Genomic DNA, 56807 nt, shown 5'->3' on the forward strand with positions numbered 1-56807 from the left:
CGATCGCACCAACTATTTCGAAAACGTGCCGACCACCGCGCTGGACATGGCGCTGTGGATGGAATCGGACCGCATGGGCCATCTGGTCGGTGCGATCGACCAGGCCGCGCTGGACGAGCAGCGTGGCGTGGTGCAGAACGAGAAGCGCCAGGGCGAGAACCAGCCCTACGGCCAGGCCTGGGACCAGCTCAACAAGGCGCTGTACCCGGTGGGCCACCCGTACCACCACGGCGTGATCGGGTCGATGAACGATCTGAACGCGGCGTCGCTGGATGACGTGAAGACCTGGTTCCGTACCTGGTACGGCCCGAACAACGCGGTGCTGGTGCTGGCTGGCGACATCGACCTGGCCACCGCCAAGGAAAAGGTCGCCAGGTACTTCGGCAGCATCCCGGCCGGCCCGACCATGGCGCAGCCGGCGGTGAACGTGGCCAAGCGTAGTGCCGACACGCGCGAGACGATGACCGACAAGGTGCCGCAGGCGCGCATCTACCGCGCCTGGAACGTGCCGCAGGTCGGCACCATCGAGGTCGATCAGCTGCAGTTGTTCGCGCAGGTGCTGGGCGGTGCGAAGTCTTCGCGCCTGAGCCAGCGCCTGCAGCACCAGGACAAGCTGGTGGACAGCATCGCGTCGGGCCTGTCGACCTCGCAGTTGGGCTCGAACTTCGTGATCATGGCGACGGTCAAGCAGGGCCAGGACCCGGCCAAGGTCGAGAAGATCATCGACGAGGAACTGGACCGGCTGATCAAGCAGGGCCCGACCGCGGCCGAACTGGAGCGTGCCAAGACCGGTGCCCGCGCCGGCTTCATCCGCGGCATCGAGCGCATCGGTGGCTTCGGCGGCAAGGCCGACGCCCTTGCAGAATGTGCGGTGTTCACCGGCGACCCGGGCTGCTTCCGTACCTCGCTGGCCAACATCGAGAAGGCCAGTGCTGCTGATCTGAGCCGGCTCGGCGCGCAGTGGCTGGACAAGGGCAGCCACACCCTGGTGATCGCACCGGGTGAGCGCGTGGCGCTGAAGGAAGACCCGAGCCAGGCGCCGAAGCCGTTCACCGTGCCGGCGGTGGACCCGAAGTACAGCACCCTGCCCGAGCAGGTCGACCGCAAGGCCGGCGTGCCGCAGACCCGCGAGTTCCCGCAGCTGAAGTTCCCGGCGCTGCAGCGCGCGACGCTGAAGAACGGTACCCAGGTGATCCTGGCCGAGCGCCACGAGATTCCGGTGGTGCAGTTCAGCTACCAGTTCCCGGGCGGCTTCAGTGCCGACCAGGGCCGCAAGCCGGGCACCGCCAACTTCACCATGAGCCTGATGACCGAAGGCGCCGGCAAGCTGGGCTCGCTGGCCTTCGCCGACGCCGCGGATGCGCTGGGCGCCAGCCTGGATGCCTCGGCCGGCCTGGACTCGATGAGCGTGGACCTGTCGGCGCTGAAGGAAAACCTGGTGCCGTCGCTGGCGCTGTACCGCGACCTGCTGCGCGAGCCGCGCTTCGAGCAGGGCGAGATCGACCGGGTCAAGGCGAGCTGGATCGCGGGCATCCAGCAGGAGAAGGTCAACCCGGGTGCGGTGGCGATGCGCGTGCTGCCCCCGCTGCTGTACGGCAAGGGCCACCCGTATGCCATTCCGTTCACCGGTAGCGGTGACGAGGCGGCGATCAACGGCCTGACCCGCGAGGACCTGGTCGACTTCCACCACGACTGGCTGCGCCCGCAGAACGGCACCCTGATCGTGGTCGGCGACACCACCCTGGCCGAGATCGTGCCGCTGCTGGACAAGCAGCTGGGCGACTGGAAGGCCAGTGGCGAGGCCCCGCAGGTGAAGGCGGCCACCGACGTTGCGCTGCCGAAGGGCCCGCGCGTGTTCCTGATCGACCAGCCGGGCGCGGTACAGGCCAACCTGTTTGCCGGCCAGGTGGTGGCACCTTCCAGCGCCACCAGCTCGACCCGCTTCGACATCGCCAACGGCGTGATCGGCGGCGACTTCACCTCGCGCCTGAACATGAACCTGCGCGAGGACAAGCACTGGTCGTACGGTGCGCGCAGCAGCGCGGTCAATTCGGTGGGCCAGCGCCCGTGGATGGCCAGCGCGCCGGTGCAGATCGACAAGACCGGCCCGGCACTGGCGGAAATGCGCAAGGAAATCGCCGCGTTCGCCGATGGCAGCAAGCCGGCCACCGCTGCCGAGGTCAACCGCATCCGCAACATCCAGACCCTGAGCCTGCCCGGTGCCTACGAGACCGCCAGTGCGGTGGCGTCGACCATCGGTTCGATCGTGCAGTTCAAGCGCCCGGACGACTATGTGCTGCGGCGCAAGGCCGAGATCGAGGCGATGACCCCGGCGCAGGTGCAGCAGGCCGCCGCCGAGATCAAGCCGCAGGCCCTGACCTGGGTGGTGGTGGGTGACCTCAAGCAGACCGAAGCGGCCGTGCGCGCGCTGAACCTGGGCGAGGTGACGGTGATCGACGCCGAAGGCAACCCGGTCAAGAAATAAGGGATGTGCCTGCCCGCCCTGGCGGGCAGGCCTCCCCAGGTAGTGCCGGCCGCTGGCCGGCAACCCCGTCATGCATCCGGGGTCAGAGCCCCGGCTACCCCCGATTCAGGCTGTTCAGGCAGAATCCCCCCATACCCTTCCAGGATCTGCCCATGCGCGTTCTGCTGCTTTCCTCCCTGCTGCTCACCGTCACCGCCTGTACCTGGGTGCCGATCGAACCGGCCGGCAAGGCAACCCGCGTGCTGCCGGCAGGGCCGGTTCCGGCCGGCTGCATCGCCAAGGGCGAGGTGGTGGTCACCGTGAAGAGCAAGGTCGGCTTCTACAACCGCAACCCGCTGCGGGTGCAGGAAGAGCTGGAAACCCTGGCCCGCAACGAGGCCCCGAGCGCCGGTGCCAATGCCGTCCAGGCCGCTGCGGCCCCCGCCGATGGCAGCCAGCGCTTCGCCGCGTTCCAGTGCCCGCCGCGCTGAACGCTTCACCATACGGCCGAGGCTGAATTCGTAAAGATGCGGTGAAAGCCCGGGGGTTATAGAATAGCGCCCCCTTTTGCCTGAGCCTTGGCGCTAACCTCGATGCTCTTCAAGAATGTCTCGATCGCCGGCCTGGCACACGTCGACGCACCGCATACGCTGACGACCAAGGAAATCAACGAACGCCTGCAGCCGACGTTGGATCGCCTGGGTATCCGCACCGATGTGCTCGGCGACATCGCCGGCATCCACGCCCGCCGCCTGTGGGACAACGGCGTGCTGGCGTCGGACGCCGCCACCATGGCCGGCCGCAAGGCACTGGAAGACGCGGGCATCACCGCGACCCAGGTCGGCCTGCTGGTCAACACCTCGGTCAGCCGCGACTACCTGGAGCCGTCCACGGCCTCGATCGTGTCGGGCAACCTCGGTGTCAGCGACGAATGCATGACCTTCGACGTCGCCAATGCCTGCCTGGCCTTCATCAACGGCATGGACATCGCGGCGCGCATGATCGAGCGCGGTGATATCGACTACGCGCTGGTGGTGGACGGCGAGACCGCCAACCTGGTGTACGAGAAGACCCTGGAGCGCATGACCGCCCCGGACGTCACCGCCGACGACTTCCGCAACGAGCTGGCCGCGCTGACCACCGGGTCGGGCGCCGCCGCGATGGTGATGGCGCGCGCGGAGCTGGTGCCGGACGCGCCGCGCTACAAGGGCGGCGTGACCCGCTCGGCCACCGAGTGGAACCAGCTGTGCCTGGGCAACCTGGACCGCATGGTCACCGACACCCGCCTGTTGCTGATCGAAGGCATCAAGCTGGCGCAGAAGACCTTCAGCGCCGCCAAGATCGCACTCGGCTGGGCCGTGGAGGAGCTGGACCAGTTCGTGATCCACCAGGTCAGCCAGCCGCACACCGCCGCGTTCATCAAGAACTTCGGCATCGACCCGAAGAAGGTCATGACCATCTTCGGCGAGCACGGCAACATCGGCCCGGCCTCGGTGCCGATCGTGCTGAGCAAGCTCAAGCAGCTGGGCAAGCTGAAGAAGGGCGATCGCATCGCGCTTCTGGGTATTGGCTCGGGCCTGAACTGCTCGATGGCTGAAGTGGTCTGGTAAGCAGCCCGTTGCCCGACCTCCTGTAGAGCCGAGCCATGCTCGGCTCACGCGCGCAGCGCGGCTCTTCCGCAGCGGACCGGAGAGCAGCCGAGCAACGGCTCGGCTCTACATTGCGCCGCGACTCTCCTTAGGTGCTCCGCATGCGCGATCTTCCCGGTTACCCCGCCCACCCGCAGCGCTTCGAGGTCCGCCCCGGCCTGTCGATGAACTATCTCGACGAGGGCCCGCGCGATGGCGAGGTGGTGGTGATGGTGCACGGCAACCCGTCGTGGAGCTATTACTGGCGCACGCTGGTGGCCGGCCTGTCGGACACCTACCGCTGCATCGTGCCGGACCACATCGGCATGGGCCTGTCGGACAAGCCGGACGACAGCCGCTATGAGTACACGCTGCAGTCGCGCGTGGACGATCTTGATGCGCTGCTGAAGCACCTGGGCATCACCGGCCCGGTGACCCTGGCCGTGCACGACTGGGGCGGCATGATCGGGTTCGGCTGGGCGCTGTCGCACCACGACCAGGTGAAGCGCCTGGTCGTGCTCAACACCGCTGCCTTCCCGATGCCGGCGGCGAAGAAGATGCCGTGGCAGATCGCGCTGGGCCGCCACTGGAAGATCGGCGAGTGGATCATCCGCAGCTTCAACGCGTTCTCGTCCGGTGCCTCGTGGCTGGGCGTGGAGCGGAAGATGCCGGCCGATGTGCGCCGCGCCTACGTGTCGCCGTATAACAGCTGGGCCAACCGCATCAGCACCATCCGCTTCATGCAGGACATCCCGCTGTCGCCGGCCGACAAGGCCTGGTCGCTGCTGGAGCGTGCCGGCAAGGCACTGCCCTCGTTCGCCGACCGCCCGGCCTTCCTCGGCTGGGGCCTGCGTGACTTCGTGTTCGACCATCATTTCCTGAAGGGTTTCCAGGCCGCACTGCCGCAGGCCCAGGTGCATGCCTTCGAGGACGCCGGCCACTATGTGCTGGAAGACAAGCACGAAGTGCTGGTACCGGAGATCCGCGCGTTCCTGGACGCCAACCCGATCTGATCGGTGTGCCGACCGTTGGTCGGCACACCGGATTACGCGGCGACCGGTGCCTGCGGCGGTGAGGACGGGCTGTTGCCGTTGTCGTCCGGGTGATCGTCGTCATTGTCGGCGTCATCGCGCCAGCGCCAGTCGGCCGGCGTCAGCGGATCCAGGCCATAGGCAATGCGCGCCTTGTCGCACTGCGGGCTGGCCTTGCCGTATTCCCACGATGCATCCACCTCACGGCACACGCTGGGCCGATTGGGGTGGATGGTGCAGCGTGAATACACGCCGATCTGCGCATCCAGCGCGACGCAGCGCACCGGCTTGGAATGGGTGCCGCGCATGCACAGGCGGTGCGGATCCAGCACCTCGGTGAGCTGATGCGGCACGCCGCCGGGGGTGACCTCGTCCGATTCCATCCAGTGGAAGGCCACGCGGTACTGGGTGCAGCAGGCGCCGCAGGTCATGCAGGGATGTTGCATGGGCAAGCCGCCTCGGGCGGCAGTCGGAATCAGGAACGAGGGAGCGGATTTTCCACGAAGTGGGCCGCCGCGCAAGAAATTCCGTAAGCGGCGACAATGAACGGATGAACCGACCCTGCAATATCGCGGCACGGCTGCCTGAACTGGCGCGTGAACGCCCCGACCAGATCGCCATCCGCTGCCCCGGCCGCCGCGGCGCCGGCAACGGCATGGCCGCCTACGATGTCACCCTCGATTACCGTCAGCTGGACGCCCGCAGTGATGCCATGGCCGCCGGCCTGGCCGGCTACGGGATCGGCCGTGGCGTGCGCACGGTGGTGATGGTGCGGCCTTCTCCGGAGTTCTTCCTGCTGATGTTCGCGCTGTTCAAGCTGGGCGCAGTGCCGGTGCTGGTCGATCCGGGCATCGACCGGCGCGCGCTGAAGCAGTGCCTGGACGAGGCGCAGCCGCAGGCCTTCATCGGCATTCCGCTGGCGCATGTGGCGCGGCTGGTGCTGCGCTGGGCGCCGTCGGCCACCCGGCTGGTGACGGTCGGCCGCCGCCTCGGCTGGGGCGGCACCACGCTGGCCGCGCTGGAGCGCGCTGGCGCCAGCGCTGGGCCGATGCTGGCCGACACCGATGGCGAGGACATGGCGGCGATCCTGTTCACCAGCGGCTCCACCGGCGTGCCCAAGGGCGTCGTCTACCGCCACCGCCACTTCGTCGGCCAGATCCAGTTGCTGGGCAGTGCCTTCGGCATGGAAGCGGGTGGGGTGGACCTGCCGACCTTCCCACCGTTCGCGCTGTTCGACCCGGCGCTGGGGCTGACCTCGGTGATCCCGGACATGGACCCGACGCGGCCGGCGCAGGCCGACCCGGGACGCCTGCACGATGCCATCCAGCGCTTCGGCGTGACCCAGCTGTTCGGCTCGCCAGCGCTGATGCGGGTGCTGGCCCGGCACGGGCGGCCACTGCCGACGGTGACCCGGGTGACCTCGGCCGGGGCACCGGTGCCGCCGGACGTGGTCGCCACCATCCGCAGCCTGCTGCCGGCCGATGCGCAGTTCTGGACTCCCTATGGCGCCACCGAGTGCCTGCCGGTGGCGGTGGTCGAAGGCCGCGAACTGGAGCGCACCCGCGCGGCGACCGAGGCCGGTGCCGGCACCTGCGTGGGCAACGTGGTGGCCCCCAACGAGGTGCGCATCATCGCCATCGACGACGCACCGCTGCCGGACTGGTCGCAGGCGCGCGTGCTGGCGGTGGGGGAAGTGGGGGAAATCACCGTGGCCGGGCCGACCGCCACCGACAGCTACTTCAACCGCCCGCAGGCCACCGCGGCGGCGAAGATCCGCGAGACGCTGGTCGATGGCAGCACCCGCGTGGTGCATCGCATGGGCGACGTCGGTTATTTCGATGTGCAGGGCCGCCTGTGGTTCTGCGGGCGCAAGACCCAGCGCGTGGAAACCGCGCGCGGGCCGCTGTACACCGAGCAGGTCGAGCCGGTGTTCAACACCGTGGCCGGCGTGGCGCGCACGGCACTGGTCGGCGTCGGCGCCGCCGGCGCGCAGGTGCCGGTGCTGTGCGTGGAACTGCAGCGCGGCCGGTCCGACAGCCCGGCGCTGCAGGAAGCGCTGCGTGCGCACGCGGCCGCCCGCCTGCCAGAGGCCGGCCTGCAGCACTTCCTGGTGCATCCGGCGTTCCCCGTCGATATCCGTCACAACGCCAAGATCGGCCGCGAAAAGCTCGCCGTCTGGGCCAGCGCCGAACTGGAGAAGCGCGCATGAAGATCCTGGTCACCGGTGGCGGTGGTTTCCTTGGGCGGGCGCTGTGCCGCGGGCTGGTCGAGCGTGGCCACCAGGTGCTGGCGTTCAACCGCAGTCATTACTCGGAACTGCAGGCGATGGGCGTGGGCCAGATCCGCGGTGATCTGGCCGATGCGCAGGCGGTGCTGCATGCGGTGGCCGGCGTCGATGCGGTGTTCCACAACGGCGCCAAGGCCGGCGCATGGGGCAGCTATGACAGCTACCACCAGGCCAACGTGGTCGGCACCGACAACGTCCTCGCGGCCTGCCGCGTGCATGGCATCAACCGGCTGGTCTACACCTCCACGCCCAGCGTGACCCATCGTGCCACGCACCCGGTGGAAGGCCTCGGGGCTGACGAGGTGCCGTACGGCGAAGATTTCCAGGCGCCGTATGCGGCCACCAAGGCAATCGCCGAACAGCGCGTGCTGGCCGCCAACGATGCGTCGCTGGCGACGGTGGCACTGCGCCCGCGGCTGATCTGGGGCCCCGGTGACCAGCAGCTGGTGCCCAGGCTCGCCGAGCGTGCGCGGCAGGGACGCCTGCGCCTGGTCGGCGATGGCAACAACAAGGTCGATACCACCTACATCGACAACGCCGCGCTGGCGCACTTCCTCGCCTTTGACGCCCTGGCACCGGGCGCTGCGTGTGCGGGCAAGGCCTACTTCATCTCCAACGGCGAGCCGTTGCCGATGCGCGAGCTGGTGAACAAGCTGTTGGCTGCGGTGGGTGCGCCATCCGTGGACAAGGCGATCAGCTTCAAGACCGCCTACCGCATCGGCGCCGTCTGCGAGCGGCTGTGGCCGCTGCTGCGCCTGCGCGGCGAGCCGCCGCTGACCCGCTTCCTGGCCGAGCAGCTGTGCACGCCGCACTGGTACAGCATGGAACCGGCGCGCCGTGACTTCGGCTACGTGCCGCAGGTCAGCATCGAAGAAGGGCTGCGCAGGCTGAAGGCTTCATCTGCTGCATAGATCGCCATCACTGGTTGCACACCGCAGGATCGGGAGGATGGACCCACGCCATCCAAGGCTCGACCACCCGCGAGGAGCGCCATGCTGCACTACGCCATCATCTTCTTTGTCATCGCCATCATCGCCGCCGTTCTGGGTTTCTCCGGAATTGCCGGCGCCGCAACGAACATCGCCTGGATCCTGTTCGTGGTGTTCCTGATCCTTGCGGTGATCTCGATGTTCCGCAAGCGAGGCTAGCTGGTAGTGCCGGCCGCTGGCCGGTATCGCTTTCCGCAGAGTCGAGCCATGCTCGACTCTGCGGGCGATAACAACGCTATACAGCGCTCTGCAGTTCGCGATCGGCTTCATGGCGCTCCAGCGCCAGCTCGATCAGGCGGGTGATCAGCGTGGTGTAGTCCACGCCGCTGGCACCCCACAGCTTCGGGTACATGCTGATGCGGGTGAAGCCGGGCAGCGTGTTGACCTCGTTGATGATGATGTCGCCGCCCGCGGTGAGGAACACATCCACGCGCGCCATGCCGGCACACTCCAGCGCCTGGTAGGCCCGCAGAGCGGTCTGCTGGATCCGCGCCTGGGTTGCAGCATCGATATCCGCGGGTACCACCACCTCGGCACCATCGGCGTTGATGTACTTGGTGTCGTAAGCATAGAACTCGTCGTGCACCACCACCTCGCCGCACAGGCTGGCCTGCGGATGTTCGTTGCCCAGCACCGCGCACTCGATCTCGCGGCCGATCACCGCCGATTCCACCAGCACTTTGTGGTCGTAGCGCAGCGCCAATGCCAGCGCTCCGGCAAAGCCCGCCGCATCCTTGACCTTGCTCACGCCTACCGATGAGCCTTGGTTGGCCGGCTTCACGAACAGCGGCAGGCCAAGCCGGGCGATCACCGCATCGACATCCACTTCCGCCACCTGGTGGCGGCGGATGCACAGCCACGGCGCCACCTGCAGCCCGGCGTCGCGCAGCAGGCGCTTGGTCACGTCCTTGTCCATCGCCGCTGCCGAGCCCAGTACCGGCGAACCGACGAAGGGCAGGTTGGCCATGCGCAGCAGGCCCTGCAGCGCGCCGTCCTCGCCCAGCGGCCCGTGCACGATCGGCAGCACCACATCGACCTGGCCGAGCGCGTAGGCCGCATCGCACGGCTGCAGCTGCCCCTGCTCGGCGCCCGGGCGCACCACCAGCGACGTGCCGGAGCGATGCAGCGCGATGCGCGAGGGATCTTCGGCATTGATCAGGAACGTCTCCGGCTGGCTCAGGTGCCACTGCCCCTGCTTGTCGATGCCGACCAGCACCGGCTCGAAGCGCTCGCGATCGAGCGCATCGAGGATGTTCTTCGCCGACTGCAGTGAAACTTCGTGCTCGGAAGACTTGCCCCCGAAGATGATGCCGACCCGGGTCCGTGCCATGGGGAATGCGATGTCCTGTGCGTTGCGTGGCCTCATAGCATGAACCTTCATCAGCCCTCCGCGTGAGGCACAGATGAACCGGATATCCATCCACGCATGGCGTGGATCTGCCGTGTCGACCAAGGTCGACACCCACCAACAGCAACACAGAACGCCGTCCCGACAGATCGCAGCAAGCTGTCGAAGGCGGGGTGGGTCCGGTTGCGGGGGCGTGAGCGCCATGGATGGCGCGACCGAGCTTACATGGACGTACTTGCAGCGTCCCCCGCAACCGGACCCACCCCGCCATCCCACGGATAGCCAGCTTTGATGTTGCCCTGGCTGTTGCATCTGCGGGTGCCGGGCGGCAGCCCGGCCCAAGCCCCCCACCCACGCAGGTAGAATGCGCCCATGGCTCTTTCCCTGCTCAAGTCCCTCAAGCCGGTCGCTGGCCGCGCCCTGCAGATCGCCCTGAACCGCGCGCTGGCGCTGGATCCGGATACCCGCCATGCCCTGGCCAGCCTCGATGGCCGGCACATCGACCTGACCCTGGAAGCGCCGTCGCTGGCGATGCGCATCAGCGTCGACGGCGACCAGCTGCGGGTCGGCCCGGTGGATGCGCAGGAAGCCGACCTGGCCGTGCGCAGCAGCCTGGCCGGCGTGCTGGCGCAGCTGCCGCTGCTGGCCAACGCACGGCGCGGCGAGTCCAACAACAAGGGCCGTGTACGCGTGGCCGGTGACGCCGAACTGGCGCGGCGCCTGCAGCAGCTGGCCAAGGGCTTCGACCCGGACTGGCAGCAGCCGTTCGTCAGCGTGTTTGGCGAGGTACTGGGCGTGCAGGTCGCCAACACCCTGCGCAGCGCCCTGCAGCACGCGCGCCAGGGTGCGATCGACCTGGCCCACAGCGCCGCCGAATTCATCACCGAGGAATCGCGCGACGTGGTGCCGCGCGCCGAACTGGATGCCTTCCACGATGATGTGGACGTGCTGCGCGATGACGTCGAGCGTCTTGGCGCGCGGGTGCAGCGCCTGCGGGGTGCCGCATGAAGGCCGTGCTGCGGGCGAGCCGCATCGGCCGGGTGATCCTGCGTTACCGCCTTGACGACCTGCTGCAGGGCACGCCGGCCGAGCGTTGGCTGCGCCTGGCCAAGCCGTTCGTGCCGCGTGCCTCGGCCGACATCGCCGCACAGTCGCGCGGTGCGCGCCTGCGCCTGGCGCTGCAGGACCTCGGCCCGATCTTCGTCAAGTTCGGCCAGATCCTGTCCACCCGCCGCGACCTGGTGCCGCCGGACGTGGCCAACGAACTGACCCTGCTGCAGGACCGGGTCAAGCCGTTCGACGGTGACACCGCGCGTCGCATTGTCGAGGAAGCGCTTGGCTTGCCGGTCAGCGAGGCGTTCGCCAGCTTCGATACCGAACCACTGGCCTCGGCTTCGATCGCGCAGGTGCATGCGGCTACGCTGGCCGATGGCCGCCAGGTGGTGGTCAAGGTGCTGCGCCCGGGCATCGAGAAGCAGATCGATGCCGACATCGCCCTGCTCAACTCGCTGGCCGCGCTGGTCGAGCGTACCCATCCGCGTGCCGACAAGATCCGACCGCGCGAAGTGGTGGCCGAAGTCGAGAACACCCTGGCCGCCGAGCTGGACCTGCAGCGCGAAGGCGCCAATGCCAGCGTGCTGCGCCGCTTCTGGGAGAACAGCGACGACCTGTACGTGCCGGAAGTGATCTGGAGCCATACCGCCGAGCGCGCGCTGACCCTGGAGCGCGTGTGGGGCATCCCGTCCGACGACATCGCTGCGCTCGACAAGGCGGGCATCGACCGCAAGGCACTGGCCGCCAAGGGCGTGCGGGTCTTCTACACCCAGGTGTTCCGCGACAACTTCTTCCATGCCGATGCGCACGCCGGCAACATCTGGGTCGACACCGATCCGGCCCGCCGCGCCAACCCGCGATTCATCGCTCTGGACTTCGGCATCATGGGCCAGCTGTCGCAGGAGGATCAGTACTACCTGGCCGAGAACTTCATGGCCATCTTCAACCGCGACTACCGCCGCATCGCCGAACTGCATGTGCAGGCGCGCTGGATGCCGGACAACGTGCGCATCGATGATCTGGAAGCGGCCGTGCGTTCGGTGTGCGAGCCGTACTTCACCCGTCCGCTGTCGCAGATCTCGCTGGCCGAAGTGCTGATGAAGCTGTTCCGCGTGGCGCAGCGCTACCAGCTGACCCTGCAGCCGCAGCTGATCCTGCTGCAGAAGACCCTGCTGAACATCGAAGGTGTCGGCCGCCAGCTGGATCCGCAGATCGATATCTGGGCGGTGGCCAAGCCGGTGCTGGCGAAGATCCTGCGCGAGCGCTACAGCCCACGCCGGGTCGTGCGCGAGATCGGCAAGCGGTTGCCGGAAATCATGACCCACGCACCGGACATGCCGCGCCTCGTACACGCCTGGCTGACCCAGCAGGTGGAGGGGCGCCACGAGCTGGCGATGCGCTCGCGCGATCTGGTTGCGCTGGATGCCAGCGTGCAGCGCCTGCAGAAGCGCGCGGTCGGCGCGATCACCGGCGTCGGCCTGCTGGCCATCGCCGCGCTGATGTACGTGCTGCAGCCGCCGGGCTGGTACTGGGGCGACCTGCCGATGTGGAGCTGGGTGTCCGGTGCCGTCGGCGCGCTGGCGCTGGCGCGCGCGTGGTGGAGATAGACCCGGTGCTGCAGACGCTGAAGAACGAACTGATGCACTTCGGTGCTGAAAACGACGCGCATGAAACCGAGCGCGCTCGGCGCATGCTCAACATCACGCCGGATACCGGTGAATTCCTGTCGGTGCTGGTGCGTTTCGGCACCGCACGCCGTGTACTGGAAATCGGCACCTCCAATGGCTACTCCACGCTGTGGCTGGCCGAAGCCGCCGCCGCCATCGACGGCCACGTGACCACGCTGGAAGTCGCCGAGGACAAGGTGGCGATGGCGCGATCCACGTTCGCGCGCAGCGGCTTGGCCGCGCACATCACGCTGGTGCATGGCGATGCCGGGCAGTGGTTGGCAGAGGCCGGCGAAGGCTGCATCGACCTGCTGTTCCTCGATTCGGACCGCGGGCAGTACGCCGGCTGGTGGCCGCAGGTGCGCCGCGTGCTGCGGCCAGGGGGCCTGCTGGTGGTGGACAACGCCACGTCGCACGCGGAAGAGATGAAACCCTTGTGCCTGCTGCTGGATGCCGATCCGGACTTCAGCACCAGCCTGGTGCCGGTGGGCAACGGCGAACTGCTGGCCGTGCGCAACGCCTGATTGCCACGCTGCCCGCGCGTGATCCGGTAGTGCCGGCTGCTGGCCGGCAGCCGCCGCAATCCAACTGCCCCGGAGGCAGCCGGCCAGCGGCCGGCTCTACCCCATTCAGTGCCCAGCCACGATAATCCCGCGGTGAGTACCGAACCTGACACCCTCGCCGCGGTCGAGACTGAAACCGCGCCCCTGCAGCTGCTGCACCTGGATGAGCGCCTGGCCGTGGTCAACAAGCCTGCCGGGCTGATGGTCCACGACAGCAAGCTGGCCCGTGGCGAAGATGATTTCCTGGCCGACCGCCTGCGTGAGCAGCTGGGGCGGCCGATCTTCCTCGTGCACCGCCTGGACCGGGCCACCAGTGGCTGCCTGCTGCTGGCCTTCGACCGCGAAACCGCCAGTTCGCTGGGCAAGGCACTGATGGGTGGCGAAGTGGCCAAGGACTACCTGACGGTCTGCCGAGGCTGGCCGGCCGAGCTGTCCTGGCGGGTGGACCATGATTTGGATGGCGGGCCGGGCAAGCCGGTGAAGAAGCCGGCGATCACCGATTTCCAGCGCCTGGCCACTGGCGAGCTGTCGGTGCCGGTGGGCGAATTCAGCAGCTCGCGCTACGCGCTGCTGCGCTGCCAGCCGCAGACCGGGCGCTTCCGGCAGATCCGCCGTCACCTCAAGCACCTCTCGCATCACATGATCGGCGATACCAGCCACGGCGATGGGCGCCATAACCGCATCTTCCGCATGCAGGGCGTGCACCGCATGCTGCTGCACGCCGAGCGCCTGCGTTTTCCGCATCCGGAGGGCGGCAACGTGGATGTCAGTGCGCCGCTGGACCGCCAGTTCCAGAAGGCACTGGACCTGTTCGGCTGGCAGGTGGACGCAGTTTGACGGTAGTGCCGGCCGCTGGCCGGCAGCTGCGTGATTCCAGGTGTACTGGGGAGCCGGCCAGCGGCCGGCACTACCTCATTCTCGTTTCTTTTCCGGCTCGTTGACGATCGCTTCCAGGTCTTTCTGCAGGTCCGCAAACAGCGGCTGCATGCGCGCCTGGATGGCCACCATCACGTTCTGCATCAGTGCCGGGGTCTTGTCCAGCAGGCTCTGGCCTGCCGCGCTCTCGTAGAACTCGGCCATCGCCAGCACGTCTTCCTTGCTGAACGTCTTCTTGTACAGGTCCACGTACATCGGCCGCAGCTGCTGCCACGACATGGCCTGGCGCAGGGTCTGGCTGGTCCGCGCCTGGATCCGCTTCAGCTGTTCCTGCTGCTGGGCGGTGAGTTGGCGCTGCGCGGCCACCTGCTGGAACTGCTGCTGCTGCATGGCTTCGATCTGCGGCACCATGGTGTCGATCATGCTCTGCGCGCGCGAGGCCGACAGCAGGCGGTTGATGTCGCCGTCGGTCGGCGGGGCGGCCAGTGCCGGGACGCTGGCCGTGGCCAGTGCCAGCAGCAGGGCGGCGCGGCGCAGCAGGGACGGCAGGGCGGGTGCGAAGCGGGTCATGCGGGCTTCCTGCGGTACATGGGACCGCCAGCATACCTGCAGCCCAGGCGAAGGCGGCGTGTTCGGCGCCTGATCGGCGGCATACGGGGCGCGATGGCGCACTCCACCACGTGGCTGCCGCTACAATGCGCGGATGGGCAGTGGACCGGTCACCATCAGCGCGCAGCTTGAAATCCCCGACGGCGAGATCGTCGAGCGGTTCGTGCGCGCCAGTGGCGCCGGCGGCCAGAACGTCAACAAGGTGTCCACTGCGGTGGAACTGCGTTTCGACGTGGCCAACTCGCCCTCGTTGCCCGAACCGTTGCGCGCGCGGCTGTTGGCGCGGCGTGACCGGCGCATGACCGGCGAAGGCGTGCTGGTCATCGACGCGCAACGTTTCCGCACCCAGGATCGCAATCGCGAGGATGCGCGCGAGCGGCTGGCGGCCTTCATCCAGGCCGGGCTGAGCGTGCCCAAACCGCGCAAGGCCACCAAGCCGACCCTCGGGTCGAAACTGCGTCGTCTGGACGCCAAACGCGGGCGCGCGCAGATCAAGCGCGGGCGCTCATCACGTGACTGGGAGTGATTGCTTGAACAACCCGACTTCGTTGCTGCCGGCCGTCCCGCCGCAGATGCCGCAGGTCAAACCCAACGCCTTCCTGCGCTGGCTGGCGCGCTGCACCCTGCGCATGGGGGGCTGGAAGGTGACCGGCACCCTGCCTGACATCCCCAGGCTGGTCTTCATCATCGCCCCGCATTCGTCCAACTGGGACGGGCTGTGGGGCATGGCGGCGAAGATCGCGCTCGGCATGAAGGTGAAGGTGCTGGGCAAGGCGTCGCTGTTCTGGTGGCCGCTGGGCCCGTTGCTGCACCGGCTGGGCGTGATTCCGCTCGATCGCAGCTCGCCACAGGGCACGGTGGGCCAGGCGGTGGACCTGCTGCGCAACAACGAGAAGATGTGGTTCGCCATCACCCCCGAGGGCACCCGCAAGGCGGTGAAGGACTGGAAGGCCGGCTTCCTGAAGATCGCCCGGATGGCCGACGTGCCGATCCTGACTGCGTATTTCCACTATCCGGAAAAGACCATCGGCATCGGTCCGTTGTTCACCCCGAGCGGCGACGATGTGGCCGACATGGCTGCCATCCGCGAGTTCTACCGGCCCTGGATCGGCAAGACCCGCGGCACGGTCTGAGCCGGCCGCAGGCCGCCGCATAGACGCCACGTCCGGCACATGCCGGGCGAGCGCGACAGGAGTAGGGTGGAGGGCTGGTATCCATACCGTCTGCCCAAGGAGCGTTTTTACATGTCGCGTACCGTAGTCCTGGCCGCCGCCATCAGCCTGGCGCTGGCGGCCTGTTCCGGCAAGGAGTCCACCCCCGTGTCCGATGCCCAGAAGACCCCGGCCCAGCAGCCGGCCGAAGCCTCCACCAATCCGCTGCTGAGTGCCAGCACGCTGCCGTTCCAGGCCCCGCCGTTCGACAAGATCAAGGACAGCGACTACCTGCCGGCGTTCGAAGAAGGCATGCGCCAGCACCTGGCCGACGTGCGCAAGATCGCCGACAGCAGCGAGCCGGCCACCTTCGACAACACCATCGTGGCGATGGAGCGCAGCGGCGAGACCCTGACCCGCGTGTCGCGCATCTTCTTCGGCCTGGTCCAGGCCGACACCAACGATGCGCGCCAGAAGATCCAGGAAGAAGTGGCGCCGAAGCTGGCCGCGCACCAGGATGAGATCAACCTCGATCCGAAGCTGTTCGCGCGCGTGAAGTCGCTGTACGACCAGCGTGACACGCTGGAGCTGGATCCGGTGCAGAAGCGCCTGGTCGAGCACTATTACGATGGCCTGGTGCGCGCCGGTGCGCAGCTGTCCGACGCTGACAAGGCGACCCTGCGCAAGCTCAACGTGGAAGAGACCACGCTCTCCACCCAGTTCCACACCCGCCTGGTGGCCGCGACCGCCGCTGCGGCTGTTGTCGTTGACGACAAGGCCAAGCTGGCCGGCCTGGACGAGGGCGCAATCAACAACGCTGCGGCCGCCGCCAAGGACCGCAAGCTGGATGGCAAATTCCTGCTGCCGCTGCAGAACACCACCCAGCAGCCGGTGCTCGGCTCGCTGAGCGATCGCGACCAGCGTGCCGCCGTGCTGAAGGCCTCTGAAACCCGCGCCGAGCGCGGTGATGCCAACGACACCCGGCAGACCGTGCAGCGCCTGGCCCAGCTGCGTGCGCAGAAGGCCAAGCTGCTCGGCTTTGACACCTTCGCCGACTACCAGCTGGGCGACCAGATGGCCAAGACTCCGGCGGCCGCGCTCAAGCTGCTGACCGACACCGTGCCGGCCGCCACCGCCAAGGCGCGCGCCGAGGCCGGTGAGATCCAGAAGGTCATCGACGCGCAGAAGGGCGGATTCCAGGTCGCCGCTTCGGACTGGGACTTCTATGCCGAGCAGGTGCGCAAGGCCAAGTACGATCTGGACGAGTCGCAGATCAAGCCGTACTTCGAACTGGACAACGTGCTGCAGAACGGCGTCTTCTACGCCGCCACCCAGCTGTACGGCATCACCTTCAAGCCGCGCACCGACATTCCGACCTACAACCCGGACATGAAGGTGTACGAAGTGTTCGACAAGGACGGCACCTCGCTGGCCCTGTTCTACACCGACTACTTCAAGCGTGACAGCAAGTCCGGCGGCGCCTGGATGGACGTGTTCGTCGAGCAGGACGGCCTGACCGGTGCCAAGCCGGTGGTCTACAACGTCTGCAACTTCACCAAGCCGGCCGCCGGCCAGCCGGCGCTGATCAGCTTCGACGACGTCACCACCATGTTCCATGAGTTCGGCCATGCGCTGCACGGCATGTTCTCGAACGTGAAGTACCCGTCGATCGCCGGCACCGCCACCTCGCGTGACTTCGTCGAGTTCCCGTCGCAGTTCAACGAGCACTGGGCACTGGACCCGAAGGTGTTCGCCAACTACGCCAAGCACTACAAGACCGGCGAGGCGATGCCGCAGGAACTGGTCGACAAGATTCTCAAGGCGCGCAGCTTCAACCAGGGCTATGCGACCACCGAATACCTGTCGGCCGCGCTGCTCGACCTGGCCTGGCACACGCAGAAGGCCGATGCACCGCTGCAGGATGTCGGCGCCTTTGAAGCCAGCGCGCTGAAGAAGTTCAAGGTCGACCTGCCGCAGGTACCGCCGCGCTACCGCACCACCTACTTCGACCATATCTGGGGTGGTGGTTACTCGGCCGGTTACTACGCCTACTTCTGGGCCGAAGTGCTGGACCATGACGCCTACCAGTGGTTCACCGAACACGGTGGGCTGACGGCGGCCAACGGCCAGGAGTTCCGCGACAAGATCCTCTCGCGCGGCAACAGCGTGGAGCTGTCGACCCTGTACCGCGATTTCCGCGGCAAGGACCCGTCGGTGGAACCGCTGCTGAAGTTCCGCGGGCTGAAATAAGAAAGCGAAAACGGCGGGGGCAACCCCGCCGTTTTTCTTTGTGTAGAGCCGAGCCCATGCTCGGCTGGCTTTTTCTGGAGACGCAGCCGAGCATGGGCTCGGCTCTACACAAGCGGATCACGTCCCCACGTGCACGCGGTTGGCCTGCTCGGCCAGGCCCAGGTGGTCGAGCGCGATATCCAGCGCCAGCACATAACTCTGCGCGCCATACCCAGCAGCAATGCCCAGGCGCTGGCCGACACCGGCCGGCAGGCACGGTTCGGCTACTGCGCCGTCGTCATGCACCTCTACGTACGCGTTGTGCAGATAGGGCAGCAGCCGCTGCAGGCGCAGACTGTTGGCACACGCACCCGGATCGAGCAGCGTCACCTCGCCACGGCTGTGGTCGGCCACGCGCAGCGCATCGAGTAGTTCCTGTTCCGAACCGCAGGCGCGGATCGCCACGCTGGTGCCGGCGTCGATCGCGCGATGCACCAGCGACTTCAGGACCGGTGCCGGCAGCGGCATCGCGGTGCGGATCAGGGCGCCGGCCGCTTCCGGGCCGCGGATGATGAAGATCGACATGACTCAGCTCTCCTGCGCCAGGCGGCGGCCGACAATGGCCAGCGACAACGGGTAACCGGCCTGCTGGCTGCGCTGGTCGACCACCACGGCGGCGGGGCCGTGCTGCAGGCGCAGGCGTGCATCCAGACCAGGTTCGCTGGGCGCCTGCAACTCGATGTACTGCGCCGGCAGCCGTTCCAGCGCCGCCTGCAGCGCGCCACCTTCGGCCTGCCATTGCGCCTCGTCGGCGGCACCGACATCCAGCAGTACCCAGTCGGCCGAGCGCGCCTGCGGCTGGCACAGGCACTGGCGTACCTCGGACAGGCTGGCGCAATCACTGCACAGCACGCGATGGCCGGCCAGCTGTGCCGGCAGTTGGGGACGCGGTGCCGACGAAGAGGCGTGGCGGATCACCAGGAGGGTCATACAACACCTTGCGGAATGCGCCGTGTGGCGCGGTGGGCACACGATGCGCGTGCTGCCCGTAAAGGTGCGATGCCCGCGGCCGGACCGGGGCGTAAAACCTGCGTAACCCTTCATGTAGAGCCGAGCCTACGCTCGGCTGCTCTGCGCCCCAGTCGGGCAACCTCGACGCTACAAAGAACAAGCCGAGCATGGGCTCGGCTCTACAGGAGCGCGGCGCGGGAACCTCTTGCGCCCGGATGTGGTCTGATGCAGCCACCACCCAACCGGAGCCTGTCATGGATGCTGTTGCCCGTCCCCCCTTTTCCCAACGCGCCGTGGCCTGGCTGAAGAAGGAAGCATTGCCGCTGCTGGTGATGCTCGGCCTGCTCGCCGCCGCCCGCGATACCCTGGCCAACCATTACGTGGTGCCGAGTGGTTCGATGCAGCCGACCCTGCAGCCCGGCGACCGGGTGGTGGTGGACATGCGCGCCTACGGTCTGCGCCTGCCATTCACCAACACGGAACTGATGGCGACCGGCACCCCGCAGCGTGGCGAGGTGGCGGTCTTCGACTCACCGGCCGACGGCACCCGCCTGATCAAGCGCGTGGCGGCGGTGGCCGGTGACCATGTGCAGATGCGCGAAGGCCATCTGAGCATCAACGGGCAGCCGCTGCAGATGGCCGACCTGCAGGACGTGGAAGCCTTCGGCGAGCGACGTGCCCGCCTTGATCTGGACATGGGCGGCGGTCCGGACATCGCCGACCTGGTGGTGCCGGCTGGCAAGGTGCTGGTGCTGGGTGACCACCGCGGCAACAGCTTCGATGGCCGCTTCTTCGGCTTCGTCGACGCCGACAAGCTCTACGGCCGCGCGGTGGCGGTGTACTACCGCCGGGGCGACGGCTTCGAGTGGCAGCGCCTGTAAGCTGAATTGATACTTCTCGTATATCAATCATGACCTATCAGGTTATGGATCGACTGGATAGACGGGCCTAGTCTGAGGCCCGTTCCCTCCCACGCTTGGCCGCCCCCACCGGCCCATCGATCCCATGACTGGCGAAACCGCGGCGGCCGTCGAACGCCGCCCCCCCACTGTCGACTCCAGCGCCGAGACCCGCATCCAGCAGGGCACACCGGCCTTTCGTCGCACCGCGCTGGCGCTGTTCCTGGCCGGCTTTTCCACCTTCGGCCTGCTGTACACGGTGCAGCCGCTGCTGCCTGAGTTCAGCCGTCACTTCGGCGTGTCCGCCGCCGGCAGCGCGATGTCGTTGTCGCTGACCACCGGTACCCTGGCCGTAGCGATGCTGCTGGCCGGGTTGCTGTCCGACGCGGTCGGCCGCCGCCCGTTGATGATCGTCGCGTTGCTGGCCTCGGCCATGCTGTCGCTGAGCTCGGCGCTGGTGGATGACTGGACCACGCTGCTGGTATTGCGCACGCTGCTCGGCCTGGCGCTGAGCGGCGTGCCGGCGGTGGCGATGACCTACCTGGTCGAGGAAATGGACAGCCGCGCGCTGGGCCTGGCGATGGGCCTGTACATCGGCGGCAATGCCATCGGTGGCATGAGCGGACGCCTGCTGGCCGGCATCATCGCCGACCACTGGGGCTGGCGCTGGGGTATCGGCGTGGTCTCGATCATCGCCATCGCCAGTACCGTGCTGTTGTGGCTGCAGCTGCCGCCGTCGCGCCACTTCCATCCCCGTCGTGACGGCCTGCGCCGGTTGCCGTCGCGCTGGCGCCTGCTGTTCGCCGACCCGGGCCTGCCGTGGCTGTTCGCCACCTCGTTCGTGCTGATGGGCGTGTTCGTCACCCTCTACAACTACCTGGGCTACCACCTGCTGGCGCCACCGTACCACCTCAGCCAGACCGTGGTCGGCCTGATCTTCAGCGTCTATCTGGTGGGCACCTTCAGTTCGGCGTGGATGGGCCAGCAGGCAACGCGCTACGGGCGCGGCCGCATCCTGTCGATCTCGTTCGCGTTGATCGGCGCCGGCATCGCACTGCTGGCAATGCCGTGGCTGAGTGCGATGGCACTGGGTATCGCGCTGGTCACGTTCGGCTTCTTCGGCGGCCACTCGGTGGCCAGCAGCTGGGTTGGCAGCCGCGCCGGTACGATGCGCGCCGAAGCCTCGGCGATGTACCTGTTCGCCTACTACCTGGGATCCAGCGTGCTGGGCGGGGTCGGTGGCCTGGCCTATGCGGCCTGGGACTGGCTTGGCGTGTGCGCGTTCGCGGCCGTGCTGACGCTGGTCGGCGGCGGTATCGTCTGGGCACTGCAGCAGCGCGCGCCGCAGCCGGTGACGGCGTGAACCAAACTGTACAGTAGTGCCGGCCGCTGGCCGGCATGCCGGCCCCTGTGGGGTTGCCGGCCAGCGGCCGGCACTACCCGGGTGGGTTGCGCTTCACCCTTCGGCGAACGCCTCACGCAGCAGCGTGGCGAAATTGCGGATCAGCGGCGTTACCCGTTCGCGGTGCCAGGCCAGCTGCACTTCCGAATGCGCGCCAGCATCGGCCAGTGCCACGAAGCGCGATCCTTCCACGCGTATGTGATCGCATGACGACGGCAGGATCGCCGCACCCAGGCCCGCAGCGGCCAGGCTGATCAAGGTCGATGCTTCACCGGCTTCCTGCACGATGCGCGGCGTGAAGCCCGCCGCCGCGCACAACGCGATCATGTGGTCGTGGATGCCCGCGCCGGCGCTGCGGCGGAACGCTACGAACGGCTCCTGCGCGAAGTCGCGCAGCGACAGCGTGCCCTGCTTCGACAGCCTGCGCAGGGCAGGGTGGTCGGCGTGCACGATCAGCGCAAGCGGGTCGACGAACAGGCTGTGCGCCACCAGTTCCGGCGGCAGCGCGCGCTTGCGGATGATGCCCACGTCCAGTGAACCGTCGAGCAGCGCATCGATCTGCTGCAGCGTGTTCATCTCGCTCAGCTGCAGCCGCACCTGCGGGTACTGCTGACGGTAGCGCAGGATCGAACGCGGAATCTGCGGCGACAGCGGCGTGGCGCGAGTCAGACCGATGTGCAGTTCACCCTGCTCACCACGTTGTGCACGCTGCACCTCGTCCACGGCCGTTTCCACCTGCTGTACGATGGCGCGTGCACGTTCCTGCAGCAGTTCGCCCGCAGGCGTCAGCTGCACGCGGCGATGGCTGCGCACGAACAGGCGCGCGTCAATCAGTTCTTCCAGCTGGCGGATCTGTTGGCTGAGCGGCGGCTGTGACATGCCCAGCCGCTCCGCCGCCTGGCCGAAGTGCAGCGTATCGGCAACAGCGAGGAAGTAGCGCAGGTGACGGAGTTCGATGGACATGGGTGCAGTTTATTCATCGTCAGCCGGAAATGGGGTCAGAGCCCGTTGCGCAGCAACGGGATCCGACCCCGTGCCGACCAACGGTCGGCACCCACCATGGGGAGCATTTCCCACAGTTCGCAGAAAACGGTCGAAGGCGGGGTGGGTCCGGTTGCGGGGGCGTGAGCGCCATGGATGGCGCGACCGAGCCTCCATGGACGGATTTACGGCGTTCCCCGTAACCGGACCCACCCCGCCATCCCACGGAAAGCCCGCTGTCGCCGTTGCTGTTGCTTCGGCCTCTGCAGGTGCAGGGCGCAGCCCTGCCGAACACCCCTCACCGCTCCGAATGCCCGCTCTGGTCGTAATCGCGCGGACTGAACAACTCCGGCTGGATCAGCTCGATGAACGCCCGCGCCTGCGCCGACAACGCCTTGCCCCGGCGCACGATCACCCCGTAGCTGCGCTCGGGGAACCAGCGCTTCATCGATCGCGCCGCCAGCCGCTCGTGGTCGGCCTCGTTCAGGCACAGCGCCGGCACGATGGAAATGCCCATGCCCATCGCCACGTACTGCTTGATCACTTCCCAGCCCCCCACCTCCAGCGCCACGGTGTAGGCGATGCGGTGGCGCTGGAACACTTGGTCCACCAGCCGGTAGGTGATCTGCCGCTTCGGCGGCAGCACCAGCGGATAGCGCGCAATATCGGCCAGCTCCAGCTCGCCGCCCTTGGCCAGCGGATGATTGTGCGGTGCGATCAGCACCTGCTCGAAGCGGTAGGCCGGGGCGTAGGTCAGGTCGGCCGGCACATCGGTCATCGAACCGATCGCCAGGTCGGCGGCATCCTCGCGCAGCAGGTCGGTGCCGTCGGCGCTGATCGCGTTGTGCAGGGTCAGGCGCACGTCCGGATGGTGCAGGCGGAAGCGTTCGACGATCTTCGGCAGCAGGTACAGGATGGTCGAACTGTTGGCGGCGATGTTGAGCTCGCCCGCGTCCAGGCCGCGCACCTTGTCGCGGAAGCGCGCCTCCAGCCCGTCCAGGTTCTCCACCAGCGGCTGTGCCATCTCGTACAGCAGCTGGCCCTCGCGGCTGGGCACCAGGCGCCGCCCGCTGCGCTCGAACAATGGCACCCCCAGCTCCCGTTCCAACGCCTGCAACTGCAGGCTGATGGCCGGCTGGCTGACGAAAAGTGCCTCAGCCGCCCGTGAGACCGAGCCCAGGCGCACGGTCTGGCAGAACGCGCGCAGCGGCTTCAGCCGGTCGGATTTGTAGGAAAAACGCGGACTTGGCGCGGTGCGTGTGCTCATCGTGTAACGAGTATTAGCACAACTTATGTAAAACATTGCAAAAACTGTTTTGCCAAATACTGAGGCCCGGCGGCACCGTGGAGACGTTCCCCCACCGCTGGAGTCGCCCCATGTCCGCCGTCGCTTCCGCCGTTCCCACCCCCGCCACCAAGGCCACCCCCGGCATCGCCCTGGCGACCCGCGTGGCCGGCCAGGACACCGTGCTGCCGGCGCCGCTGCTGGCCCTGCTGGTGTCGCTGCACCGCGCGGTGGAACCGGGCCGGCAGGCACGGCTGCAGGCCCGCCGCGAGCGCCAGGCGTTCTTCGACCAGGGCGGCCTGCCGGACTTCCGTGAAGACACCACCGCGATCCGCAGCGGCGACTGGCGCGTTGCGCCGCTGCCGGCCGCGCTGCAGGACCGCCGCGTCGAGATCACCGGCCCGACCGACCCGAAGATGGTCATCAACGCGCTGAACTCGGGCGCCAAGGTGTTCATGGCCGACTTCGAGGATTCGACCTCGCCGACCTGGCGCAATCTGCTGGCCGGGCAGCAGTCGCTGGCTGCGGCGGTGCGCGGCGATCTGGAATACACCGCCGCCAATGGCAAGCACTACACGCTGCGCCCGTACGACGAACAGGCGGTGCTGATCGTTCGCCCGCGTGGCTGGCACCTGGACGAGAAGCACGTGCGCATCGACGGCCAGTTCCTCGCCGGTGGCCTGTTCGACGCAGCGGTGTTCGCCTTCCACAACGCCCGCACCCTGCAGGCGAAGGATCGTGGCCCGTACTTCTACCTGCCCAAGCTGCAGAGCATGGAAGAGGCGGCGCTGTGGGAGACCGCGCTCTCCCATATCGAGGGCATGCTCGGCCTGCCGCACGGCCAGATCAAGGTGACCGTGCTGATCGAAACGCTGCCGGCGGTGTTCGAGATGGACGAGATCCTGCACGCGCTGCGTGATCGCATCGTCGGCCTGAACTGCGGGCGCTGGGACTACATCTTCTCGTACCTGAAGACCTTCCGCCGCCACGCCGACCGCGTGCTGCCCGAACGTGGCCAGGTGACCATGACCCAGCCGTTCCTGAAGGCCTATTCGGAACTGCTGATCCAGACCTGCCACCGCCGCGGTGCGCATGCGATGGGCGGCATGGCCGCGCAGATTCCGATCAACAACGATGCCGCCGCCAACGAACAGGCCATGGCCCGCGTGCGCGCCGACAAGCTGCGTGAAGTCAGCGCCGGCCACGACGGCACCTGGGTCGCGCATCCGGCGCTGATTCCGGTGGCGATGGCGATCTTCGACGAACACATGCCCGGTGCGAACCAGCACAGCGTGCTGCGCCAGGACGTGCGCGTCGGCCGCGATGAACTGATCGCGCGGCCGCCGGGCACCATCACCCGTGCCGGCTTCGAAGGCAACGTGGAAGTCTGCGTGCGTTACCTGGCGGCGTGGCTGGATGGCAACGGCTGTGTGCCGATCCATCACCTGATGGAGGACGCGGCCACCGCCGAGATCAGCCGCAGCCAGTTGTGGCAGTGGCTGCATACGCCCGGCCAGCAGCTGGACGATGGCACCGCGATCGACCAGGCCCTGCTGGATTCCACCTTGGCGCAGCTGCCGGCACGGCTGGGCGATACCGCCGCGCTGCCTGGTGGCGCACGCATCAGCGAGGCCATCGCCCTGCTCGGCGAATTGAGCCGCAGCGACGAACTGACCGATTTCCTGACCCTGCCGGCCTACGCGCGCATCGACTGACTGCCGCCCGCGTCTGCCGCCGTTTCCCTCCCCGCCGCACGCACGAACCGAACTGGAGAAAGACATGAGCAAGCTGCCCACTGCCGAACAGATCCAGCACGACTGGGATACCCACCCGCGTTGGGAAGGCATCCAGCGCAACTACAGCGCTGCCGACGTGGTGCGCCTGCGCGGCACCGTCCACATCGAGCATTCGCTGGCCCGCCTGGGCGCCGAGAAGCTGTGGGCGTCACTGCACGAGCGCGAGTTCGTCAACGCGCTGGGTGCACTGACCGGCAATCAGGCCATGCAGCAGGTCAAGGCCGGCCTGAAGGCGATCTACCTGTCCGGTTGGCAGGTGGCGGCCGACGCCAACCTGGCCGGGCAGATGTATCCGGACCAGTCGCTGTACCCGGCTGATTCGGTGCCGGCGGTGGTCAAGCGCATCAACAACACGCTGCTGCGCGCCGACCAGCTGCATCACGCCGAAGGCAAGGATGACATCGACTTCCTGCAGCCGATCGTGGCCGATGCCGAGGCCGGCTTCGGCGGCGTACTCAACGCCTTTGAACTGATGAAGGCGATGATCGAGGCCGGCGCCGCCGGCGTGCACTTCGAGGACCAGCTGGCCTCGGTGAAGAAGTGCGGGCACATGGGCGGCAAGGTGCTGGTGCCGACCCGCGAGGCGATCGAGAAGCTCAACGCCGCACGCCTGGCCGCCGACGTGATGGGCGTGCCGACCCTGCTGGTCGCGCGCACCGATGCCGAAGCTGCGGATCTGCTGACCAGTGACATCGACGGCAACGACAAGCCGTTCACCACCGGTGAGCGTACCGTCGAAGGCTTCTACAAGACCCGCAACGGCCTGGACCAGGCGATCAGCCGCGGCCTGGCCTATGCGCCCTACGCCGACCTGGTGTGGTGCGAGACCGGCAAGCCGGACCTGGAATTTGCACGGAAATTCGCCGAGGCGATCCATGCGAAGTTCCCCGGCAAGCTGCTGGCCTACAACTGCTCGCCCAGCTTCAACTGGAAGAAGAACCTGGACGACGCCACCATTGCCAAGTTCCAGCGCGAACTGGGCAGCTACGGCTACAAGTTCCAGTTCATCACCCTGGCAGGGTTCCATGCGTTGAACTACGGCATGTTCAATCTGGCCCACGGCTACGCACGCCGCCAGATGAGTGCGTTCGTGGAACTGCAGGAAGCCGAGTTCGAAGCGGCCGAGCGCGGTTTCACTGCGGTCAAGCACCAGCGTGAGGTCGGTACCGGCTATTTCGATGCGGTGACCCAGGCGATCCAGCAGGGCCAGTCGTCGACCACCGCGCTGACCGGCTCGACCGAGGAAGAGCAGTTCCACGGCGGGCGCAGCGAACGCGCGGCGTGATCCGGTGCGCGGCGTGATCCGGTAGTGCCGGCCGCTGGCCGGCAATCACGGGATGCTCCGGGCGCTGCGTGGCAGCCGGCCAGCGGCCGGCTCTACCGGGCCCTGGAAATCCGATCAGGGTGGCCAGGGAAGGGCCAGGCAACGCCGGCCGGTCGGGGGACCTGCCGGCGTTGTTGTATCGATGCAAGGGGCAGCCAGCGGGCAGCGTCAATCAGGCGCACCCCGGGTTCCGGCAACTTGGCCGAAACCCTGTGAAACCCGGCATCGAATTGATCCAGCAGGGGTTTTGCCCGGGCGCCCGTGACCAGAACGGGCCACCACCGATCTTCACATCAATCAAGATCGGCAGAGCGGTCAAAATGAGATAGGGCGCACACTTTAAAGCGGTGCTATGCTCCGCGGCTCACCAGGGGACGCTGGCGGCGGGTGCAGGGAATGACCGGCAGGGGTGCGGCCGAGAACAGTGATGTGACGACAGGTATCGCCCGGGTGGCGATGGCCGAGATCGTGCACGCGCTGTTGTCAGATGCCGAGGTGGCATTGTTTGCCAGATTCGCCCGCGCATGCAAGCTCCGTGCCGGACAGTGGCTGTTCCAGCGTGGTCACCGCGGCGAGCGCATGTATGTGATCCTCGAAGGCCAGATCGAACTGGACTTCGGCGAGGACCTGGTGATCAAGACACTCGGGCAGCACGAGTTCTTCGGAGAACTGGGCCTGCTGGTCGGCGACCACCTGCGCAGCGCGAGCGCGCGCGCGCTGGTCGACTGCGATGTGCTGGAACTGGGGCCGGCTGATTTCCACCGGCTGGTCGAATCCAATCCGGGCCTGGTGGCCTATTTCCTGCGCCGCACGATCATGCGCGTGCTGGCCAACGAACAGGCCCTGATCAGCCAGCTGCGCCGGCGCAACCACGATCTGGAAACCGCGCTGGACAACCTCTACATCACCACCCACCAGCTGACCCACACCCGCGAGCTGGTGCGTACCGATGAACTGACCGGCCTGCACAACCGCCGTGGCCTCACCCTGTACCTGCAGGAGTGCCGCGAGCGTGCCGAGGGGCCGCCACAGGCGCTGCTGCTGATCGACTGCGACCGCTTCAAGCAGATCAACGACCGCCACGGCCACCAGGCCGGCGACCGCGTGCTGCAGAGCATGGGCAACATCCTGCGCTCGATGGCTGGCGAGCAGGATCTGGCCTGCCGGCTTGGCGGCGATGAGTTCTGCCTGATGCTGCGCCGTGGCAACCGCGAGATCGTGCAGCACGCTGCCGAGTTCATCCTCAGCGCGGTGCACGGCCTGCTCGAGCGCAGTCACGGCACGCCGCATGTAAGCCTGGTCAGCATCGGAGCCAGCCTGCTGGATGCCGACGCGGGCTGGAGTGAGTGGTATGCCAGCGCCGATCGGGCGCTGTACCGGGCCAAGCGTGATGGCGGCAACTGCCTGCGCTGGGTGGATGATCCGGACGGCCAATAGGGAGATGCAGGCGATGAATGGCGACAACGGAACGTCAGCCCCGCATAGCCCACAGCTACGCGCCCTGCTGTTCACTGATCTGTGTGATTCGCTGCAGCTGGTCGAGCGGATCGGCGACGTGGCGGCGGCGAGCCTGTTCCAGGAACACGACCGCCTGGTGCTGGTGCTGCAGCACCGCTGGAATGGCCAGCTGATCGATCGTTCGGACGGCCTGTTCATGCTGTTCGAGCGCGCCATCGATGCCCTGGGCTTCGCCCTGGACTACCAGCGTGAACTGCATGCGCTGGGCCAGCAGCGTGCGATTGAACTGCGCGCGCGTGCTGGCCTGCATGTGGGCGACGTGCTGACCTGGGAAAACAGTGCCGAGGCAGTCCGCGCCGGCGCCAAGTCGATGGAAGTGGAAGGCCTGGCCAAGCCGATGGCGGCGCGCCTGATGATGCTGGCCCGGCCCGGCCAGATCCTGTTGTCGGCGGTAGCCGAATCGCTGACCCGCCGTGCCACCGATGCGTTGGGCGAGCGCGGCACGCGCCTGTTGTGGAAGTCGCACGGGCGCTGGCGCTTCAAGGGCGTGCCGGTGGTACAGGAAGTGATCGAAGTGGGCGAGATCGGCTCCGCACCGCTGCGCATGCCGCGTGCCAATGCCAAGGCCCGCCGCGACCTGCCGTTGTGGCGGCAGCCGCTGGTGCTGGCCGCCGAAGGCCTGGTGCTGGCGGTGGCGGTGCTGGGCGGCTGGCTGCTGCTGCGGCCGGAACCGGCGATCGCGTTCGCCGAGCGCGACTGGGTGGTGCTCGGTGATGTCGACAACCTCACCGGCGACCCGATCTTCGACGACTCGATGCGGCACGCGATCCGGATCGCGCTGGAGCAATCGCGCTACGTGAACGTGCTGTCGGAGGGCAAGATCCGCGAAAGCCTGGAAATGGCGCGGCTCTCGGGCGATACCCGGCTCAGCCGCGATACCGCGGCCAACGTGGCGGTGCGGGAAGGCGCGCGCGCCGTGCTGCTGCCGACGGTGCGGCAGAAGATCGGTGGCTACGAGCTGGCCATCGATGTCGCCGCACCCGGCAGCGGCCAGGTGATCCAGACGTTCACCGCCACCGTGGATCGATCCGACCAGATGGTGTTCGCGGTGGACGACGTGGTCGGGCGCCTGCGTCGCGGACTGGGCGAATCGGTGGCGAGCCTGGAACAGTCGTTGCCGCTGCCGCGGGCATCGACCCAGGACCTTCGCGCACTGCGTGCGTTCGCGCTGGCGGAAAGTGCACTGGGCCAGCGTCGCTTCGAGGAGGCGCGCAACCTGTACCAGGCGGCGATCGATATCGATCCTGGTTTCGCCCTGGCCTACATGGGCGTGGCCAAACTGCATGCGCGCGTCGAGGAAGGGCGGCGTGCACGCGAAGCCATGCAGCATGCGCTGGACCTGCAGGATCGGCTGCCGCCACGCGAGCGGCTGTACCTGAAGGCCTGGATGGCCGAGCTGGAGCCGGGTGGCTGGGCGCTGGAGCAATGGCGCACGCTGGCCAAGGTCTATCCGGATTCGTTCGCGGGGCTGTCCAACACCTCCTGGTACCTGCTGCAGGCCAACCAGTTCAGCGAGGCGGAACCCTATGCGCGTGCGGCCGCAGTACCGCAGGATCCGCTGCGGCTGTATCCGTTGGTCCACCTGGTGCGGATACAGATCGCTGCCAACCAACCGCAGCTCGCTGCCGAAACGCTGGCCCAGGCGCAGGTCCTGCGCGGCCGTGATGACGCCGATGAGACCGGTGTGGATGTGCTGGTGGCCCAGGGGCAGTACGCCAAGGCAGCGAAGCTGTTACCGCAGATCCATGGCAGCGATGCCCTGCAGCAGCGGATGAAGCTGCGTGCGCAGTTGTTGCTGGCGGCCGCGCAGCGCGATTGCGCGGCCATGCAGCAGGCGATACGCGAAGATGCAGCGGCGCCGACGCTGATCGACCTGCAGGTGCAGCAGCGCCTGCAGCACGCCAGCGTGGCGGCGCTGTGCCCGAGCGCTGACCGTGCCGGGCTGCAGGCCATTGCGGCGCTGCTGCAGCCGATGCTGCAGGAGCGTGATGATCCCATGCTGCATGCCCGTGGCCTGCAATGGCTGGCACTGGTCCACCTGGCGCAGCGGCAGGGCCAGTTCGAACTGGCCAGGCGCTGGCTGGACGAGCAGCGGCCCCTGCTGCGCAGCCTGCGCAGTCCGGTCGCGGACCGCTGGCTGCGCATCGTCAGCGCCATGGACGAACTGCAGATGCAGCGGCCCGATGCAGCCCGCGCGCTGATCGAGCCGATGCTCGATGGCAGCGAGCCGGTGCAGGCACACGTCGTGCTGCTGCTCGCGCTGCGCGCACAGGGCAATGAAGCCGCGGTACGCCGCGAGCAGGCCTGGCTGTCCCAGCATCGCGGCCAGGCCATTGCCGAGGTCACCGCCATGCAGGTCTGGCAACCACTGAACGTGCATGACGTGTCCATGTGGGCATCGCCGGCCACGGCCGGCGCGCCCTGATGGCGGGTCAACCGTCGATGCGCTCGCCGACCTTGCCGGCTTCGAAGCAGAACACCACGGTCATGGCCGCCACCGACCCGGACAGGTGGGCCTGCAGCCCGTCACGCACCTGGCTCAGCTCTTCGACCGAGGCCAGGGTGCCGATCTTCATGCAGTCGTTCTCGCCAACGGCACCGTCCAGCCCGATCGAGGCCAGGGCCTTGGCCGGCGACGCGGTGAAGTGGCTGCGGAAGTCGTCGCTGCCGATCAGGTGGTCCAGCAGGAGGCTGGCGTCTGCGGCGGAAAGGCGGGGATGGGTGCTCATGGGGATCGTCCGTAAGTGGAGTTTCTCGTATCGGCCGCGACAGCCTGCCATTGAGGGCCGCGCTGTGCACATCGCTAAAGTTGGCCGCGCCGCGGTCGTTGCTGCTATGCCGGTTGTGCGGCAGAAGGAAGGAAACCGATGCGCCTGCGCCGCTGCGCCAGCCTGATGTTCGAGCCCCGCGAGGCGGTCACCCTGGACCTGCGCGCGATGCTGGCCGGCCACGCCGAGATGGACAGCCAGATCAGCTGGGTGGCGCTGGCCGCGCATCTGGACCAGCCGCTGCCGGTGGACGCCGAGGAGCGCCAGCTGCTGGGCGAGCTCAGCGCGCACCGCTGGAGCGAACCGCCCGCCGATGCCTCCCCGGCGATGCTGGCCCGCCTGGTCGAGCAGGGCCTGCTGCTGACCGACCCGCCGAGCGAGGTGGGGCACCAGCTGCGCGACGAGGCGCTGCGGCGCAGCCAGTGGTGGCCGCTGGCTGCACTGGCCCATCGCCATGCACGCTGGCAGGCCGTGGACAGCGTGGAGGACATGCGCCGGCAGGGGTTGGACACCGCTGCCGGCCTGCGCCAGCGCCTCGGGCCGCCACCGCCGGTGGTGCAGCCCATGCAGGGCGACTACCAGCCGCTGCCGCGCAGCGAAGAGGCCGCGTTCGACGCACTGCTGGCGCGCCGCACCACCTGCCGCAATTTCGACCCGCAGCGCGCGTTGCCGCTGCCGTTGCTGGCCCAGGTGCTGCAGCGCACGCTGATGGCGCACGCGGTGCAGAAGGTCGAGCGCGATACCGAGTTCCTGAAGAAGAACGTGCCTTCCGGTGGCGGCCTGCATCCCACCGAAGGCTTCCTGCTGGTGCAGAACGTGGAAGGACTGGCACCGGGCCTGTACCACTACCACCCGGTGCAGCACGCCGTGCTGCCGCTGCCCTCGCCACCGCCGCAGGCACTGCCGGCGCTGGCGCGGCGGATGCTGTCCGGGCAGGCGTGGTTCGCCGATGCGCCGGCGCTGCTGGTGCTGGCGCCGCGCTATGACCGCTGCTTCTGGAAGTACCGCAACCACGCCAAGGCGCACCGTGCGGTGACGCTGGATGTCGGTCACATCTCGCAGCTGCTGTACCTGTGCGCGACCGAGCGCGGCCTGGCCGCCTTCGTCACCGCAGCCATCAACGATGCCGATGTCGATCGTGCCTTCGGCTTCGATGGCATCGGCCAGAGCGCGATGGCCATCTGCGGCCTGGGCTGGCGCAGTGCCACACTGGACACGGCCGAATTCGATCCCGCTGGTCGGGTGACGGCGGGCGACGACCGCTGAGCGACCGTCGCCCCGGCGTTCACGCCGCTTCGAAGTCCACCAGCACCGCGCCGTCGTTGACCTGGTCACCGGCCTTGGCGCGGTAGCCCTTCACCGTGCCGTCGGCCGGCGCCTGCAGGGTGTGCTCCATCTTCATCGCTTCCAACACCACCAGCGGCGTGCCGCGCTTGACCTCGGTACCGGCGGCGACCAGCGTGGCCACGATCTTCCCGGGCATCGGTGCCAGCAGGCTGCCGGCATCGGCCACGGCGTGGTCCGATTCGCTCACCGGATCATGCAGGGTGAAACGGTGCTGGCCGTCGGTGCCGAACAGGTACAGCTGGTCACCGTCGCGCAGCAGCTGCAGTGTCCAGCGGCGCCCGCCCAGCTGCACCGCCAGCCCCCGCACATCGGCGGTGCCGATCACCTGCACGGGTGCTGCGTCATCGCACTGCACGCGCCAGCCATCGGCCTGCGCCCACACCTTCAGCGTGTGCCGGCATTCGCCCTGCTGCAGCGGCAGCACGCGCGGCGCGGGCGCGCCAAGGCGCCAGCCGTCCTGCGCCTGCCACGGCGAATGCGGGTCGCGCGCGTCGCTGGCTGCACCTGCAGTAGTGGCCACGGCGGCCACCGCCGCCAGCAGCCACAGCGCATCATCGCTGTCACCCACCTGGCCCAATGCGGCCTGCTCGCGCTCGATCAGCGCGGTATCCAGCTTGGCGTGGGTAAACGAATCGGTGTTCACCAGGCGGCGCAGGAAACCGGCATTGGTGGTCACGCCCACCACCTGGCAGTCGGCCAGGGCCTGGCTCATGCGGCGCAGTGCGGCGTCGCGGCCCACGTCCCAGACGATCAGCTTGGCAATCATGGGATCGTAGTACGGCGTGATGCTGTCGCCTTCCTCGACACCGGTATCCACGCGCACATGAGTCGACGGCGCCGGCAGGCGCAGGCGGCGCAGGAGGCCGGTGGACGGCAGGAAACCACGGTCGGCGTCTTCGGCATACAGCCGCGCCTCGATGGCGTGGCCGTGGATCGCCAGCTGCTCCTGGCGCAGCGGCAGTGGCTGGCCCGAGGCTACGCGCAGCTGCCACTCCACCAGGTCGGTGCCGGTGATGTACTCGGTCACCGGGTGCTCGACCTGCAGGCGGGTGTTCATCTCCATGAAGTAGAAATCGCCGTCCGGGCCGGCGATGAACTCCACCGTTCCGGCGCCGACGTAGCCCACCGCGCGCGCGGCATCGACCGCGGCCTTGCCCATCGCCGCACGACGTTCGGGGCTCATGCCCGGGGCGGGCGCTTCTTCCAGCACCTTCTGGTGGCGGCGCTGCACCGAGCAATCGCGCTCGAACAGGTAGACCGCATCACCGTGGCTGTCGCCGAACACCTGGATCTCGATATGGCGCGGGCGCTCGACGTACTTCTCGACCAGCACATGGTCGTTGCCGAATGCCGAGGCGGCCTCGCGCTGGCAGCTGGCCAGTGCATCGACGAAGTCCTCGCTGCGTTCGACCTTGCGCATGCCCTTGCCACCGCCACCGGCGCTGGCCTTGATCAGTACCGGGTAGCCGATGGCATCGGCCTGCGCGCGCAGGAACGTCGGCTCCTGCTGGTCGCCGTGGTAGCCCGGCGTCAGTGGCACACCGGCCTTGGCCATCAACGCCTTGGCCGCGCTCTTGTCACCCATCGCGCGGATCGCGCTGGCCGGCGGCCCGATGAAGGTGACGCCGGCGGCGGCGCAGGCATCGGCGAAGTCGGCATTCTCGGACAGGAAGCCGTAACCGGGGTGGATCGCCTGCGCGCCGGTCAGGCGTGCGGCGTCGAGCAGGGCGTCGCCGCGCAGGTAGCTCTCACGCGCGGCGGCCGGGCCGATGTGGATGGCCTCGTCGGCCAGGCGTACGTGGCGTGCGTTGCGGTCGGCATCGGAATACACCGCCACGGTGGCGATGCCGAGGCGGCGGCAGGTGGCGATGACGCGGCAGGCGATTTCGCCGCGGTTGGCGATCAGGACTTTGGTGAACATGGCAACAGGCTCGGTCATGGCACGGGTTACATGCGGAACACGCCGAAGCGCGTCTGCTGCGGGGCGGCGTTGAGGCTGGCCGACAGCGCCAGCGCCAGCACCCGGCGGGTGTCGGCCGGATCGATCACGCCGTCGTCCCACAGGCGTGCGCTGGCGTAGTACGGGTGGCCCTGCTGCTCGAACTGATCGCGGATCGGTGCCTTGAACGCGTCTTCCTCCGCTGCCGGCCACTGGCCGCCCTTGGCCTCGATGCCATCGCGCTTGACCGTGGCTAGCACGCTGGCGGCCTGTTCGCCACCCATCACGCCGATGCGCGCGTTCGGCCACATCCACAGGAAGTTCGGCGAGTATGCACGGCCGCACATGCCGTAGTTGCCGGCACCGAACGAGCCACCGATCACCACGGTGAACTTGGGTACCCTGGCGCAGGCCACCGCCATCACCAGCTTGGCCCCGTCCTTGGCGATACCACCCTGTTCGTACTTTCGACCGACCATGAAGCCGGTGATGTTCTGCAGGAACACCAGCGGGATGTTGCGCTGGGTGCACAGCTCGATGAAGTGCGCGCCCTTCAGTGCCGACTCGGAGAACAGGATGCCGTTGTTGGCGATGATGCCGATCGGGTAGCCGTTCAGATGGGCGAAGCCGGTGACCAGCGTTGCGCCGTAGCGCGGCTTGAATTCATCGAAGCGTGAGCCATCGACCAGCCGCGCGATCACTTCGCGTACGTCGTAGGGCTTGCGCGTATCGGCCGGGATCACCCCGTACAGTTCGTGTGCCGGCAGCAGCGGTTCCTCGGGCGCCTGCACCGCCATCGCCGGTTCCGGCTTGCGCCAGTTGAGCTGGGCGATGATCGCGCGCACCCGTGCCAGTGCCTGCAGGTCGTTGTCGGCCATGTGGTCAGCCACGCCGGAGATGCGCGTGTGCACATCGGCGCCGCCCAGTTCCTCGGCCGTCACCACTTCGCCGGTGGCCGCCTTCACCAGCGGCGGGCCGCCGAGGAAGATCGTGCCCTGCTCGCGCACGATCACCGTCTCGTCGCTCATCGCTGGCACATAGGCACCACCAGCGGTGCAGCTGCCCATCACGCAGGCGATCTGCGGAATGCCCTGCGCCGACAGGTTGGCCTGGTTGTAGAAGATGCGGCCGAAATGGTCGCGGTCGGGAAAGACTTCGTCCTGCAGCGGCAGGAACGCACCACCGGAATCGACCAGGTAGATGCACGGCAGGTGGTTCTGCTCGGCGATCTCCTGCGCGCGCAGGTGCTTCTTCACCGTCATCGGGTAGTAGGTGCCGCCCTTGACCGTGGCATCGTTGGCCACGATCACGCATTCCACGCCACTGACGCGGCCGATGCCGGCCACTACGCCAGCGGCCGGCACGGTGTCTTCGTACATGCCGTGCGCGGCCAGCGGCGCGATTTCCAGGAACGCGCTGCCCGGGTCGAGCAGGGCGTCGATGCGGTCGCGCACCAGCAGCTTGCCGCGCGCGGTGTGCTTGGCGCGTGCGGCTTCGCTGCCACCCAGTGCGGTGCGGGCGAGGGTGGCATGCAGGTCGTCGACCACGGCCTGCATGGCCGCGCGGTTGCTTTCAAACGTTTCGCTGCCTGGTTGCAGCTGGGTGCTCAATACGGTCATCGCAGTGGCCTTACAGGGTGCGCTGGAACAGTTCGCGGCCGATCAGCATGCGGCGGATCTCGGACGTGCCGGCGCCGATCTCATACAGCTTGGCATCGCGCCACAAGCGGCCGGTCGGGTATTCGTTGATGTAGCCGTTGCCGCCCAGGATCTGGATCGCCTGGCCAGTCAGCCAGGTGGCCTTCTCGGCGGCGTACAGGATGGCACCGGCGGCGTCCTGGCGGGTGGTGCGGCCCTGGTCGCAGGCGCGTGCCACGGCATAGACATACGCGCGGCAGGCACCCAGGCCCACGTACATGTCGGCGATCTTGGCCTGGATCAGCTGGAAGCTGCCGATCGGCTCGCCGAACTGGTGGCGCTCGTGCACATACGGCATCACCACGTCCATGGCCGCGGCCATCAGGCCCAGCGGGCCACCGGACAGCACCACGCGCTCGTAGTCCAGGCCGGACATCAGCACGCGCACGCCACCGCCAACCTGGCCCAGCACGTTCTCTTCAGGAATCTCGCAATCCTGGAACACCAGCTCGCAGGTGGGCGAAGAACGCATGCCCAGCTTGTCCAGCTTCTGCGCGGTGGAAAAGCCCTTCATGCCCTTCTCGACCAGGAACGCGGTGATGCCCTTGGCGCCGGCCTCCATGTCGGTCTTGGCGTAGACCACCAGCACGTCGGCATCCGGGCCGTTGGTGATCCACATCTTGTTGCCGTTGAGCACGTAGCGGTCGCCGCGCTTGTCCGCGCGCAGCTTCATCGACACCACGTCCGAACCGGCGCCCGGTTCGCTCATCGCCAGCGCGCCCACCCTGGCGCCGCTGCACAGGTCGGGCAGGAAGCGCTGCTTCTGTTCCTCGTTGCCGTTCTTGCGCAGCTGGTTCACGCACAGGTTGGAGTGCGCGCCATAGGACAGGCCGATGCCGCCGGAAGCGCGCGAGATCTCTTCCATCGCCACCACATGGGCCAGGTAGCCCATGCCGGTGCCACCGTATGCTTCTTCCACGGTGAGGCCCAGCAGCCCCTGTTCGCCCAGCTTCGGCCACAGGGCCAGCGGGAACTGGTTGCTGGCATCGGCCTCGGCGGCCAGCGGCGCGACCTCGGCGGCGGCAAAATGGGCCACGCTCTGGCGCAGCAGGTCGATGTCTTCGCCAAGATCGAAGTTCAGGGATGGCACGTGCATTGTGGTGGCTCCACGGCGGGATGGCAGGAATGGACGCACCCGGCGGGGGAGTGGGCGGCGGTCTGCAGGACCGTCACCTACACGGGCGATGGCCCCAGCGTAGCGGGGTTCGGGTAAGAAGTGAATACGAATTCAAAAATTGAAAATAGAATCAGAACATGGCCTATAAACGCTCTGCATTGATGGAAGAACGCCTGGCGGGCGCCCGTGAACGGATCCTGCTGGCCACCCGCGAGCTGGTCGCCACTGGCGGCTGGCGCAATGCCCCGGTGACGGCCGTGGCAACCCAGGCGGGGGTGTCCACCGGCCTGATCTACCGGCATTTCCCGTCCAAGGCGGAGCTGTTCGTGGAAGTCCTCAATGCCGCCGTGGCCCACGAGGTCGCGATCATGGAGCGGATCGCCAGTGGCCCGGAGGCGGCCAGCGAGCGGCTGCGGCTGGCGATCACCGCCTTCGTCCGCCGTGCCCTGGCCGGGCCGGGGCTCGCGCACGCCTTCATCGTCGAACCGGTCGACCCGGATGTGGAAGCCGAGCGCATGCGCGGTCGTCGCGCCTTCGGCGACGTGTTCCTGCGGCTGGTGGAGGAGGGCGTGGCGGCCGGTGAGCTGCCTGCGCAGGACGCGCATGTGGCCGCCGCCTGCCTGGTGGGTGCCTTCACCGAAGCGATGGTCGGCCCGACCGCACCCAGCCGCGAAGCGCACCGCGACGAAGAGGCGCTGGTGGATGCGATCTGCAGCTTCTGCCTGCGCGCGATCGGCGCCCCGGCAATCCGGTAGCGCCGGCCGCTGGCCGGCTTCTGCACGATCCATCTGGCAGGAGGGTGATGCCGGCCAGCGGCCGGCACTACCGGGTGGGCATGCTGCGCCGCATCAGCAGTGACGCCTGTTGTCGCACGCAAAGTGCGTTCTATACTCGGCCCATCACGCAGTCGCTCAGCCGTGGTCCAACGACTATCAGCCAGGGGTAACGAAGAGTGCGGAATTACGATCTGGAGTTCCTGAAACGCTTCTCCATGGTGATCGCGCTGCTGGCGACCATCACCCTCGGCCTCATTCTCCTTGCCGCCTACATCCACACCCGGATTCCGCCCGAGGTGTCGCCGACCGCGGCCAAACGCACCGAACAGCGCATCTCGCCCACCGGTGCAGTCTATGCCGGCAGCACCGGCGCCGCCGCGCAGGCTGCCGCCAAGGCCGCCGCGCTGGCCAAGGCCGCGTCGCAGGTGGCCTACGGCGGCACCAAGGATGGCAAGGTGATCTTCGACAACCTGTGCACCGCCTGCCACACCACCGGCGTGGGCATGGCACCGACGCTGGACCATTCGCACTGGGACAAGCGCATCGCGCAGGGCAAGGACACGCTCTACAAGCATGCCATCGAGGGCTATACCGGCCCCGACGGCGGCATCATGCCGCCCAAGGGCGGCAACCCGGCCCTGACCGAGGAGCAGATCCACGCCACCGTGGACTGGATGCTGGGCAACCTGAAATAGCCGCCGCAACGCGCCGCTTCCTGTAGAGCCGAGCCCGCGCTCGGCTGCTCTGCGCGCGGTGTGGCCAGGTGCAGCCGAGCATGGGCTCGGCTCTACGATCCCCCGGCTTTGCCCACCGAGGCCTGATCGCTCATATGCCCCCGCTGCGCAGGCGGCGTTTCGCATTTCAGGGTTAGTCTGTGCGCCTCTTCCATGGAGTCGCCCGTTGATGCGCCGCCGTTCCCTCGCCCTTGCCCTGTCCCTGCTGCTGCCGGCCGGCGCCTTTGCCCAGGCCCAGCCGCAGGCCGCACCGGTCGCGCCACCCTCCGCCGCGCGCAGCAGCGCCACCGTGGTGCTGACCGCCGCGCCGGCCGACTGGCGCGCGCTGGATGGCCAGCGGGTGCGCATTGCCGCACCGCTGACCCTGGCCGGTACCGACGGCCTGGAGCGCTTCGGCCAGCTCACCGTAGCCTTCGATGGTCGCCTCTGGCAGCCGACCGAAGTGGCCGCGCCGGGTACTGCCGGCTATGAGCAGGTGATGGCCGACAACCAGCGCCGCCGCCTGGTGCTGGAAGATGGCCGTGATGCCCGAGACCCCGCCAGCGTGGCGTACCTGCCGGGCAGCCCGGTGCTGCGCACCGGCATGCAGCTGCGTGACGTGCAGGGCATCGTGCGCATGGACGCGCAGGGCCATCCGCGCCTGCAGGTCGAAGGTGTGCTGAAACTGCCGGAACTCAAGCGCCCGGCAGTGCCGACGGTGCCGGGCAGCCTGCACGTGGCGGCCTTCAACCTGGAGAACTTCTTCAACGGTGACGGCCAGGGCGGCGGCTTCCCGACCCTGCGCGGCGCCCGCACGCTGGACGAGCACAAGGCGCAGGTGGCCAAGCTGGTCGCCACGGTCAACGCGCTGGGCGCCGACGTCGCCGCGCTGATGGAGCTGGAGAACGACGGCTACGGCCCGCAGTCGGCCATCGCCGAACTGGTCGATGCGCTCAACCGTGACCGCGGTGCGCAGGGCGACTGGCGCTTCGTCGATGCCGGCAACGGCCCCGGCGACAACCCGATCCGGGTCGGCATCATCTACCGCAGCTCACGCCTGCAGCCGGTCGGCACGCCGGCCACGTTGACCGGCGGCCCGTTCGTCGAGCACAGCCGCGTGCCGCTGGCGCAGGCCTTCCAGGGCAAGCAGGGCGCGCCGTTCGTTGTGGTGGCCAATCACTTCAAGTCGAAGGGCTGCCGCGACGCAAGCGGCGCCGACGCCGATCGCAACGACAACCAGGGCTGCTGGAACGCCACCCGCGTGGCCTCGGCGCAGCAGCTGCATGCCTGGCTGCAGACGGATCCGACCGGTACCGGTACAAAGGACGCGGTACTGCTCGGCGATTTCAATGCCTACGCGATGGAAGATCCGATCCGCACCCTGCACGACCTGGGCTGGCAGGACGCGTTCAAGGTCGCCAAGGCCGAGCATCCCTACAGCTACGTCTACAACGGCTACACCGGCCGCCTCGACCACGCGCTGCTGAGCCCGGGCATGGCCAGGCGCCTGCGCGGCGCCGCCGAATGGCACAGCAACGCCGATGAGCAGGACGCCAGCGGTTACCAGGGCCGCAACGTGCAGGGCCCGTGGCGCAGCTCCGACCACGACCCGCTGCTGCTGGGCTTCGACAGATAGGGTTCGCCGGGGATCTGCTCTGGGAGCGACCTTGATCGGCACGGATCCTGCTGTTGCTTTTTATCTTCCATTCCGCCTTCAAGCGAGCCGAGCATCGCAGGGTACCGGTGCACAGCACCGGCTCGCGGCTGGCGGCGCGTTTCTTTTGGTCACTTTTCTTTTCGCGCGAAAAGAAAAGTGACATCCCTCCGCGGGCGCGGAAATGGCACGCCGCGACCAATGCTCACCCCCAGGCGATCAAGCCGATCGCCAGCACCGCCAGCGCCAAACCGGCACGGTTCCACTTCGTGGTGGCCTCGCCGAAGGCAAACACGCCCATGAGTGCACCCAGCACCACCACGCCGATGTTCATGCCTGCGAACACGGTGGCCGGGTTGTCCGGCATCGACTGGTGCGCATGCACATAGAACAGGATGTTGCCGCCATTGAGCAGGCCCAGCAGCGCGCCTGCGCCCAGGTTTCGCCAGGCCAGCCGGCTGCGGCCACGCGCATGCCGCCACAGCTGCAGGGCCAGCATCAGCACGAAGGCTACGCTGAAGCTGGCCAGCACCGCCGCCATCGACGGCGTGCCCGACAGCGCCACCTGCTTGAGCAGCACGTCCACCACCGCAAACCCGGCCCATACCCCCAGCAGCCAGCCCCAGCCGCCGGGCGAGGACGCCACCGCCGGGCCACGCGGGCGCAGGCTGATCGCCACCATCGCCAGCAGGCCCAGGCCGAGCCCGGCAAGTTTCCACGGCGTCGCGGTCTGGCCGAAGAACAGGAAGGCGGCAGCCAGTGACAGCAGCAGCGACAGGCGCTGTGCCACATCGCTGCGCACGATGCCGGCCACCGCCACCGCGCGGCCCAGCACCAGGAAGATCGAGGGCAGCACCACCGCCAGCGCCAGCAAGGACAGCCACGGGGCATGTGGCGCGCGCAGCGCATCCAGCGGCGGCTGCAGCACCGCGGCGGTGAGCGTTGCCGCCACCAGATAGTTCCAGGTGACCATCTGCGCGACATCCAGCTGGCGGCGTCCAGCCACCTTCAACACCACCGAAACCAGCACGCTGCAGATCACGGCCAAAGACAGGTAGAGCATGGGGCGGGCACAGGGCAGGGGCGGGGGACGGTATCATGGTGCCATGCACAAGCCCTCGTTCCCCGTCGCCCCCGGCGAAACCGCCTGTCTCCAACTGGATGGCCCGGCCGGCCCGCTGGAAGTGGTCGTCGACCTGCCCAAGGCCGACGCGCCGGTGCAGCCGATCGTGGCCATCGTCTGCCATCCGCTGTCCACCGAAGGCGGTACCCTGCACAACAAGGTGGTCACCATGACCGCCACCACCCTGCGCGAGCTGGGCATCGCCACGGTGCGCTTCAACTTCCGCAGCGTCGGCGCTTCGGCCGGTACCTTCGATGGCGGCGTGGGCGAGCAGGATGACCTGAAGGCGGTCGCCGCCTGGGTGCGCAGCCAGCGCCCGCACGACCGGCTGTGGCTGGCCGGTTTCAGCTTCGGTTCGTTCGTTTCGCTGAAGGCCGCTGCCGCGCTGCAGCCGGAGGCGCTGATCTCGATCGCGCCACCGGCCGGCCGCTGGGACTTCGATGGCATCGTACCGCCGGCGCGCTGGCTGGTGATCCAGGGCGAGCAGGACGAGATCGTCGACCCGCAGGCTGTCTACCAGTGGCTGGACACGCTGGAGTTCCCGCATGAGCTGGTGCGCATGCCCGAGACCAGCCACTTCTTCCACCGCAAGCTGATCGACCTGCGCGGCGCGCTGACCCACGGCGTGAAGCACTGGCTGGGCGCGGCGGCATGAGTGCAACCGAGCTGACCCCGTCGCAGCGGTACGCGGAAGGGGTCGCCCGTGGTGACTGGCAGGACGACCCGGCCCAGCATGCAGCGCTGGCCGAGCTGGACCGCATCCACCTGGGCCTGCTGGACAGTGCCGAGGACGGTTGGCTGGACCGCCTGTCCGCGTTCTGGAAGAAGCCCGAGCCGGTGAAGGGCCTGTACTTCTGGGGCGGCGTCGGCCGCGGCAAGACCTTCCTGGTCGACCTGTTCTACGACGGGCTGCCGATCAAGCAGAAGTACCGCACGCATTTCCACCGCTTCATGCGCAGCGTCCATGAGCGCCTGCGCGAGCACCAGGGCCAGAGCGACCCGCTGGCGAAGATCGCCCAGGAATGGCGCAGCAACCTGCGCGTGCTGGTGCTGGACGAGTTCTTCGTCACCGACATCGGCGATGCGATGCTGCTGGCGCGGCTGCTGGAGCGCCTGTTCGCCGAGGGCGTGACCCTGGTCACCACCTCCAACACCGCAGTGGAGAACCTGTACCTCAACGGCCTGCAGCGTGAGAGCTTCCTGCCGGCCATCGGCCTGCTGCAGCGCTTCTGCGTGGAGCTGTACGCAGAAGGCACCGAGGACTACCGGATGCGCGCGCTGACCCGCTCGCCGGTGTACCGCGCCCCCTTGGCCGCCGACAGCGACTGGTTGGCCACGCGCTGGAGCGAACTGAGCGGCGGCCAACCGGCCAAGCCCGGCAACATCGAGATCGAGGGCCGCAAGATTCCGGTCCGCGGCCGCGGCAAGAGCATCGCCTGGTTCGATTTCGCCGCGCTGTGCGAGGGCCCGCGCGGGCCCTCGGACTACATCGAGATCGCGCACGAGTTCAACACGGTGCTGCTGGGCGGCATTCCCGCCTTCGATCGCCTGAACGAGGATGCCGCGCGCCGCTTCGTCAACCTGATCGACGAGTTGTACGACCGCCACGTCAACCTGGTCTGCACCGCCAGCACCTCGCCGGTCGAGCTGTACACCGGCCAGCGCCTGCAGGGCGCGTTCGAGCGCACCGCCTCGCGCCTGATCGAGATGCAGAGCGCCGAGTACCTGGGCACCCCGCACCGGGCGTGAGGGGGCCTGAGGGCGTGCGTTGCCGGCCAATGGCCGGCACGACCACCCCGGAATTCCGGTAGTGCCGGCCGCTGGCCGGCAATGATCGGGGGGAGGGCGCAACGGCGTTTCCCTGCGGCCACTCCTCCGGCCCGGCCGACACATGCGGCCTCGCGTCGCTGCCCGGCGGGTGATCCCGACGTCCACCGGATGCCCACCACCTATCCACAGGGTTGTCCCTAGCCAGTTTCATCACTGTCATGTGAAGCTGTCATTGTTCCGTTTCCGCGGTGCGTTGTGCCACCGCAGTGACGCCTTTCGGGCTTGACTGCGCAGCCCGTTCCGGCAGGTCTGAAGCGTCTGATCAGGGCGCCGATGGCACGATCCTTGCGGCGCAAGGGATTGCCGAATTTCACTACATTTGGCGTTGACGGACCCCATTACCCCCACTATCTTGTGGCCGTCGGTCGCCGCAACCCCACGGCTGGGGGTTGGCCGCAGTCTCCATTGGCGATCGTCAACGGCAGTGGCAGGCGCAGGGTCTCATCCCCTGCGACGCCGTACTGCCATCCTGGGCCGTCATGTCCCGGGCTGCGTCACCCCGATGCATCGAGCACCCCCAATCACGCCAAGAGGACATACGCCGTGAGCACCGAATCCAGCGCCACCATCGAGAAGGAAAGCGAATTCCTGTTGACGTCGCCGCCGACGGCCAACGCGATGAGTGTGACCAAGCGCAACGGGACCACCGAGCTGGTGGACCTGAACAAGATCGTGCGCGCGGTGCAGCGTTCCTCCGAAGGCCTGCACGCCGTTGACCCGATGCGCGTGGCCACCCGCACCATTTCCGGCCTGTACAACGGCGCCACCACCCGCGAGCTGGACGAACTGTCCATCCGCACCGCCGCCCTGCTGATCGGTGAAGAGCCCGAATACGGCCGCCTGGCTGCGCGCCTGCTGGCCAACTACATCGCCAAGGAAGTCTCGGGCCAGGAAATCTACGCCTTCTCGCAGTCGGTCAGCCGTGGCCATGAAGTCGGCCTGATCAACGACCGCCTGCTGAACTTCGTGCAGACCAATGCACGCAAGCTCAACGACGCCATCGACATCTCGCTGGATCTGAACTTCGATTACTTCGGCCTGCGTACCCTGTACGACCGTTACCTGCTGCGCCATCCGCACACCCGCAAGGTAATCGAGACCCCGCAGCAGTTCTTCCTGCGCATCGCCAGCGCGCTGAGCGAGGACGTGTCCGAGACCCTGGCGCTGTACAAGCGCATGGGCAACCTGGACTACCTGCCGTCCAGCCCGACCCTGTTCAACTCCGGCACCACCCACGAGCAGCTGTCCTCGTGCTTCCTGCTGGACTCGCCGCAGGACTCGCTGGAGTCGATCTATGCCAAGTACGGCGACATCGCCCAGCTGTCGAAGTTCTCCGGCGGCATCGGCGTCAGCTACACCCGCGTGCGTTCGCGTGGCTCGCTGATCAAGTCGACCAACGGCCACTCCAACGGCATCGTGCCGTGGCTGAAGACCATGGATTCGTCCGTGGCCGCGGTGAACCAGGGCGGCAAGCGCAAGGGCGCAGCCTGCGTGTACCTGGAAACCTGGCACGCCGACATCGAGGACTTCCTCGAACTGCGTGACAACACCGGTGACGAAGCCCGCCGTGCGCACAACCTGAACCTGGCCAACTGGGTGCCGGACCTGTTCATGAAGCGCGTCGAGGCCGACCAGGAATGGTCGCTGTTCGATCCGCGCGTCGTGCCGGAGTTCACCGACCTGTTTGGCGAAGCCTTCGAGGCTGCCTACCTGCAGGCCGAAGCCCAGGGCAAGGCCAGCCGCACCATCCCCGCGCGCAAGCTGTACGCCCGCATGATGCGTACGCTGGCCGAGACCGGCAACGGCTGGATGACCTTCAAGGACAAGTGCAACCGCGCCAGCAACCAGACCCTGCGTCCAGGCAACGTGATCCACCTGTCCAACCTGTGCACGGAAATCCTGGAAGTCACTTCCAACGATGAAACCGCAGTGTGCAACCTGGGTTCGATCAACCTGGGCAACCACTTCGACGAGCACAACGAGTTCGACTTCGACAAGCTGGCCGAGACCGTGCGCCTGGCCGTGCGCCAGCTCGACCGCGTCATCGACCTGAACTTCTACCCGATCGAAACCGCCCGCCGCGCCAACCTGCGCTGGCGTCCGGTCGGCCTGGGCTGCATGGGCCTGCAGGATGTGTTCTTCCGCAAGCGCCTGCCGTTCGACAGCGCCGAAGCCCGCGCGCTGTCGAAGAAGATCGCCGAAGCGATCTACTTCCACGCGCTGGAAACCTCCTGCGAGCTGGCCCAGGAACGCGGCAAGCACCCGTCGTTCAACGACACCCGTGCCGCCAGTGGCGAACTGCAGTTCGACGCCTGGAACGTGGTGCCGGAAGACACTGCGCGCTGGGATGCCCTGCGTGAGCGCATCAAGGAACACGGCCTGCGCAACTCGCTGATGATCGCGATCGCGCCGACCGCGACCATCGCCTCGATCGCCGGTTGCTACGAGTGCGTCGAGCCGCAGGTGTCCAACCTGTTCAAGCGCGAGACCCTGTCCGGTGACTTCCTGCAGGTCAACCGTTACCTGGTCAACGAGCTGAAGAAGCTGGGCCTGTGGACGCCGGAAATGCGCGATGCCATCAAGCTGGCCGAAGGCTCGATCGCCGGCGTGGCGCAGATCCCGGAAACGCTGCGCGAGGTCTACCGCACCGCGTGGGAACTGCCGATGCGTTCGCTGATCGACATGGCCGCCGAGCGTGGCGCCTTCATCGACCAGTCGGCCTCGCTCAACCTGTTCATGGAAAGCCCGAACATCGGCGCGATGTCCTCCATGTACATGTACGCCTGGAAGCAGGGCATCAAGACCACCTACTACCTGCGTTCGCGCCCGGCCACCAAGATCGCCAAGACGACGGTGAGTGCCGCCGCACCGGCCAAGGTGTTCAGCCCGGACGAAGCCATCGCCTGCTCGCTGGAAAACCCGGAAGCCTGCGAGGCCTGCCAGTAACACGCCGCGCGGTGGGTGCCGACCGTTGGTCGGCACTCGAACACCTCGCACCTGTAGAGCCGAGCCATGCTCGGCTGCAGCACGGAAACACCAAGGTAGCGCCGGGCCATGCCCGGCGTTTTGACCCGAGAATTCAAGGAAACACCCATGGCCGACAAGCCCAAGCAGATGCTGCTCGATCCCGGTTTTGAACTGACCCTGCGCCCGATGCGCTACCCGCAGTTCTATGACATGTACCGGAATGCGATCAAGAACACCTGGACGGTGGAAGAGATCAATTTCCAGATCGACATCACCGACCTGCACAGCAAGATGTCGCCGGGTGAGCGCCACCTGATCCACCGCCTGGTCGCGTTCTTCGCCACCGGCGATTCGATCGTGTCCAACAACCTGGTGCTGAACCTGTACCAGCACTTGAATGCGCCGGAAGCGCGCATGTACCTGTCGCGCCAGCTGTATGAAGAAGCACTGCACGTGCAGTTCTACCTGACCCTGCTCGACAACTACCTGCCGGATCCGGAAGAGCGCGCCAAGGCGTTCTCGGCGGTGGAGAACATCGACTCGATCAAGAAGAAGGCCGATTTCTGCTTCAAGTGGATCGACTCGATCCAGGACCTGACCCGCATCGAGACCCGCGAACAGCGTCGCCAGTTCCTGCTCAACCAGATCTGCTTCGCCGCCTGCATCGAAGGCCTGTTCTTCTTCGCTGCGTTCGCCTACGTGTACTACTTCCGTTCGCGCGGCCTGCTGCCGGGCCTGGCTTCGGGCACCAACTGGGTGTTCCGCGACGAAAGCGCGCACATGGAGTTCGCCTTCGAGTCGGTGCGCGTGGTGCGTGAGGAAGAGCCGGACCTGTTCGACGACGAGATGAAGCAGCAGGTCTACGACATGTTGGCCGAAGCCATCGAATGCGAAGTGCAGTTCGCCGAGGACGTGCTGTCCGGCGGCGTGGCCGGCATCTCGACCCGTGACATGCGCCAGTACCTGCAGCATTGTGCCGATCAGCACTTCGCCAAACTGGGCATGGAAAAGAAGTACAACGTGCGCAACCCGCTGCCGTTCATGGAACTGCAGGACGTGCAGGAACTGACCAACTTCTTCGAACGCCGCGTCTCGGCCTACCAGGTCGGCGTGCAGGGCGAAGTCGCCTTCGACATGAACTTCTGATCGAACCGGTCAGGCCTTTCGCAACGAAAAACCCCGGCCAATGCCGGGGTTTTTTGTTGCGCGCCTGGCTTTTGTAGAGTCGAGCCGTGCTCGACTGCTGTTCGCAAGAAAGTCGAGCATGGCTCCACTCTACAAAGCGCTAGCGCCGTCCTTCCACCGCCATGCGCACCGCCAGCCCGGCCAGCACCGTACCCATCAGCCAGCGCTGCACCCTCTGCCAGGTGGGGCGCGCGGCCAGGAAGCCGGCGATGCTGCCGGCGGTCAGCGCGATCAGGCCGTTCACGCTGACGCTGACCAGGATCTGGGTGCAGCCCAACACAATCGACTGCATCAGCACACTGCCTTCGCTGTCCGGATGCAGGAACTGCGGCAGCAGCGACAGGTACATCACCGCCACTTTCGGGTTCAGCAGATTGGTCAGCAAGCCCATCGTGAACAGTCTGCGCGGGCTGTCCTGCGGCAGCTCGCGCACCGCGAACGGCGAACGGCCGCCGGGCTTCAGCGCCTGCCACGCCAGGTAGAGCAGGTACAGCGCGCCACCGACGAGATCAGCCCGGCGAGCGGCCCTTGGCAGATCGAGCGCGAGATGACGTAGATCATGTTCGGCCCGGGCGTGAGCACCATGGCCAGCGAAACCAGCGCGAAGGCCAGCAGGTCGGAAAGTGCGGGCATGGGCGGTCCTGGCAGTGGGCGTGGCGCAGTGTAGCGCCGCCTGCACGGGGCCTGGCTTAAAATTGACGGACCCCACACCGAAGCACCCCCATGACCCCGATCCCCGAGACTGTGCCGCCCACTGAAGTGCGCATGGCCGAAATCGTCTTCCCCAACCACACCAACCACCTCGGCACCCTGTTCGGTGGCCAGGCATTGGCGTGGATGGACAAGGCCGCCTTCCTGGCCGCCGCCCGCTATTCGCGACGCACCGTGGTGACCGCGCGCAGCGACCAGGTCGACTTCAAGCTGCCGATCCGCATCGGCCAGATGGTGGAAACCATCGGCCGCATCGTCGAAGTCGGGCGCAGCTCGATGAAGGTCGAGGTGGAACTGGTCGCCGAGGACCTGCACAGCGGCGAGCGCAAGCTGTGTACCCGCGGCCACTTCGTGATGATCGCGCTGGACGAGGACGGCCACCCGATCGCGGTGCCGCCGCTGCCGGCCGCCTGAGCCGGCGCTTGCACGGGCGCTGCGGCGCCCCCATCTGGCAGCCATGACCTCGCCGCTGACCGACTTCATCGACCGCGCCCAGCGCCTGTTCGTGCTGACCGGTGCCGGTTGCAGCACCGCCTCGGGCATTCCCGACTATCGCGATACCGACGGCCAGTGGAAACGCACGCCGCCGGTGACCTACCAGGCGTTCATGGGCGAAGCGGGTACCCGCCAGCGCTACTGGGCGCGCAGCCTGCTGGGCTGGCCGCGCTTCGGCCTGGCCCGGCCCAACGGTACCCACCAGGCCCTGGCCGCACTGGAAAACAGCGGCAAGCTGCAGCTGCTGCTGACCCAGAACGTGGACGGCCTGCACCAGCGCGCCGGCAGCCACAAGGTGATCGACCTGCATGGCCGCCTGGACCGGGTGCGCTGCATGAGCTGTGAGCGCCGCAGTGGCCGCGAGGATTTCCAGCAGCGGCTGCTGGAGGCCAATCCGGGCTGGGATGTGCTGGAGGCCGGTATCGCGCCCGATGGCGATGCCGATCTGGAGACCGATTTCTCCACGTTCGTGGTGCCCGATTGTCCGTACTGCGGCGGCCTGCTGAAGCCGGATGTGGTGTTCTTCGGCGAGAACGTGCCGCGTGAACGGGTGGCGGCGGTGCACGATCACCTGCAGCAGGCCGACGCCGTGCTGGTGGTGGGCTCGTCGCTGATGGTCTATTCCGGCTTCCGCTTCGTGCAGGCGGCCGCGAAGGCAGGGTTGCCGGTAGCGGCGCTGAACCGAGGCCGCACCCGAGCCGACGACCTGCTGTTGTTCAAGGATGAGCGGGACTGCGCTGAAGCGCTGGCCACGTGGGCTGCGCGCTGAGCCGAGCACGGGCTCGGCTCTACAAGGGGCGAGGGCTTCTGTAGAGCCGGGCGCACGCTCGGCTGCTGCAGGTCACGCGAAACAGCGATCCATCCAGATGGTTGATCCGCGAGCCGCGCAGCGGTGCAATACGCACCCCCTACGTCGTTCATCACCGTCTTGAGCCAGCTGTTCTCGCCGATTTCGTTCGGCCCCCTGACCCTGTCCAACCGCATCGTCATCGCGCCGATGTGCCAGTACTCCGCCGAGGACGGCCGCGCCAGCGACTGGCACGCCATGCACCTGGGCAACCTGGCGCAGTCCGGTGCCGGCCTGCTGATCCTGGAAGCCACCGCCGTCGAACCGCGCGGCCGCATCAGCTGGGCCGACCTGGGCCTGTGGGACGATGGCACCGAGGCCGCGCTGGCACAGGTGCTGGCCAGCGTCCGCCGCTGGTCGCCGATGCCATTGGGCATCCAGCTCGGCCACGCCGGTCGCAAGGCCTCGGTGAAGCGCCCGTGGGACGGCGGCGGCCAGCTGCCGGCCGATGATGCGCGTGGCTGGGCCACGGTGGCGCCGTCGCCGCTGCCGTTCCATGCCGCCGATCCGGCACCGCAGGAACTGGACGAGGCCGGCATCGCCGAGGTGATCGCCGCCTTCGCCGCCAGTGCGGTGCGCGCCGAGCGCCTGGGCTTCGAGCTGATCGAGCTGCATGCCGCGCACGGCTACCTGCTGCACCAGTTCCTGTCGCCGCTGAGCAACCGCCGCACCGATGGCTATGGCGGCTCGCTGCCGAACCGCCTGCGCCTGCTCGTGGAAGTGTTCGACGCGGTGCGTGCGGCGGTATCGGACAGGATCGCCGTGGGCGTGCGCATTTCCGCCAGCGACTGGGTCGAGGGTGGCTGGGATCTGGTGCAGAGCGAAGCGCTGGCCCAGGTGCTGGATGCGCGCGGCTGCAACTTCCTGCACGTTTCCAGCGGTGGCCTGGACGAGCGCCAGAAGATCACCGTCGGTCCCGGCTACCAGGTGCCGTTCGCCGCGGCGATCAAGGCCAAGGTACGCATGCCGGTGATCGCGGTGGGCATGATCACCGAACCGGAGCAGGCCGAATCGATCCTGCGCCATCGCCACGCCGATGCGGTAGCGCTGGCACGCGGCATCCTCTACGACCCGCGCTGGCCGTGGCACGCTGCTGCCGCATTGCGCGACAGCGTGGAACCGGCGCCGCAGTACCTGCGCTGCGAGCCGCGCGAGGCGCGTGGCGTGTTCAAGGCGCGCTGAGGTTCACACCCGCCAGGCCGGCGCCATGCCGGCCTGCAGGTGCTCGAACAGCGCGCGGATCTTGGCGGTGAAATCGCGGCGGTCGCTGACGCAGAAGTAGACCTCCATCGGTTCCGGGCGCCACGCGGTGTCGGCGCCGAACACCGCCTGCAGGCGGCCATCGCGCAGGTACGGCTCGGCCACGAATGCGGCGAGCCGGGTGATGCCGGCACCGGTCGCCGCCAGCGTCGCCAGCGCATCGATGTCATCGCAGACCATGCTCGGTGGCAGCGTGGCGTCCACGCGCTGGCCGTCCTTCAGCAGACCCCAGCGCAGCGGTCGGCCATCGGTGGGGAAGCGGTGCAGCAGCCCGCGATGGCGACCCAGTTCGGCGGGTTCCTGCGGCGTGCCATGGGCCTGCAGGTAGGCTGGCGCGGCACAGAACACGAACGGCACGCGCGCCAGCTGCCGTGCGACGACGCCGTCTTCCAGCTGCGCGCCGATGCGGATGCTGGCATCCACCGCCTCTGGACCATGCTGCACGGCGCGGTCGGTCAGGCGCAGCTCCAGCTGCAGTTGCGGGTAGCGCTGCTGCAGTGACGGCAGCAGCGGTGCCAGCACGTGGCGGCCGAAGGCGCTGCTGCTGGCGATGCGCAGGGGCCCGGCCGGTTCGATATCACCGGCAGTGACCCTCGCCTGCGCGCGCGCCAGGTCGCCCTCGATATGGCGCACCTGCGCCAGGTACAGCGCGCCGGCCTCGCTGAGGGCGAGTTGGCGCGTACTCCGGTTCAGCAGCCTTACGCCCAGATGCGCCTCCAGCCGGTGGATGTTCTGGCCGACTGCGGTGGCGCTGATGCCAAGGATGCGGGCCGCAGCGGCAATGCTGCCGGTCTCTGCGGTGCGGGTGAAGCTGCGGATCAATTGCAACAGGTTCATGACCGGCCAGCTTGCCACGGGATCGGCCAAGTATCGCTTGGGACAGAACCAAGCCCTTCGCTTGCATCGGTGACCATCGCTCCGATCGACACCCTGCTGCCCTACACTGTGGCGATGCGCCCCGACTCCATCCTCACCCTGTCCTGCCCCGACCGTACCGGCATCGTCTACCGTGTGTCCGGCCTGTTGTTCGACCACGGCTGCAACATCCTCGACGCCCAGCAGTTCGGTGACGAGGTGAGCGGCCGCTTCTTCCTGCGCGTGCATTTCGACCGCGACGCCGGCCTGCCGCTGGAGACCGTGCATGCCGCGATGGCCAAACTTGCCGAAGGCTTCGGCATGGACTGGCAGCTGCATGACGGCCGCCGCCGGGCACGCCTGCTGGTGCTGGTCAGCAAGCAGGGGCATTGCCTCAACGACCTGCTGTTCCGCGCCCACAGCGGCCAGCTGAAGGTCGACATCGCGGCAGTGGCGTCCAACCACGCCGACTTCGCGCCATTGGCCGCGTCCTACCAGGTACCGTTCCACCACCTGCCAGTGACCGCCGATACGCGTGCGGTGCAGGAGCAGCAGATCATCGACCTGGTCGAGCGTGAGCGCATCGACCTGGTGGTGCTGGCGCGCTACATGCAGATCCTGTCACCCACGCTGTGCCGTGCGCTGGCCGGCCGTGCGATCAACATCCACCACAGCTTCCTGCCCAGCTTCAAGGGCGCGCAGCCCTATCACCAGGCGCACGCGCGCGGGGTCAAGATCATCGGTGCCACCGCGCACTACGTCACCGAGGATCTGGACGAAGGCCCGATCATCGAACAGGACGTGGCCCGCGTCGACCACGCCATGGCGCCGCGCGAGCTGGTGCGGCTGGGCAGCGACACCGAATCGCTGGTGCTGGCACGCGCGGTTCGCCGCCATGTGGAGCACCGCATCCTGCTCAATGGGCACCGCACGGTGGTGTTCCGGTAATCGCCCATCCCGCGTCCGCCGGGCATGGCCCGGCGCTACCACGGGTGCTATCCGGTAGTGCCGGCCGCTGGCCGGCAACTGCAGAGATCCCGAGGTTGCCGGCCAGCGGCCGGCACTACCGAATCCTGATTTCATCCAATGAAAAGCCCCCGGTTCGGCCGTCCCGCGATCTGTAGGGGGGCGTAGTTAGGGGGCTGGATGAATCGATTGTGTTGTTGTGGGCAGGAGCGCGCAAGCGGCATAAGCGACGTGCGCGGTAGCGCCGGGCCATGCCCGGCGGTCACGCCTCAGGCGATCGCGATCCCTGCCTTGCCCAGCGCTTCGCGCACCATCGCGTCGTTGGCCTCGGTCACCGGCCGGGTCAGGTCCCACAGGAACTTCACCCGGAAGCCGGATTTCACCGCGTCCTGCGCGCTCCACAGCACGCAGTAGTCGCGGGCCAGACCGCACACGTGCACCTCGCGGATGCGGCGCTCATGCAGCCAGCCGGCCAGGCCGGTGGCCGGGCGCTCGCCATCGGGGCCGTGGTTCTCGCGGAAGGCGCTGTACGAGTCCACCTGTGGGCGGGTGCCCTTGCGCAGGATCAGGTCGGCCACGGTCCAGTCCACGCCCGGGTGCAGGTCGGCACCCGCGCTGCCCTGCACGCAGTGGTCCGGCCACAGGGTCTGCGGCTGCGCGTGCAGCAGGATGGTTTCGAACGGTCGCTTGCCGGGGTGCTGGCTGGCGAACGAGGCGTGGTCGGCCGGGTGCCAGTCCTGAGTCGCCACCACGGTGCGGTAGCGACGCTGTGCCAACAGATCGCCAATCGGTGTTACCAGCGCATCGCCCTGGTCGCAGGCCAGCGCACCGCCGGGCATGAAGTCCGGCTGCAGGTCGATCACCAGCAGGGCGACATCGGCGGGCAGGGCGGTCATGGCAGTTCCGGTACAACAGAAGGGGCGACCAGCGTGGCCGCCCCATGCCTGCACGTCAATCGCTCTGCGGCGTCTCAGCGTCCTGCCCGTAGTACAGCAGGCCGATCTTGATCCGTTCGCGCCCGTTCTCGCGGCGGTGGCGGTTGGCATCGCGCAGCGAGTACACGCAGCCGCAGTACTCCTGCTGGTAGAACTGCTCGCGCTTGCTGATCTCGATCATGCGGCTGGCACCGCCGCCCTTGCGCCAGTTGTAGTCCCAGTACTGCAGGCCTTCATAGCGCGACGCCGCACGGATGCCGCAGTCGTTGATCTGCGCCATGTTCTTCCAGCGCGAGATGCCCAGCGACGAACTGATGGTGTCGTAGCCGTGCTCGTGCGCGTACAGCGCGGTGCGTTCGAAACGCATGTCGAAGCACATCGTGCAGCGGATGCCGCGCTCGGGCTCGTTCTCCATGCCACGCGCACGGCTGAACCAGTTGTCGGTGTCGTAGTCGCAGTCGATGAATGGAATGCCGTGCTGCTCGGCGAAGCGGATGTTCTCCTGCTTGCGCAGCTCGTACTCCTTCACCGGGTGGATGTTGGGGTTGTAGAAGAAGATCGCGTAGTCGATCCCGGAAGCGGTGATCGCCTCCATCACTTCGCCCGAGCACGGCGCGCAGCACGAATGCAGCAGCAGGCGTTTGCCATCGGCGGGCAGGGTCAGGGTGGGGCGTTGGAACTCGGTCATCGTGGCGTGCGTCAGGGCGTGGGAGCGGTCTGGCCGGTTACCGTGAACAGGACGCGCGCGGCCACGCCGCCTGCACATGCAGGCTGGTGATGGCCCCGGCACCCTCCCCGCGGAGAGTCCAGGTCGAATCAGGGGACGGTCGTGTCCCCCGGCCGTGGCCGGTATTCGGGCTGATGGACACGGGCCGCAGCCCACCTACTCCCTGCCGCTTCCCAGGCGCGAGCCCAGTGCTGTTGGCAGGATTCGTTTCCATTCACCGCTGCGGGGCAGCTCCGGAATGGGCGCACGAAGCGCCTTCACCGGATTCCCGTTTAACTCCCTGCCGCCATCCAGCCACGGCAGGGATACCTTCGGCGTGTGCAAGGTGGACCTGTTGGCTGCAGGGGTCAAGGCCCGGGGTCGGATCCCCGTTGCCCCGCAACGGGCCCTGCCCCCCGCAAATGCCTTCAGCGCCCCGCTGCGGCCCGGGCCCGGATGTCGTCCAGCCGCTGGTCGTGCAGCAGGCGCCCGTTCTCCCACACGGTCACCATTGCATCCTCGAAGCCGGTCGGCAGCGCCTCGTCACCGCTGGGAGGCAACGCCACCGTGTGCAGGCTGCCGTCATCCAGGCGCCGCAGCAGGCGCATGCGGCCACGCTTGCTGGTCTTGCCGGCATCGGTGACCGGATCCTTGTAGACGTCGATCCACGCACCCTCGACCCGTGCTGCCGAGCACTTCAGCGCGAACTTCTGGGTGTCGCGGTCCAGCCGCTGCAACAGCGCGCCGCCCATGCCGAAGGCCACGTTGTCGGCCGAATAGCCGTCGCCGGTGATGCGCTGCAGGATGGCGCGGATCGTATCCGGGTTGATGCCATCGCCCTGGATCACCCGCACGTGGTTGAGTACGCGGTAGCCCTTGCCGTTGAGGGTGTGGCCGAACGCTTCATCCAGCCGGCGCAGGCTTTCGGCCACCACGTCCACCGGGTCACCCGAGTCGGGGCGGATGACCAGGGTGGCGCCCGAAGCGATCACTTCATCACGCAGCGTCGTGCCCCAGTGCTCACTGATCGCGCGGTAGATGTCATAGCTGTCCGACACCACTGCCACGATCGCGCCCGGCTTGCCGAACTGGCGCAGCATGTTGCGGTAGGCGTCCACTTCGCGCTCGCGGCCCCAGCTGGTGATGGTGCTGTGCTCGGCGGCAGGAATCGAATAACCGGCCATTGGCGCGTGATAGTGCGCGCGGGCCAGGCACAGGGCCGATACAGTGTCGGTGCCGAGGAAGTTGACCAGGTGTGCGGCACCGCCCAGCGCGGCCGATTCCAGGCTCGATACACCGCGGGCGCCGAAGTCGTGCAGCTTGAACGGCAGCTGCCCCTGCGGATCGTCGCTGGTCTGCTGCAGGAACGCAGCAATGGTCTGCCGTGCATGCCAGCTGATGGTGGCCACGGTGACCGGGTACCACACGCGCAGCAGCAGCGTTTCCAGGTACGACGGCACCCAGAATGCAGCCGGGTCGGTCGACTCGACGGTCATCAGTGCCTGGTGGGTGGGTACCACGCTGCCCTCGGGCACGGCACGGATGCGCACCGGCAGGTGGCCGCCGAGCCGATCGACGATATCGCGCCAGCCGGCTTCGTTGAACGGCTCGCCATGGGCGGCGAATACCGCAGCAGCGTCGTCGATGTCAGCGTGGGTGACCGGTCGTGCCAGGGCGTCCTTGAGGATCGCCTGCAGGCCGAAGAACACCGTGCGATCGTGCAGGCCGCCACGTGATTCCACGTAGAAGAACGTGGCATCGGTACCCGGCGGGTACTGCAGCCAATGGCTGGCCTTGTAGCTGTCGGTGTTGAGGAGAAGGTTATCGAGGTAGTGCATGACGGAAGCTCCTTCGCGTCGAGTGACACCAGCGGTCTATCCGCCGGTGGGGAGAACCGGGCAGGTCAGCCGCGGCCGAGGAAATACTCCAGGATGTGCAGGTGGTCTTCGAACAATTGCGGGCCCATGTCCAACGCCTCACTCACCGGTATCCAGCGCGCCTTGTCGGCGTCGTCGCCACCGCGCACCGGCGGCAGGTCACCGGCCGGGAATTCGAAGTGGAAACCGTGGGTGATGGTGCGGCCGCGCTGGCTGCGGTCGGGGTGGTCGAATACCTGCTGGCCCTTCAGCGAACCCTTCAGCACCGGCAGCGGAATCTTAAGGCGGGTTTCCTCGCGCAGTTCGCGCAGGCAACTGTCCAGCAGGCTCTGCTCCTGGCCAACGAAACCGCCGGGCAGCGCCCACAGGCCCTTGCCGGGCTCCGAACGGCGCCGTACCAGCAGCACGTGGCCCGAATGCACCACCACCGCATCGGTGGTGACGAAGGTGGGCGCGTAGGGCGCATCCTTCCAGGCGGCCTTGTACTGTTCGATGAAGCGGTACTCGGCCACCAGCTGGGCATACGCAGGCGCGCTTTTGCGGAACGCTTCGAGCATGTCGTACACCGGCGCCGGCACATTGCCACGCAGCATCAGCAGCGCGCCGTGGAAGTCGACGTCGCCGGCTTCGAACAGGTAGCGCCGCAGCTCGGTGGCCGACAGGGTGGCGGTGTGCTGCACGTCCACCAGCGGCCATTGCGGGAACTCCCGCAGGTAGTAGCTGGAGGCATCCTTGTCCATGCCGATCAGGCCCACCTTTGCATCGGCGGCGGCACCGTCGTTGCGCAGGGCGTCGGCCACCTGGCGCTGCACATTGGCGATCCACTGTGCTTCGTTGTACAGGTGGTCACGCAGCGGGCGGATCAGCAGGCGGTCGGTGTGGCCATCGAGGGCGGCCTGGATCATCACGGCGCGTTCGGCCACGGTCC

49 protein-coding genes, 1 pseudogene and 1 riboswitch (2 of these 51 cut by a window edge) are annotated in these 56807 nt (G+C 67.7%); of the genes and pseudogenes, 32 read left to right on the forward strand and 18 right to left on the reverse strand.

From position 1 onward, the window contains the following. The 4 genes from ACSDHM_RS19760 to ACSDHM_RS19775 all read left to right on the forward strand — a co-directional run. Window positions 1-2485, forward strand: partial view of a M16 family metallopeptidase gene (locus ACSDHM_RS19760; protein WP_439426521.1) — the 3' portion only. It extends 365 nt beyond the left edge of the window; the window shows 2485 of its 2850 coding nt (coding positions 366-2850); its start codon lies beyond the left edge, outside the window; its stop codon occupies window positions 2483-2485. A 152-nt stretch (window positions 2486-2637) separates the two neighbouring features. Continuing rightward, a complete protein-coding gene (locus ACSDHM_RS19765; RefSeq protein ID WP_005407628.1) occupies window positions 2638-2955 on the forward strand; it encodes a DUF4156 domain-containing protein in 318 nt (105 codons plus the stop codon). A 102-nt stretch (window positions 2956-3057) separates the two neighbouring features. After that, window positions 3058-4074 (forward strand): 3-oxoacyl-ACP synthase III, encoded by a 1017-nt coding sequence (locus tag ACSDHM_RS19770; protein ID WP_005420782.1) that lies wholly within the window; start codon window positions 3058-3060, stop codon window positions 4072-4074. A gap of 140 nt (window positions 4075-4214) precedes the next feature. Next, window positions 4215-5105: an alpha/beta fold hydrolase gene (locus ACSDHM_RS19775; protein WP_072167325.1), complete on the forward strand. Its 891-nt coding sequence runs from the start codon at window positions 4215-4217 to the stop codon at window positions 5103-5105. A gap of 32 nt (window positions 5106-5137) precedes the next feature. Here ACSDHM_RS19775 and ACSDHM_RS19780 read toward each other — a convergent pair whose 3' ends face one another. Beyond that, window positions 5138-5569 carry a YkgJ family cysteine cluster protein gene (locus ACSDHM_RS19780; protein ID WP_005407630.1) on the reverse strand — a complete coding sequence of 144 codons (432 nt, stop codon included), beginning with the start codon at window positions 5567-5569 and terminating at the stop codon, window positions 5138-5140. 104 nt (window positions 5570-5673) lie between these two features. Here ACSDHM_RS19780 and oleC point away from each other — a divergent pair, with 104 nt between their 5' ends. The 3 genes from oleC to ACSDHM_RS19795 all read left to right on the forward strand — a co-directional run bounded on the left by oleC (window position 5674) and on the right by ACSDHM_RS19795 (window position 8558). Further along, window positions 5674-7332, forward strand: a complete 1659-nt coding sequence (oleC, locus tag ACSDHM_RS19785) for an olefin beta-lactone synthetase (RefSeq protein WP_227836885.1) — start codon at window positions 5674-5676, stop codon at window positions 7330-7332. Then, window positions 7329-8321 (forward strand): 2-alkyl-3-oxoalkanoate reductase, encoded by a 993-nt coding sequence (gene oleD / locus ACSDHM_RS19790; protein WP_188241375.1) that lies wholly within the window; start codon window positions 7329-7331, stop codon window positions 8319-8321. The genes oleC and oleD overlap by 4 nt, the downstream gene beginning before the upstream one ends. An 81-nt stretch (window positions 8322-8402) precedes the next feature. Next, window positions 8403-8558 carry a DUF1328 domain-containing protein gene (locus ACSDHM_RS19795; protein ID WP_005407633.1) on the forward strand — a complete coding sequence of 52 codons (156 nt, stop codon included), beginning with the start codon at window positions 8403-8405 and terminating at the stop codon, window positions 8556-8558. A gap of 76 nt (window positions 8559-8634) precedes the next feature. On the opposite strand, the gene ddlA is transcribed toward ACSDHM_RS19795, so the two are convergent. After that, a complete protein-coding gene (ddlA, locus tag ACSDHM_RS19800; protein ID WP_088496712.1) occupies window positions 8635-9729 on the reverse strand; it encodes a D-alanine--D-alanine ligase in 1095 nt (364 codons plus the stop codon). A gap of 390 nt (window positions 9730-10119) precedes the next feature. On the opposite strand from ddlA, the gene ACSDHM_RS19805 reads away from it, so the two are divergent. From ACSDHM_RS19805 to ACSDHM_RS19820, 4 genes are all read left to right on the forward strand, one after another. After that, window positions 10120-10755 (forward strand): ubiquinone biosynthesis accessory factor UbiJ, encoded by a 636-nt coding sequence (locus tag ACSDHM_RS19805; protein WP_005420772.1) that lies wholly within the window; start codon window positions 10120-10122, stop codon window positions 10753-10755. After that, a complete protein-coding gene (gene ubiB, locus ACSDHM_RS19810) occupies window positions 10752-12407 on the forward strand; it encodes a ubiquinone biosynthesis regulatory protein kinase UbiB (protein WP_061479344.1) in 1656 nt (551 codons plus the stop codon). The genes ACSDHM_RS19805 and ubiB overlap by 4 nt, the downstream gene beginning before the upstream one ends. 32 nt (window positions 12408-12439) lie before the next feature. Beyond that, window positions 12440-12991, forward strand: a complete 552-nt coding sequence (locus tag ACSDHM_RS19815) for an O-methyltransferase (RefSeq protein WP_188241427.1) — start codon at window positions 12440-12442, stop codon at window positions 12989-12991. Between the two features lie 132 nt (window positions 12992-13123). After that, window positions 13124-13867 (forward strand): pseudouridine synthase, encoded by a 744-nt coding sequence (locus ACSDHM_RS19820; RefSeq protein ID WP_005420759.1) that lies wholly within the window; start codon window positions 13124-13126, stop codon window positions 13865-13867. Window positions 13868-13942: 75 nt separating this feature from the next. On the opposite strand, the gene ACSDHM_RS19825 is transcribed toward ACSDHM_RS19820, so the two are convergent. Next, entirely contained in the window at window positions 13943-14476 is a 534-nt protein-coding gene (locus ACSDHM_RS19825) for a DUF2059 domain-containing protein (protein WP_005420757.1), read from the reverse strand. Between the two features lie 133 nt (window positions 14477-14609). Between ACSDHM_RS19825 and arfB the strand changes: the two genes are divergently transcribed. The 3 genes from arfB to dcp all read left to right on the forward strand — a co-directional run bounded on the left by arfB (window position 14610) and on the right by dcp (window position 17916). Then, a complete protein-coding gene (gene arfB / locus ACSDHM_RS19830) occupies window positions 14610-15041 on the forward strand; it encodes an alternative ribosome rescue aminoacyl-tRNA hydrolase ArfB (RefSeq protein ID WP_005420755.1) in 432 nt (143 codons plus the stop codon). Window positions 15042-15045: 4 nt separating this feature from the next. After that, window positions 15046-15648, forward strand: a complete 603-nt coding sequence (locus ACSDHM_RS19835) for a lysophospholipid acyltransferase family protein (RefSeq protein WP_049413619.1) — start codon at window positions 15046-15048, stop codon at window positions 15646-15648. A 111-nt stretch (window positions 15649-15759) separates the two neighbouring features. Further along, on the forward strand, window positions 15760-17916 hold the full coding sequence (gene dcp / locus ACSDHM_RS19840) for a peptidyl-dipeptidase Dcp (RefSeq protein WP_061480256.1): 2157 nt from the start codon (window positions 15760-15762) through the stop codon (window positions 17914-17916). A 117-nt stretch (window positions 17917-18033) separates the two neighbouring features. On the opposite strand, the gene ACSDHM_RS19845 is transcribed toward dcp, so the two are convergent. Together ACSDHM_RS19845 and ACSDHM_RS19850 are read right to left on the reverse strand one after the other, a co-directional pair. Further along, window positions 18034-18480, reverse strand: coding sequence for a 3-dehydroquinate dehydratase (locus tag ACSDHM_RS19845; RefSeq protein ID WP_004153636.1), 447 nt, complete (start codon window positions 18478-18480; stop codon window positions 18034-18036). 3 nt (window positions 18481-18483) lie between these two features. After that, a complete protein-coding gene (locus tag ACSDHM_RS19850; RefSeq protein WP_061480257.1) occupies window positions 18484-18885 on the reverse strand; it encodes a hypothetical protein in 402 nt (133 codons plus the stop codon). A 275-nt stretch (window positions 18886-19160) separates the two neighbouring features. Between ACSDHM_RS19850 and lepB the strand changes: the two genes are divergently transcribed. Next, window positions 19161-19787, forward strand: coding sequence for a signal peptidase I (lepB, locus tag ACSDHM_RS19855; protein ID WP_005420745.1), 627 nt, complete (start codon window positions 19161-19163; stop codon window positions 19785-19787). Window positions 19788-19911: 124 nt separating this feature from the next. Beyond that, entirely contained in the window at window positions 19912-21168 is a 1257-nt protein-coding gene (locus ACSDHM_RS19860; RefSeq protein ID WP_439426522.1) for an MFS transporter, read from the forward strand. Window positions 21169-21261: 93 nt separating this feature from the next. On the opposite strand, the gene ACSDHM_RS19865 is transcribed toward ACSDHM_RS19860, so the two are convergent. Together ACSDHM_RS19865 and ACSDHM_RS19870 are read right to left on the reverse strand one after the other, a co-directional pair. Further along, the gene (locus ACSDHM_RS19865) at window positions 21262-22170 is read right to left on the reverse strand and encodes a LysR family transcriptional regulator (RefSeq protein ID WP_005420736.1); all 909 of its coding nucleotides are present in this window, start codon (window positions 22168-22170) and stop codon (window positions 21262-21264) included. Window positions 22171-22486: 316 nt separating this feature from the next. Next, window positions 22487-23455 (reverse strand): LysR family transcriptional regulator, encoded by a 969-nt coding sequence (locus ACSDHM_RS19870; protein ID WP_439426523.1) that lies wholly within the window; start codon window positions 23453-23455, stop codon window positions 22487-22489. 110 nt (window positions 23456-23565) lie between these two features. Between ACSDHM_RS19870 and aceB the strand changes: the two genes are divergently transcribed. The 4 genes from aceB (at window position 23566) to ACSDHM_RS19890 (ending at window position 30536) form a co-directional block, all read left to right on the forward strand. Continuing rightward, window positions 23566-25188 (forward strand): malate synthase A, encoded by a 1623-nt coding sequence (gene aceB, locus ACSDHM_RS19875; protein WP_072167320.1) that lies wholly within the window; start codon window positions 23566-23568, stop codon window positions 25186-25188. A gap of 64 nt (window positions 25189-25252) precedes the next feature. Further along, window positions 25253-26554 (forward strand): isocitrate lyase, encoded by a 1302-nt coding sequence (gene aceA, locus ACSDHM_RS19880; protein WP_111201766.1) that lies wholly within the window; start codon window positions 25253-25255, stop codon window positions 26552-26554. A 435-nt stretch (window positions 26555-26989) separates the two neighbouring features. Beyond that, a complete protein-coding gene (locus ACSDHM_RS19885) occupies window positions 26990-28030 on the forward strand; it encodes a GGDEF domain-containing protein (RefSeq protein ID WP_061480263.1) in 1041 nt (346 codons plus the stop codon). A 13-nt stretch (window positions 28031-28043) separates the two neighbouring features. After that, the gene (locus ACSDHM_RS19890) at window positions 28044-30536 is read left to right on the forward strand and encodes a putative peptide modification system cyclase (protein ID WP_255299128.1); all 2493 of its coding nucleotides are present in this window, start codon (window positions 28044-28046) and stop codon (window positions 30534-30536) included. Between the two features lie 7 nt (window positions 30537-30543). Here ACSDHM_RS19890 and ACSDHM_RS19895 read toward each other — a convergent pair whose 3' ends face one another. Then, window positions 30544-30840: an NHLP-related RiPP peptide gene (locus ACSDHM_RS19895; RefSeq protein WP_072167317.1), complete on the reverse strand. Its 297-nt coding sequence runs from the start codon at window positions 30838-30840 to the stop codon at window positions 30544-30546. A 138-nt stretch (window positions 30841-30978) separates the two neighbouring features. Between ACSDHM_RS19895 and ACSDHM_RS19900 the strand changes: the two genes are divergently transcribed. Next, window positions 30979-32145, forward strand: coding sequence for a putative peptide maturation dehydrogenase (locus ACSDHM_RS19900; RefSeq protein ID WP_005420721.1), 1167 nt, complete (start codon window positions 30979-30981; stop codon window positions 32143-32145). Between the two features lie 19 nt (window positions 32146-32164). Here the strand turns inward: ACSDHM_RS19900 and ACSDHM_RS19905 are convergent, their stop codons facing one another. From ACSDHM_RS19905 to ACSDHM_RS19915, 3 genes are read right to left on the reverse strand one after another with little or no spacing between them, the layout of a single operon-like run. Then, window positions 32165-34147: an acetyl-CoA carboxylase biotin carboxylase subunit gene (locus ACSDHM_RS19905; protein WP_088496133.1), complete on the reverse strand. Its 1983-nt coding sequence runs from the start codon at window positions 34145-34147 to the stop codon at window positions 32165-32167. A gap of 26 nt (window positions 34148-34173) precedes the next feature. Beyond that, on the reverse strand, window positions 34174-35784 hold the full coding sequence (locus ACSDHM_RS19910; protein ID WP_065196009.1) for a carboxyl transferase domain-containing protein: 1611 nt from the start codon (window positions 35782-35784) through the stop codon (window positions 34174-34176). 10 nt (window positions 35785-35794) lie between these two features. After that, window positions 35795-36958 (reverse strand): isovaleryl-CoA dehydrogenase, encoded by a 1164-nt coding sequence (locus tag ACSDHM_RS19915; RefSeq protein ID WP_072167315.1) that lies wholly within the window; start codon window positions 36956-36958, stop codon window positions 35795-35797. Between the two features lie 158 nt (window positions 36959-37116). Between ACSDHM_RS19915 and ACSDHM_RS19920 the strand changes: the two genes are divergently transcribed. The 3 genes from ACSDHM_RS19920 to ACSDHM_RS19930 all read left to right on the forward strand — a co-directional run bounded on the left by ACSDHM_RS19920 (window position 37117) and on the right by ACSDHM_RS19930 (window position 40104). Next, window positions 37117-37734 (forward strand): TetR/AcrR family transcriptional regulator, encoded by a 618-nt coding sequence (locus ACSDHM_RS19920; protein ID WP_439426524.1) that lies wholly within the window; start codon window positions 37117-37119, stop codon window positions 37732-37734. A gap of 197 nt (window positions 37735-37931) precedes the next feature. Further along, window positions 37932-38450 carry a c-type cytochrome gene (locus ACSDHM_RS19925; protein ID WP_005407662.1) on the forward strand — a complete coding sequence of 173 codons (519 nt, stop codon included), beginning with the start codon at window positions 37932-37934 and terminating at the stop codon, window positions 38448-38450. Between the two features lie 208 nt (window positions 38451-38658). After that, complete coding sequence (locus ACSDHM_RS19930; protein ID WP_088496131.1) at window positions 38659-40104, forward strand: ExeM/NucH family extracellular endonuclease; 1446 nt, start codon at window positions 38659-38661, stop codon at window positions 40102-40104. Between the two features lie 223 nt (window positions 40105-40327). Here the strand turns inward: ACSDHM_RS19930 and ACSDHM_RS19935 are convergent, their stop codons facing one another. Beyond that, window positions 40328-41185, reverse strand: a complete 858-nt coding sequence (locus ACSDHM_RS19935) for an EamA family transporter (RefSeq protein WP_439426525.1) — start codon at window positions 41183-41185, stop codon at window positions 40328-40330. A 43-nt stretch (window positions 41186-41228) separates the two neighbouring features. Here ACSDHM_RS19935 and ACSDHM_RS19940 point away from each other — a divergent pair, with 43 nt between their 5' ends. From ACSDHM_RS19940 to ACSDHM_RS19955, 4 genes are all read left to right on the forward strand, one after another. Beyond that, the gene (locus ACSDHM_RS19940) at window positions 41229-41900 is read left to right on the forward strand and encodes an alpha/beta hydrolase (RefSeq protein ID WP_088496854.1); all 672 of its coding nucleotides are present in this window, start codon (window positions 41229-41231) and stop codon (window positions 41898-41900) included. Beyond that, entirely contained in the window at window positions 41897-42994 is a 1098-nt protein-coding gene (gene zapE, locus ACSDHM_RS19945; RefSeq protein WP_439426526.1) for a cell division protein ZapE, read from the forward strand. The genes ACSDHM_RS19940 and zapE overlap by 4 nt, the downstream gene beginning before the upstream one ends. 624 nt (window positions 42995-43618) lie before the next feature. Beyond that, window positions 43619-46021: a ribonucleoside-diphosphate reductase subunit alpha gene (locus ACSDHM_RS19950; RefSeq protein WP_072167310.1), complete on the forward strand. Its 2403-nt coding sequence runs from the start codon at window positions 43619-43621 to the stop codon at window positions 46019-46021. 147 nt (window positions 46022-46168) lie between these two features. After that, on the forward strand, window positions 46169-47188 hold the full coding sequence (locus ACSDHM_RS19955; RefSeq protein WP_005420683.1) for a ribonucleotide-diphosphate reductase subunit beta: 1020 nt from the start codon (window positions 46169-46171) through the stop codon (window positions 47186-47188). A gap of 139 nt (window positions 47189-47327) precedes the next feature. Here ACSDHM_RS19955 and ACSDHM_RS19960 read toward each other — a convergent pair. Beyond that, a pseudogene (locus tag ACSDHM_RS19960) lies at window positions 47328-47860 on the reverse strand (LysE family translocator). A gap of 90 nt (window positions 47861-47950) precedes the next feature. Between ACSDHM_RS19960 and ACSDHM_RS19965 the strand changes: the two are divergent. The 3 genes from ACSDHM_RS19965 (at window position 47951) to ACSDHM_RS19975 (ending at window position 50462) form a co-directional block, all read left to right on the forward strand. Then, complete coding sequence (locus tag ACSDHM_RS19965; RefSeq protein WP_021203756.1) at window positions 47951-48352, forward strand: acyl-CoA thioesterase; 402 nt, start codon at window positions 47951-47953, stop codon at window positions 48350-48352. Between the two features lie 43 nt (window positions 48353-48395). Next, window positions 48396-49202 carry an NAD-dependent protein deacetylase gene (locus ACSDHM_RS19970; RefSeq protein ID WP_151355051.1) on the forward strand — a complete coding sequence of 269 codons (807 nt, stop codon included), beginning with the start codon at window positions 48396-48398 and terminating at the stop codon, window positions 49200-49202. 159 nt (window positions 49203-49361) lie between these two features. Then, window positions 49362-50462 carry an NADH:flavin oxidoreductase/NADH oxidase gene (locus ACSDHM_RS19975; protein ID WP_072167307.1) on the forward strand — a complete coding sequence of 367 codons (1101 nt, stop codon included), beginning with the start codon at window positions 49362-49364 and terminating at the stop codon, window positions 50460-50462. 3 nt (window positions 50463-50465) lie between these two features. Here the strand turns inward: ACSDHM_RS19975 and ACSDHM_RS19980 are convergent, their stop codons facing one another. Beyond that, complete coding sequence (locus tag ACSDHM_RS19980) at window positions 50466-51377, reverse strand: LysR family transcriptional regulator (protein WP_252744936.1); 912 nt, start codon at window positions 51375-51377, stop codon at window positions 50466-50468. A gap of 114 nt (window positions 51378-51491) precedes the next feature. Here ACSDHM_RS19980 and purU point away from each other — a divergent pair, with 114 nt between their 5' ends. Continuing rightward, window positions 51492-52343, forward strand: a complete 852-nt coding sequence (purU, locus tag ACSDHM_RS19985; protein ID WP_439426990.1) for a formyltetrahydrofolate deformylase — start codon at window positions 51492-51494, stop codon at window positions 52341-52343. Between the two features lie 287 nt (window positions 52344-52630). Here the strand turns inward: purU and pncA are convergent, their stop codons facing one another. The 4 genes from pncA to ACSDHM_RS20005 all read right to left on the reverse strand — a co-directional run. After that, window positions 52631-53257, reverse strand: a complete 627-nt coding sequence (pncA, locus tag ACSDHM_RS19990; RefSeq protein WP_072167306.1) for a bifunctional nicotinamidase/pyrazinamidase — start codon at window positions 53255-53257, stop codon at window positions 52631-52633. 55 nt (window positions 53258-53312) lie between these two features. Next, window positions 53313-53984, reverse strand: coding sequence for an epoxyqueuosine reductase QueH (locus ACSDHM_RS19995; RefSeq protein ID WP_088496980.1), 672 nt, complete (start codon window positions 53982-53984; stop codon window positions 53313-53315). A gap of 139 nt (window positions 53985-54123) precedes the next feature. Beyond that, window positions 54124-54337, reverse strand: a riboswitch (cobalamin riboswitch). 93 nt (window positions 54338-54430) lie between these two features. After that, window positions 54431-55840 (reverse strand): nicotinate phosphoribosyltransferase, encoded by a 1410-nt coding sequence (locus ACSDHM_RS20000; protein ID WP_072167305.1) that lies wholly within the window; start codon window positions 55838-55840, stop codon window positions 54431-54433. A gap of 65 nt (window positions 55841-55905) precedes the next feature. After that, window positions 55906-56807, reverse strand: partial view of a bifunctional nicotinamide-nucleotide adenylyltransferase/Nudix hydroxylase gene (locus tag ACSDHM_RS20005; protein ID WP_065178416.1) — the 3' portion only. 148 nt of this gene lie beyond the right edge of the window; the window shows 902 of its 1050 coding nt (coding positions 149-1050); its start codon lies off the right edge, out of view; the stop codon is at window positions 55906-55908.

It is taken from the genome of Stenotrophomonas sp. T8 (genome assembly GCF_051853085.1).
Taxonomy (GTDB): Bacteria; Pseudomonadota; Gammaproteobacteria; order Xanthomonadales; family Xanthomonadaceae; genus Stenotrophomonas; species Stenotrophomonas sepilia.

Bases quoted from the DNA above. Each gene is read 5' to 3' on its own strand.
- zapE (WP_439426526.1), top strand. From the start codon at position 41,897: ATGAGTGCAACCGAGCTGACCCCGTCGCAGCGGTACGCGGAAGGGGTC.
- ACSDHM_RS19775 (WP_072167325.1), top strand. From the start codon at position 4,215: ATGCGCGATCTTCCCGGTTACCCCGCCCACCCGCAGCGCTTCGAGGTC.
- ACSDHM_RS19770 (WP_005420782.1), top strand. From the start codon at position 3,058: ATGCTCTTCAAGAATGTCTCGATCGCCGGCCTGGCACACGTCGACGCA.
- ACSDHM_RS19885 (WP_061480263.1), top strand. From the start codon at position 26,990: ATGACCGGCAGGGGTGCGGCCGAGAACAGTGATGTGACGACAGGTATC.
- ACSDHM_RS20000 (WP_072167305.1), bottom strand. From the start codon at position 55,840: ATGCACTACCTCGATAACCTTCTCCTCAACACCGACAGCTACAAGGCC.
- pncA (WP_072167306.1), bottom strand. From the start codon at position 53,257: ATGACCGCCCTGCCCGCCGATGTCGCCCTGCTGGTGATCGACCTGCAG.
- oleD (WP_188241375.1), top strand. From the start codon at position 7,329: ATGAAGATCCTGGTCACCGGTGGCGGTGGTTTCCTTGGGCGGGCGCTG.
- ACSDHM_RS19970 (WP_151355051.1), top strand. From the start codon at position 48,396: ATGACCTCGCCGCTGACCGACTTCATCGACCGCGCCCAGCGCCTGTTC.
- ACSDHM_RS19845 (WP_004153636.1), bottom strand. From the start codon at position 18,480: ATGTCGATCTTCATCATCCGCGGCCCGGAAGCGGCCGGCGCCCTGATC.
- ACSDHM_RS19805 (WP_005420772.1), top strand. From the start codon at position 10,120: ATGGCTCTTTCCCTGCTCAAGTCCCTCAAGCCGGTCGCTGGCCGCGCC.
- ACSDHM_RS19910 (WP_065196009.1), bottom strand. From the start codon at position 35,784: ATGACCGTATTGAGCACCCAGCTGCAACCAGGCAGCGAAACGTTTGAA.
- ACSDHM_RS19920 (WP_439426524.1), top strand. From the start codon at position 37,117: ATGGCCTATAAACGCTCTGCATTGATGGAAGAACGCCTGGCGGGCGCC.
- arfB (WP_005420755.1), top strand. From the start codon at position 14,610: ATGGGCAGTGGACCGGTCACCATCAGCGCGCAGCTTGAAATCCCCGAC.
- lepB (WP_005420745.1), top strand. From the start codon at position 19,161: ATGGATGCTGTTGCCCGTCCCCCCTTTTCCCAACGCGCCGTGGCCTGG.
- ACSDHM_RS19795 (WP_005407633.1), top strand. From the start codon at position 8,403: ATGCTGCACTACGCCATCATCTTCTTTGTCATCGCCATCATCGCCGCC.
- dcp (WP_061480256.1), top strand. From the start codon at position 15,760: ATGTCGCGTACCGTAGTCCTGGCCGCCGCCATCAGCCTGGCGCTGGCG.
- ACSDHM_RS19825 (WP_005420757.1), bottom strand. From the start codon at position 14,476: ATGACCCGCTTCGCACCCGCCCTGCCGTCCCTGCTGCGCCGCGCCGCC.
- ACSDHM_RS19915 (WP_072167315.1), bottom strand. From the start codon at position 36,958: ATGCACGTGCCATCCCTGAACTTCGATCTTGGCGAAGACATCGACCTG.
- ACSDHM_RS19865 (WP_005420736.1), bottom strand. From the start codon at position 22,170: ATGTCCATCGAACTCCGTCACCTGCGCTACTTCCTCGCTGTTGCCGAT.
- ACSDHM_RS19860 (WP_439426522.1), top strand. From the start codon at position 19,912: ATGACTGGCGAAACCGCGGCGGCCGTCGAACGCCGCCCCCCCACTGTC.
- aceB (WP_072167320.1), top strand. From the start codon at position 23,566: ATGTCCGCCGTCGCTTCCGCCGTTCCCACCCCCGCCACCAAGGCCACC.
- ACSDHM_RS19870 (WP_439426523.1), bottom strand. From the start codon at position 23,455: ATGAGCACACGCACCGCGCCAAGTCCGCGTTTTTCCTACAAATCCGAC.
- ACSDHM_RS19765 (WP_005407628.1), top strand. From the start codon at position 2,638: ATGCGCGTTCTGCTGCTTTCCTCCCTGCTGCTCACCGTCACCGCCTGT.
- ACSDHM_RS19895 (WP_072167317.1), bottom strand. From the start codon at position 30,840: ATGAGCACCCATCCCCGCCTTTCCGCCGCAGACGCCAGCCTCCTGCTG.
- ubiB (WP_061479344.1), top strand. From the start codon at position 10,752: ATGAAGGCCGTGCTGCGGGCGAGCCGCATCGGCCGGGTGATCCTGCGT.
- ACSDHM_RS19850 (WP_061480257.1), bottom strand. From the start codon at position 18,885: ATGACCCTCCTGGTGATCCGCCACGCCTCTTCGTCGGCACCGCGTCCC.
- ACSDHM_RS19965 (WP_021203756.1), top strand. From the start codon at position 47,951: ATGACCCCGATCCCCGAGACTGTGCCGCCCACTGAAGTGCGCATGGCC.
- aceA (WP_111201766.1), top strand. From the start codon at position 25,253: ATGAGCAAGCTGCCCACTGCCGAACAGATCCAGCACGACTGGGATACC.
- ACSDHM_RS19940 (WP_088496854.1), top strand. From the start codon at position 41,229: ATGCACAAGCCCTCGTTCCCCGTCGCCCCCGGCGAAACCGCCTGTCTC.
- ACSDHM_RS19890 (WP_255299128.1), top strand. From the start codon at position 28,044: ATGAATGGCGACAACGGAACGTCAGCCCCGCATAGCCCACAGCTACGC.
- ACSDHM_RS19815 (WP_188241427.1), top strand. From the start codon at position 12,440: ATGCACTTCGGTGCTGAAAACGACGCGCATGAAACCGAGCGCGCTCGG.
- ACSDHM_RS19955 (WP_005420683.1), top strand. From the start codon at position 46,169: ATGGCCGACAAGCCCAAGCAGATGCTGCTCGATCCCGGTTTTGAACTG.
- oleC (WP_227836885.1), top strand. From the start codon at position 5,674: ATGAACCGACCCTGCAATATCGCGGCACGGCTGCCTGAACTGGCGCGT.
- ACSDHM_RS19995 (WP_088496980.1), bottom strand. From the start codon at position 53,984: ATGACCGAGTTCCAACGCCCCACCCTGACCCTGCCCGCCGATGGCAAA.
- ACSDHM_RS19935 (WP_439426525.1), bottom strand. From the start codon at position 41,185: ATGCTCTACCTGTCTTTGGCCGTGATCTGCAGCGTGCTGGTTTCGGTG.
- ACSDHM_RS19905 (WP_088496133.1), bottom strand. From the start codon at position 34,147: ATGTTCACCAAAGTCCTGATCGCCAACCGCGGCGAAATCGCCTGCCGC.
- ACSDHM_RS19780 (WP_005407630.1), bottom strand. From the start codon at position 5,569: ATGCAACATCCCTGCATGACCTGCGGCGCCTGCTGCACCCAGTACCGC.
- ddlA (WP_088496712.1), bottom strand. From the start codon at position 9,729: ATGGCACGGACCCGGGTCGGCATCATCTTCGGGGGCAAGTCTTCCGAG.
- ACSDHM_RS19900 (WP_005420721.1), top strand. From the start codon at position 30,979: ATGCGCCTGCGCCGCTGCGCCAGCCTGATGTTCGAGCCCCGCGAGGCG.
- ACSDHM_RS19930 (WP_088496131.1), top strand. From the start codon at position 38,659: ATGCGCCGCCGTTCCCTCGCCCTTGCCCTGTCCCTGCTGCTGCCGGCC.
- purU (WP_439426990.1), top strand. From the start codon at position 51,492: ATGCGCCCCGACTCCATCCTCACCCTGTCCTGCCCCGACCGTACCGGC.
- ACSDHM_RS19980 (WP_252744936.1), bottom strand. From the start codon at position 51,377: ATGAACCTGTTGCAATTGATCCGCAGCTTCACCCGCACCGCAGAGACC.